Source organism: Streptomyces sp. SAS_270 (assembly GCF_052543295.1).
In genome coordinates, this window is sequence record NZ_JBMNDS010000032.1 from 1 (window position 1) to 57,671 (window position 57,671).

At 70.6% G+C, this 57,671-nt stretch carries 46 protein-coding genes and 2 riboswitches (1 of these 48 running past the window's edge); of the genes, 22 read left to right on the forward strand and 24 right to left on the reverse strand.

Annotated features, from left to right (window positions below):
* Positions 1-929, reverse strand: a 929-nt coding sequence (locus ACN6LB_RS21605; RefSeq protein WP_445027348.1) for a maltotransferase domain-containing protein, incomplete at its 3' end; no start/stop codon positions are given.
* Between the two features lie 245 nt (positions 930-1,174).
* Positions 1,175-2,377 (reverse strand): S8 family peptidase, encoded by a 1,203-nt coding sequence (locus ACN6LB_RS21610; RefSeq protein ID WP_445027349.1) that lies wholly within the window; start codon positions 2,375-2,377, stop codon positions 1,175-1,177.
* Between the two features lie 362 nt (positions 2,378-2,739).
* Here ACN6LB_RS21610 and glgP point away from each other — a divergent pair, with 362 nt between their 5' ends.
* Positions 2,740-5,358, forward strand: coding sequence for an alpha-glucan family phosphorylase (gene glgP, locus ACN6LB_RS21615; protein ID WP_445027405.1), 2,619 nt, complete (start codon positions 2,740-2,742; stop codon positions 5,356-5,358).
* Positions 5,359-5,379: 21 nt separating this feature from the next.
* On the opposite strand, the gene ACN6LB_RS21620 is transcribed toward glgP, so the two are convergent.
* The 7 genes from ACN6LB_RS21620 to ACN6LB_RS21650 all read right to left on the reverse strand — a co-directional run bounded on the left by ACN6LB_RS21620 (position 5,380) and on the right by ACN6LB_RS21650 (position 17,794).
* The gene (locus tag ACN6LB_RS21620; RefSeq protein WP_445027350.1) at positions 5,380-5,898 is read right to left on the reverse strand and encodes a DUF1990 family protein; all 519 of its coding nucleotides are present in this window, start codon (positions 5,896-5,898) and stop codon (positions 5,380-5,382) included.
* A gap of 72 nt (positions 5,899-5,970) precedes the next feature.
* Entirely contained in the window at positions 5,971-7,626 is a 1,656-nt protein-coding gene (locus ACN6LB_RS21625) for a M4 family metallopeptidase (RefSeq protein ID WP_356134126.1), read from the reverse strand.
* 311 nt (positions 7,627-7,937) lie between these two features.
* Entirely contained in the window at positions 7,938-9,983 is a 2,046-nt protein-coding gene (locus tag ACN6LB_RS21630) for a M4 family metallopeptidase (RefSeq protein WP_356134124.1), read from the reverse strand.
* Positions 9,984-10,423: 440 nt separating this feature from the next.
* Entirely contained in the window at positions 10,424-12,271 is a 1,848-nt protein-coding gene (locus ACN6LB_RS21635) for an ABC transporter ATP-binding protein (protein ID WP_445027351.1), read from the reverse strand.
* Positions 12,268-13,998, reverse strand: a complete 1,731-nt coding sequence (locus ACN6LB_RS21640) for an ABC transporter ATP-binding protein (protein WP_445027352.1) — start codon at positions 13,996-13,998, stop codon at positions 12,268-12,270. Before ACN6LB_RS21640 ends, ACN6LB_RS21635 begins: the two co-directional genes overlap by 4 nt.
* A gap of 80 nt (positions 13,999-14,078) precedes the next feature.
* Positions 14,079-15,965 (reverse strand): ABC transporter ATP-binding protein, encoded by a 1,887-nt coding sequence (locus ACN6LB_RS21645; protein ID WP_445027353.1) that lies wholly within the window; start codon positions 15,963-15,965, stop codon positions 14,079-14,081.
* Positions 15,962-17,794, reverse strand: coding sequence for an ABC transporter ATP-binding protein (locus ACN6LB_RS21650; RefSeq protein WP_445027354.1), 1,833 nt, complete (start codon positions 17,792-17,794; stop codon positions 15,962-15,964). The genes ACN6LB_RS21645 and ACN6LB_RS21650 overlap by 4 nt, the downstream gene beginning before the upstream one ends.
* Before the next feature lie 206 nt (positions 17,795-18,000).
* On the opposite strand from ACN6LB_RS21650, the gene ACN6LB_RS21655 reads away from it, so the two are divergent.
* From ACN6LB_RS21655 to ACN6LB_RS21670, 4 genes are all read left to right on the forward strand, one after another.
* Positions 18,001-18,921: an ATP-binding cassette domain-containing protein gene (locus ACN6LB_RS21655; protein ID WP_445027355.1), complete on the forward strand. Its 921-nt coding sequence runs from the start codon at positions 18,001-18,003 to the stop codon at positions 18,919-18,921.
* Entirely contained in the window at positions 18,918-19,712 is a 795-nt protein-coding gene (locus ACN6LB_RS21660) for an ABC transporter permease (RefSeq protein WP_445027356.1), read from the forward strand. Before ACN6LB_RS21655 ends, ACN6LB_RS21660 begins: the two co-directional genes overlap by 4 nt.
* An 80-nt stretch (positions 19,713-19,792) precedes the next feature.
* A complete protein-coding gene (locus ACN6LB_RS21665) occupies positions 19,793-21,064 on the forward strand; it encodes a sensor histidine kinase (RefSeq protein WP_445027406.1) in 1,272 nt (423 codons plus the stop codon).
* Positions 21,054-21,698: a response regulator transcription factor gene (locus ACN6LB_RS21670; protein WP_356134112.1), complete on the forward strand. Its 645-nt coding sequence runs from the start codon at positions 21,054-21,056 to the stop codon at positions 21,696-21,698. The genes ACN6LB_RS21665 and ACN6LB_RS21670 overlap by 11 nt, the downstream gene beginning before the upstream one ends.
* Positions 21,699-21,722: 24 nt before the next feature.
* On the opposite strand, the gene glgX is transcribed toward ACN6LB_RS21670, so the two are convergent.
* Positions 21,723-24,008, reverse strand: a complete 2,286-nt coding sequence (gene glgX / locus ACN6LB_RS21675; RefSeq protein ID WP_356134110.1) for a glycogen debranching protein GlgX — start codon at positions 24,006-24,008, stop codon at positions 21,723-21,725.
* 155 nt (positions 24,009-24,163) lie between these two features.
* Between glgX and ACN6LB_RS21680 the strand changes: the two genes are divergently transcribed.
* From ACN6LB_RS21680 to ACN6LB_RS21710, 7 genes are all read left to right on the forward strand, one after another.
* Positions 24,164-25,378, forward strand: coding sequence for an Ig-like domain-containing protein (locus ACN6LB_RS21680; RefSeq protein ID WP_445027357.1), 1,215 nt, complete (start codon positions 24,164-24,166; stop codon positions 25,376-25,378).
* 181 nt (positions 25,379-25,559) lie between these two features.
* Positions 25,560-26,804 (forward strand): L,D-transpeptidase, encoded by a 1,245-nt coding sequence (locus tag ACN6LB_RS21685; protein WP_445027358.1) that lies wholly within the window; start codon positions 25,560-25,562, stop codon positions 26,802-26,804.
* Positions 26,805-26,902: 98 nt separating this feature from the next.
* Complete coding sequence (locus ACN6LB_RS21690; RefSeq protein WP_445027359.1) at positions 26,903-27,670, forward strand: enoyl-CoA hydratase/isomerase family protein; 768 nt, start codon at positions 26,903-26,905, stop codon at positions 27,668-27,670.
* 339 nt (positions 27,671-28,009) lie between these two features.
* Entirely contained in the window at positions 28,010-28,513 is a 504-nt protein-coding gene (locus ACN6LB_RS21695) for an ATP-binding protein (protein WP_445027360.1), read from the forward strand.
* A 182-nt stretch (positions 28,514-28,695) separates the two neighbouring features.
* Positions 28,696-29,481: a polysaccharide deacetylase family protein gene (locus ACN6LB_RS21700; RefSeq protein ID WP_445027361.1), complete on the forward strand. Its 786-nt coding sequence runs from the start codon at positions 28,696-28,698 to the stop codon at positions 29,479-29,481.
* Positions 29,481-30,674 carry a YncE family protein gene (locus ACN6LB_RS21705; protein ID WP_445027362.1) on the forward strand — a complete coding sequence of 398 codons (1,194 nt, stop codon included), beginning with the start codon at positions 29,481-29,483 and terminating at the stop codon, positions 30,672-30,674. The genes ACN6LB_RS21700 and ACN6LB_RS21705 overlap by 1 nt, the downstream gene beginning before the upstream one ends.
* Positions 30,675-30,753: 79 nt before the next feature.
* Positions 30,754-31,365: an ADP-ribosyltransferase gene (locus tag ACN6LB_RS21710; protein ID WP_445027363.1), complete on the forward strand. Its 612-nt coding sequence runs from the start codon at positions 30,754-30,756 to the stop codon at positions 31,363-31,365.
* A 3-nt stretch (positions 31,366-31,368) separates the two neighbouring features.
* On the opposite strand, the gene ACN6LB_RS21715 is transcribed toward ACN6LB_RS21710, so the two are convergent.
* A complete protein-coding gene (locus ACN6LB_RS21715) occupies positions 31,369-32,004 on the reverse strand; it encodes a GNAT family N-acetyltransferase (protein ID WP_445027364.1) in 636 nt (211 codons plus the stop codon).
* Positions 32,005-32,176: 172 nt separating this feature from the next.
* Between ACN6LB_RS21715 and ACN6LB_RS21720 the strand changes: the two genes are divergently transcribed.
* Positions 32,177-32,389, forward strand: a complete 213-nt coding sequence (locus ACN6LB_RS21720; RefSeq protein ID WP_356134091.1) for an EF-hand domain-containing protein — start codon at positions 32,177-32,179, stop codon at positions 32,387-32,389.
* Positions 32,390-32,455: 66 nt separating this feature from the next.
* Here ACN6LB_RS21720 and ACN6LB_RS21725 read toward each other — a convergent pair whose 3' ends face one another.
* Positions 32,456-33,376 carry an AraC family transcriptional regulator gene (locus tag ACN6LB_RS21725; RefSeq protein ID WP_445027365.1) on the reverse strand — a complete coding sequence of 307 codons (921 nt, stop codon included), beginning with the start codon at positions 33,374-33,376 and terminating at the stop codon, positions 32,456-32,458.
* Positions 33,377-33,477: 101 nt separating this feature from the next.
* Between ACN6LB_RS21725 and ACN6LB_RS21730 the strand changes: the two genes are divergently transcribed.
* Positions 33,478-34,473, forward strand: coding sequence for a zinc-dependent alcohol dehydrogenase family protein (locus ACN6LB_RS21730; RefSeq protein WP_445027366.1), 996 nt, complete (start codon positions 33,478-33,480; stop codon positions 34,471-34,473).
* Between the two features lie 86 nt (positions 34,474-34,559).
* Positions 34,560-35,240, forward strand: coding sequence for an NADPH-dependent F420 reductase (locus ACN6LB_RS21735; protein WP_445027407.1), 681 nt, complete (start codon positions 34,560-34,562; stop codon positions 35,238-35,240).
* A gap of 38 nt (positions 35,241-35,278) precedes the next feature.
* Here ACN6LB_RS21735 and ACN6LB_RS21740 read toward each other — a convergent pair whose 3' ends face one another.
* A complete protein-coding gene (locus tag ACN6LB_RS21740) occupies positions 35,279-35,821 on the reverse strand; it encodes an MOSC domain-containing protein (protein WP_445027367.1) in 543 nt (180 codons plus the stop codon).
* 464 nt (positions 35,822-36,285) lie between these two features.
* Between ACN6LB_RS21740 and ACN6LB_RS21745 the strand changes: the two genes are divergently transcribed.
* Entirely contained in the window at positions 36,286-36,726 is a 441-nt protein-coding gene (locus ACN6LB_RS21745) for an endonuclease domain-containing protein (RefSeq protein ID WP_445027408.1), read from the forward strand.
* 5 nt (positions 36,727-36,731) lie between these two features.
* On the opposite strand, the gene ACN6LB_RS21750 is transcribed toward ACN6LB_RS21745, so the two are convergent.
* From ACN6LB_RS21750 to gcvT, 11 genes are all read right to left on the reverse strand, one after another.
* Positions 36,732-37,289 (reverse strand): GH25 family lysozyme, encoded by a 558-nt coding sequence (locus ACN6LB_RS21750; protein WP_445027368.1) that lies wholly within the window; start codon positions 37,287-37,289, stop codon positions 36,732-36,734.
* 160 nt (positions 37,290-37,449) lie between these two features.
* Positions 37,450-39,783 carry a TIM-barrel domain-containing protein gene (locus ACN6LB_RS21755; protein ID WP_445027369.1) on the reverse strand — a complete coding sequence of 778 codons (2,334 nt, stop codon included), beginning with the start codon at positions 39,781-39,783 and terminating at the stop codon, positions 37,450-37,452.
* A 48-nt stretch (positions 39,784-39,831) separates the two neighbouring features.
* A complete protein-coding gene (locus ACN6LB_RS21760; RefSeq protein ID WP_445027370.1) occupies positions 39,832-40,659 on the reverse strand; it encodes a carbohydrate ABC transporter permease in 828 nt (275 codons plus the stop codon).
* Positions 40,656-41,621, reverse strand: a complete 966-nt coding sequence (locus ACN6LB_RS21765; protein WP_445027371.1) for a carbohydrate ABC transporter permease — start codon at positions 41,619-41,621, stop codon at positions 40,656-40,658. The genes ACN6LB_RS21760 and ACN6LB_RS21765 overlap by 4 nt, the downstream gene beginning before the upstream one ends.
* Entirely contained in the window at positions 41,618-42,856 is a 1,239-nt protein-coding gene (locus ACN6LB_RS21770) for an ABC transporter substrate-binding protein (protein WP_445027372.1), read from the reverse strand. Before ACN6LB_RS21770 ends, ACN6LB_RS21765 begins: the two co-directional genes overlap by 4 nt.
* Before the next feature lie 75 nt (positions 42,857-42,931).
* Complete coding sequence (locus tag ACN6LB_RS21775) at positions 42,932-43,906, reverse strand: LacI family DNA-binding transcriptional regulator (protein ID WP_445027373.1); 975 nt, start codon at positions 43,904-43,906, stop codon at positions 42,932-42,934.
* Positions 43,907-43,908: 2 nt separating this feature from the next.
* Positions 43,909-46,335, reverse strand: a complete 2,427-nt coding sequence (locus ACN6LB_RS21780) for a SpoIIE family protein phosphatase (protein ID WP_445027374.1) — start codon at positions 46,333-46,335, stop codon at positions 43,909-43,911.
* Positions 46,336-46,447: 112 nt separating this feature from the next.
* Positions 46,448-47,815, reverse strand: a complete 1,368-nt coding sequence (locus ACN6LB_RS21785) for an L-serine ammonia-lyase (RefSeq protein WP_445027375.1) — start codon at positions 47,813-47,815, stop codon at positions 46,448-46,450.
* Between the two features lie 181 nt (positions 47,816-47,996).
* A complete protein-coding gene (gene glyA / locus ACN6LB_RS21790) occupies positions 47,997-49,259 on the reverse strand; it encodes a serine hydroxymethyltransferase (protein ID WP_356134065.1) in 1,263 nt (420 codons plus the stop codon).
* A gap of 14 nt (positions 49,260-49,273) precedes the next feature.
* On the reverse strand, positions 49,274-49,651 hold the full coding sequence (gcvH, locus tag ACN6LB_RS21795) for a glycine cleavage system protein GcvH (protein ID WP_356134063.1): 378 nt from the start codon (positions 49,649-49,651) through the stop codon (positions 49,274-49,276).
* A 109-nt stretch (positions 49,652-49,760) separates the two neighbouring features.
* The gene (gcvT, locus tag ACN6LB_RS21800) at positions 49,761-50,879 is read right to left on the reverse strand and encodes a glycine cleavage system aminomethyltransferase GcvT (protein ID WP_445027376.1); all 1,119 of its coding nucleotides are present in this window, start codon (positions 50,877-50,879) and stop codon (positions 49,761-49,763) included.
* Positions 50,880-50,925: 46 nt separating this feature from the next.
* Positions 50,926-51,038, reverse strand: a riboswitch (glycine riboswitch).
* Positions 51,039-51,139, reverse strand: a riboswitch (glycine riboswitch).
* A gap of 152 nt (positions 51,140-51,291) precedes the next feature.
* Between gcvT and ACN6LB_RS21805 the strand changes: the two genes are divergently transcribed.
* From ACN6LB_RS21805 to ACN6LB_RS21830, 6 genes are all read left to right on the forward strand, one after another.
* Complete coding sequence (locus ACN6LB_RS21805; RefSeq protein ID WP_445027377.1) at positions 51,292-52,026, forward strand: AAA family ATPase; 735 nt, start codon at positions 51,292-51,294, stop codon at positions 52,024-52,026.
* Positions 52,027-52,117: 91 nt separating this feature from the next.
* Complete coding sequence (locus tag ACN6LB_RS21810; protein ID WP_356134057.1) at positions 52,118-52,882, forward strand: enhanced serine sensitivity protein SseB; 765 nt, start codon at positions 52,118-52,120, stop codon at positions 52,880-52,882.
* Positions 52,883-53,085: 203 nt separating this feature from the next.
* Positions 53,086-53,883 (forward strand): enhanced serine sensitivity protein SseB C-terminal domain-containing protein, encoded by a 798-nt coding sequence (locus ACN6LB_RS21815; RefSeq protein ID WP_356134054.1) that lies wholly within the window; start codon positions 53,086-53,088, stop codon positions 53,881-53,883.
* Positions 53,884-54,243: 360 nt separating this feature from the next.
* Positions 54,244-55,257, forward strand: coding sequence for an ABC transporter permease (locus ACN6LB_RS21820; RefSeq protein WP_445027378.1), 1,014 nt, complete (start codon positions 54,244-54,246; stop codon positions 55,255-55,257).
* Positions 55,258-55,321: 64 nt separating this feature from the next.
* Complete coding sequence (locus ACN6LB_RS21825; RefSeq protein WP_445027379.1) at positions 55,322-57,103, forward strand: ABC transporter substrate-binding protein; 1,782 nt, start codon at positions 55,322-55,324, stop codon at positions 57,101-57,103.
* A gap of 117 nt (positions 57,104-57,220) precedes the next feature.
* Positions 57,221-57,671, forward strand: the 5' end (the start) of a protein-coding gene (locus ACN6LB_RS21830) for an ABC transporter permease (protein ID WP_356134137.1). It continues 548 nt past the right edge of the window; 451 of the gene's 999 nt are visible here — the first part of the coding sequence; the start codon lies at positions 57,221-57,223; the stop codon falls past the right edge of the window.

Genomic DNA, 57,671 nt, shown 5'->3' on the forward strand with positions numbered 1-57,671 from the left:
ATGGGGTGGATCGGGGGCAGGTACAGCACGTCGAAGCCCATCGCGGCGACCGCGGGCAGCCGCTCGGCGGCCGTGCGGAAGGTGCCGCTGACCGGCGGCCTGCCCTCCTCGACCACGGCTCCCTCGGAACGCGGGAAGAACTCGTACCAGGCGCCGTACAACGCCCGCTCACGCTCCACCAGCAGAGGCATCGGCTCGCACGACGTGACGAAGTCGCGCAGCGGATGGCGGGCGAGGACCTCGTTCACCTCGGGCGTGAGAGCGGCGGCCAGCCGGGCCGCGGCAGGGCGGCCCGTGTCGCGCAGCGCGTCCACGGCCGCGAGGATCGTGTCCCGGCGCCCCTTGCCCTTGGGCACCCCGGCCGCCGCCCGCTCGTACAGGCGTGCGCCCTCCGTCAGGACCAGTTCCGTGTCCATCCCCGCCGGGATCTTGATGCCCGCGTGGTGGCGCCAGGTGCTGACCGGATCGCCCCACGCCTCGACCCGGTACGTCCAGCGGCCCTCCTTCCCCGCGGACACGGTGGCGCCCCAGCGGTCGGTGCCGGGGGCCAGTTCCCGCATCGGGGTCCAGGGGCCGGGGCGGCCGTCCGGGTCACGCAGGACGACGTTGGCGGCGACCGCGTCGTGCCCCTCGCGGAAGACCGTCGCGGAGACCTCGAAGGCCTCGCCGACGACCGCTTTGGCGGGCCGCCGTCCGTGCTGGACGACGGGCCGGACATCGAGGACCGGGATACGCCCCACGGTGTCGCCGCTGCTCGCAGGGGGTGCCGAAGAGGTGGGGGGACCGGTGTCGGCCCGTCGTATCGGAATGGTGTCGGACATACCGGTCCTCGCTGGTACCTCGGTGCCGGACCTGGCCGGTTCGTCGGTACCGGCCGCGGGGGCCGGGGTGCGCGTCGGGGGTGACGACGAGTGGTGCGTTGCGGGCATGACCGCTCCTGTCCGCATCAACGTGGGTGGGCGGATGAGGGTGTGGGGAGGTGGGGCCTGCGGGGTGTACCGGGGGAGCCTTCCCACCCTATGCGGGTGCGCATTCCGGCACTTTGTTAACTACTCACGCGTATGTCTACACACAAGACCGGCCTCGCCCGGTGAGGACGAGGCCGATACATGTCACATCCGTTCATCCGGGGCTGCTGACCTGCGCGGCCCGGGCGCCTCGGTGGCCCGCCCCGCTATGGGTTGCCGACTTGAAGGAGCTTGTTCGGCGAGCCGGGACCGACGTCCGAAATTCTCCCTGTGACGGCATGTTTTACCAGAGCCTTGCCGACGTCGGCGGGTGCCGCCCGGGGATGGCCCGCCAGATAGAGCGCGGCCGCCCCCGCCACGTGCGGACTCGCCATCGACGTACCGGAGAAGGTCGCCTTCCCGGTGTCGCTCGTGTACGACGCCGACGTGATCGCCACGCCCGGCGCGAACAGGTCGAGCGAGGCACCCGTGTTGGAGAAGGCCGCCCGCCGGTCCGCCTTGTCGCTCGCGCCGACCGTGAGGGCCTGCTTGACCCGGGCGGGTGAATACAGGCCCGCCGGCAGCCCGTCGTTGCCGGCCGCGACGGCGTAGGTGACCCCCGACGCGATCGAGTTGCGCACCGCCGCGTCGAGCTGGAGGTTGGCGTAGCCGCCCAGGCTCAGGTTCGCCACCGCGGGCTTGTGCGCGTGCCGGGTCACCCAGTCGATGCCCGCGATGACCTGCGCGGTCGTGCCCGAGCCCGCGTTGTCCAGGACGCGGACCGCGACCACCTTGGCCTTCTTCGCCACGCCGTACTTCGTGCCGACGATGGTGCCGGCGACATGCGTGCCGTGCCCGTTGCCGTCCTTGGCCGTCCTGTCGTTGCCGACGAAGTCCCAGCCGTAGCTCGCCCGGCCGCCGAAGTCCTTGTGGGTGATCCGGATGCCGGTGTCGATGACGTACGCCGTCACGCCGGCGCCCGCCGATTCGGGCCATGTGTAGCCCTTGTCGAGCGGCAGGCCGGGCTGGTCGATGCGGTCCAGGCCCCAGGACGGCGGATTCTTCTGGAAGTGGTCCAGCACCATCCGGGTGTCCTGGGCGACCGAGGCCACGCGGGAGTCCGCCGCGAGCCGCCGCGCCTGCCGCTCGTCGACCCTCACCGCATAGCCGTTCAGGGCCGTGCCGTAGGTGTGGCTGATTCTCGCCCCATACGTGGCGGCGATGCTCCTGCCCGTCTTCGACGGGGCCTTCGTACTCCCCTTGAGTGTCACGATGTAGCTTCCGCTGACGGAACCGGGATCGCCGGCGCCGAGTATCTGCCCCTCCGGGGCGGCGTGCGCGGGCAGGGTGATGGCCGAAAGTGCCGCAGCCGTCGTGACGGCGACAAGGCCCCCCGCCCAGCGCAGACGCCTCTCTCGCGTCCGTGCCATGGCTTGAGTTCCCCTCCTCGACAGGCGTACGACGGCCGCGTCTCGCCACGTCCGGCCTGCGCGGTCCGGTCCGCCACTGGGCAGCCTCTCGTGCCGCGTGAAGCACCACAAGAACGCACAGGAGGGCGGAATCAGCCATATCGCTCATGCGGTACACGTGAGGGTTGCGGCAGTTTTCCGCCGAAGTCACCGCAGCGGTGCTCAAGCCGGGGAGGCACGGAGTCGATGCGCCGTAGTTGGATCCGCGCCCGCGCCGCTACCGTCGTAGGGACGAAGGGCGTACGACGAGGTGCGCCCCTCAGAGCCTGTCCCGCAGGCTCTCCACCGCACTGCCGCGTACGTCCTTTGTGAAGGTGGCCGCTGTGAAGGCGATCCGCAGACTCACCGTACGTCCCGTACTCCCCGAAGCCCTTCACCCGCTCAGTGACCTGGCACGCAACCTCCGCTGGTCCTGGCATGCCGAGACACGCGATCTCTTCCAGTCCGTGGACCCCGAGCGCTGGGCCGCGTCCGACGGCGACCCCGTACGGCTGCTCGGCAGCGTGTCCACCGGGCGCCTCGCGGAGCTCGCGGAGGACCGCCGCTTCCTGCGCAGGCTCGGCGCGGCCGTCGACGACCTGCGCGACTACGTGAGCGGCGACCGCTGGTACCAGAACCAGACCGCCGAACTCCCCGCCGCCGTGGCCTACTTCTCGCCCGAGTTCGGCATCACCGCCGCGCTGCCGCAGTACTCGGGCGGCCTCGGCATCCTCGCCGGAGACCATCTCAAGGCGGCCAGCGACCTGGGTGTCCCCCTGATCGGCGTCGGGCTGCTCTACCGGCACGGCTACTTCCGCCAGTCCCTGTCGCGGGACGGCTGGCAGCAGGAGCACTATCCGGTCCTCGACCCCAACGAACTGCCCGTCGCCCCGCTGCGCGAACCCGACGGCACCCTCGCCCAGGTCTCCCTGGCGCTGCCCGGCGGCCGCGCGCTGCACGCCCGCGTCTGGCTGGCCCAGGTCGGCCGGGTCCCACTGCTCATGCTCGACTCCGACGTCGAGGAGAACGACCTCGGCGAACGCGGCGTCACCGACCGGCTCTACGGCGGCGGCAGCGATCACCGGCTGCTGCAGGAGATGCTGCTGGGTATAGGAGGAGTGCGGGCGGTGCGGACGTACTGCCGTCTCACCGGCCACGCCCAGCCCGAGGTGTTCCACACCAACGAGGGGCACGCGGGATTCCTGGGCCTGGAGCGCATCGCCGAACTGGCCGACGAGGGGCTGGAGTTCGATGCCGCCCTGGAGGCGGTCCGGGCGGGCACTGTCTTCACCACGCACACCCCCGTCCCCGCCGGCATCGACCGCTTCGACCGGGAGCTGGTGGCCCGGCACTTCGGCGCCGACGCCGAACTCCCGCGCATCGACGTCGAACGCGTCCTGCGGCTGGGCATGGAGACCTACCCGGGAGGCGAGCCCAACCTCTTCAACATGGCGGTGATGGGGCTGCGGCTGGGCCAACGCGCCAACGGGGTCTCCCTGTTGCACGGTCACGTCAGCCGGGAGATGTTCTCCGGGCTCTGGCCGGGCTTCGACCCGGAGGAGGTGCCCATCACCTCCGTGACCAACGGGGTGCACGCCCCGACCTGGGTGGCGCCCGAGGTCTTCCGGCTCGGCGCCCGGCAGATCGGCGCGCAGCGCACCGAGGACGCGATGACGGTGGGCGCCTCGGACCGCTGGGACGCGGTGGCGGACATCGCCGACCAGGAGATCTGGGACCTGCGCCGCGTCCTGCGGGAACAGCTCGTGGTGGAGGTGCGCGAACGCCTGCACGCCTCCTGGCGCCAGCGCGGCGCGGGAACGGCCGAACTGGGCTGGATCGACGGGGTGTTGGACCCGGACGTCCTCACCATCGGTTTCGCCCGCCGCGTCCCCTCCTACAAGCGTCTGACACTGATGCTGCGCGACCGCGACCGCCTGATGGATCTGCTGCTGCACCCCGAGCGCCCGATCCAGATCGTGGTCGCGGGCAAGGCGCACCCGGCGGACGACGGCGGCAAGCGCCTGATCCAGGAGCTGGTCCGGTTCGCCGACGACCCGCGCGTACGCCACCGGATCGTGTTCCTGCCCGACTACGGCATGGCGATGGCGCAGAAGCTCTATCCCGGCTGCGACATCTGGCTCAACAACCCGCTCAGGCCCTTGGAGGCATGCGGGACGAGCGGAATGAAGGCGGCGCTCAACGGCTGTCTGAACCTCTCCGTCCTGGACGGCTGGTGGGACGAGTGGTTCCAGCCCGACTTCGGCTGGGCCATCCCGACGGCGGACGGCACGGCCACGGACGACGACCGCCGCGACGACGTGGAGGCCGCGGCCCTCTACGACCTGATGGAACAGCGCGTCGCCCCGCGCTTCTACGAACAGGGCCAGGGCGGCCTGCCCGACCGCTGGATCGAGATGGTCCGCCAGACGCTGACCCACCTGGGCCCGAAGGTGCTGGCAGGCCGCATGGTCCGCGAATACGTGGAGCGCCTGTACGCCCCGGCCGCCCACGCCCATCGCGCCCTGTCCCCGGACACCGCCCGCGAGCTGGCCGGCTGGAAGGCACGGGTGCGCGATGCGTGGCACCACGTGAAGGTCGACCACGTGGAGGCGTCCGTCGCCACGACCACCGCCGAACTCGGCACCACCCTGTCCTTGCACGTGCGGGTCGGCCTCGGGGAACTGGTCCCGGACGACGTCGAGGTCCAGGCTGTCTCCGGCCGCGTGGACTCCGACGACGGCATCGCCGACGCGAGCTGCGTCCCGCTGAAACCGGCGGGCGGCCCGGACGCGGAGGGCCGCTGGATCTACGAGGGCCCCCTGTCCCTGGACCGCACCGGCCCCTTCGGCTACACGGTCCGCATCCTCCCGACCCATCGACTCCTCGCCTCCGGCGCGGAGTTGGGCCTGGTGGCGGTGCCTTCGGAGGAGACGGGGGAGGGGGCGGGGGTTCTGCTGCGGTGAGGGGGCCTGCCCCGTTGTGACCTACTCCTCGTACGGCGCGCACATCTTCCGCAGGACCGCCCCGCACCGTCGGGCGTACGCGTGCTGGAGGCCGCGCGTCGCCGGGCCCGCCGCGCGGGCGTACCACTTGGCGGGGCGGCTGAAGGCGGTGACGGTGAGCCAGACCGTGCCGTCGCCGGTGCGTTCGACGACGAAGGCCTCCTCGCCGCATTCGGGGTGGCCGGGGAGGGTGCCGTAGGCCCAGCCGGCGCGGCGGTACTCCTCCACCGTCCACACGATGCGGCAGGGGGCCTTGATGAGGGGACCGAGGCCGACGGTGACGTGGACGCCGGGGGCCGCCCTGTCGGCGTCCGCGGAGATGCCGACGCCCATCGCGCGGTGCATCTCCCAGGTCAGGACGGCGTCGGCCGCCGTACGGAAGACTTTCTCGCCCTCGCCGATGCGCGTACGTACGTGGAGGGGGTGGAACCCGGGCGGGCAGCGGCCGTCGCGGGTGGCGCCCACGTCCTCGTAGCTGAAGGGGGTGTCCGGGGAGAGCATGGGGGACAGCCTAGGGCGGTACCCGGAGTTGCCTTCGCTCCGGGTACCGCCCTGGCGTCGGTCAGGCAGTGACTAGCTGACGTTGACCGCGGACCAGGCCGCCGCCACCGCCTTGTACTCGGTGCTGGTGGAGCCGTACAGGGCGCTCGCCGCGGAGAGCGTGCCGGTACGGGCGGCCTTGTAGTTGGTCGACGACGTGAAGTACGTCGTCAGCGCCTTGTACCAGATCTGCAGGGCCTTGTCGCGGCCGATGCCGGTGACCGTGGAGCCGTTGGACGTCGGGGAGTTGTAGCTGACCCCGTTGATCGTCTTGGCGCCGCTGCCCTCCGAGAGGAGGTAGAAGAAGTGGTTCGCGACACCGGACGAGTAGTGGACGTCCAGGTTGCCGACGGAGGAGGACCAGGAGTCGGCGGAGCCGCCGTCCTTGCTGGGCTTGTCCATGTAGCGCAGCGGGGTGCCGTCGCCGTTGATGTTGATCTTCTCGCCGATGAGGTAGTCGCCCTTGTCGGAGGCGTTGTTGGCGAAGAACTCGACGCCGGTGCCGAAGATGTCCGAGGTCGCCTCGTTCAGGCCACCGGACTCGCCCGAGTAGTCCAGGCCCGCGGTGTTCGCGGTGACACCGTGGCTCATCTCGTGGCCGGCCACGTCCAGCGAGGTCAGCGGGTCGGTGTTGCCCTCGCCGTCGCCGTACGTCATGCAGAAGCAGCTGTCGTCCCAGAACGCGTTGACGTACGCGTTGCCGTAGTGGACCCGGGAGTAGGCCGCCACACCGTTGTTCTTGATGCCGCTGCGGCCGAACGTGGACTTGTAGAAGTCCCAGGTCTCCTGCGCGCCGTACGCGGCGTCGACGGCCGCGGTCTGGTCCGTGGCCGAGCTGGAGGCCGTGCCGGTGCCCCAGGCGTCGTCCGCGTCGGTGAACAGGGTGCCGGCCGACGAGCTGGTGCCGTGCGACTTGTTGTACGTCTTGTGGCCGCCGCGGGTGCCGTCGGTCAGCTGGTACGTCGTGCCCGACTTGGTGGTGTTGAGGGTGACCGTGCCCGAGTAGAGGCTCTTGCCGGAGCCGGTCTCGATGCCCTGGTACTCGAAGAGCTTCTTGCCGGTGGCGGCGTCGGTGATGACGTGCAGCTGGTTGGGGGTGCCGTCGTCCTGGAGTCCGCCGACGATCGTCTCGTAGGCCAGGGTCGGGGTGCCGTTGCCGGCCCAGATCACCTTGCGTGCGCCGTCCGCGGCGGTCTTCGCCGAGCCCGCGGCCTGCGCCGCGGTCAGGGCCTGCTTCTCGGCCTTGGCGGCGGTGACCTGCGGCTTGAGGGAAGCCACCTTGATGGTCTTCTTCGTCGCCTTGGTCACGGTCTCGGTCTTGCCCGGCTTCTGGTGGACGACCAGGTCGCCGCCGAGGACCGGGAGACCGGCGTACGTGCGCTCGTACCGCGTGTGCACCGTGCCGTCGGCGTCCTTGATGACGTCCTTGACGACCAGCTTCTCCTTGGCGCCGAGGCCTATCTCCTGAGCCGTCGCGGCCGTGTTGGCCTGCGCCTGCTGGATCAGGGACGTGCGCGCCGCCGTGGACAGCGATACCGGGGCACCGGCGAGCTTGGTGCTGCCCGAGGGGGAGGCGGCGTTCTGTGCGGATGCACCGGTGGTCATACCGGTGGCGAGCAGGGCTCCGGCTGCGACAGCAGTGGCGATGGCCAGAGTGGTGCGCTTGTGACGCGCGTAGAACTGAGTCACGCAAGCTCCTCGTGTGGGGGCGTCCGGACAACGTGGGGTAGCCGTACGGACGGTGTGAAGTTGCGGTGCGGGTGAGCCGTGCGGTGGAAGAGTGACATCGGAGGCACATAAATGTCATGACCCCGACCAGATCTTGGCTGAAAATCGACGTCTGGGTGAAGAATTGGGGGTCACACGGAGACGGTTCGGTCCTGGCAAAGCGGCAACCAAGGCGCGGTCAGGGCATGGCAAAGAGGGCGCCGCCCCGGGGAGTTGAACCTCCGGGACGGCGCCCTGTCCTGTGCCTTGCGGGAAACCCCGTCGTTCAGGGTTTACGGGAAGGTCAGCTTCCAGCTGTTGATGTAGCCGGTGTCCTGTGCCGCCTTGTCCTGAACCCTCAACTTCCAGGCACCGTTGGCGACTTCGGAGGAAGCGTTGACCGTGTAGGTCGTCTGGACGTTGTCCGCCGAGTCGGAGGAGCTGAAGGCCTTCAGGTTGTACACCGAGCCGTCGGGGGCCACCAGGTCGACGACGAGGTCACCGCGCCAGGTGTGGATGATGTCCACCGCGACCGCGAGGTTGGTCGGTGCGTTGCCGGTGCGGCCGCTGACCGTGATCGACGACGTGACCGCCGCTCCGTTGTCCGGAATTGATACGTCGGCCGTGTTCTCGAAGGACGTACCGCCACCGCCACCACCGCCGGGACGCGAGCCCACGTTCACGCCCGCCCACGCGTTCTGCACGGCCGTGTACTCGGCGCTCGTGGTGCCGTACAGCTCGCCCGCCGCCGCCAGCGTGCCCGTGCGGGCCGACGCGTAGTTGGTGGTCGAGGTGAACTTCGTGGTGAGCGCGCGGTACCAGATCTGCAGCGCCTTGTCGCGGCCGATGCCGGTGACCGGCAGACCGTCGGAGGTGGGCGAGTTGTAGCTGACGCCGTTGATGACCTTGGCGCCGCTGCCCTCGCTCAGCAGGTAGAAGAAGTGGTTGGCGACACCCGACGAGTAGTGCACGTCGAGGTTGCCGACACCCGAGTACCAGGAGTCGGCGGAGCCGCCGTCCTTGCTGGGCTTGTCCATGTAGCGCAGCGGGGTGCCGTCGCCGTTGATGTCGATCTTCTCGCCGATGAGGTAGTCGCCCACGTCGGTCGAGTTGGCCGCGTAGAACTCCACGCCGGTGCCGAAGATGTCCGAGGTGGCCTCGTTCAGACCGCCGGACTCACCGCTGTAGTTGAGGCCCGCGGTGTTGGAGGTGACACCGTGGCTCATCTCGTGGCCGGCCACGTCCAGCGAGGTCAGCGGGTCGGCGTTGCCGGAGCCGTCGCCGTAGGTCATGCAGAAGCAGCCGTCGTCCCAGAACGCGTTGACGTACGCGTTCCCGTAGTGCACCCGGGAGTACGCGCCCACGCCGTTGTTCTTGATGCCGCTGCGGCCGAAGGTGTTCTTGTAGAAGTCCCACGTCTCCGCGGCGCCGTAGTGCGCGTCGGCGCCCGCGGTCGCGGCGTTCGACGTGGTGCTGTTGCCCCACGTGTCGCTGGACTGCGAGAACAGCGTGCCGGTGCCCGACGTCCCGTGGTTCAGGTTGTACGTCTTGTGGTTGCCGCGCGCGCCGTCGTTCAGCGTGAACGTGGAGCCCGACTGCGTCGTCGTCAGCGAGACCTGGCCGCTGTACTGCGTGTTGCCGATGCCGTTCTTGATGCCCTGGTACTCGAAGAGCTTCTTGCCGGTGGCGGCGTCGGTGATGACGTGCAGCTGGTTGGGGGTGCCGTCGTCCTGGAGTCCGCCGACGACGGTCTCGTAGGCCAGGGTCGGGGTGCCGTTGCCGGCCCAGATCACCTTGCGCGGCGCGCGGTCCGCGTCCGTGGACTTGGAGCCCGCGGCCTTCGCGGCGGTCAGCGCCTGCTTCTCCGCCTTCGCGGCGGTGATCTGCGGCTTGACCGAGGCGACCTTGATGGCGGCCTTCGTCGCCTTGTAGACGTGCCCGGTCCTGCCGGACTTCGCGGTGTCGACGACCAGGTCGCCGCCGAGGACCGGGAGACCGGCGTACGTCCGCTCGTAGCGGGTGTGGACGGTGCCGTTCGCGTCCTTGATGACGTCACGGGCGACGAGCGACTCCTTCGCCCCGAGGCCCAGGTCCTTGGCGGTGTCCGCCTTGGCCGCGTTGGCGTCGCGTATCAGCTCGGCGCGCTGCGAGGGGGTGAGCTTCATGGCGACGGCGCCGGGGTTGATCTTGCCCGCCGACGGTGCCTGTGCCGGGGCGGCGCTGGCGGCGCCCGACTGCACGGCCGCGGCCAGCAGGGCGGTGACGCCGACGAGGGCGACGCCCGCGATGCGGCGCTGGGTGGTGTGGGAGGTGCGTCTGTGGGAGGAACTGCTGCTCAACACTGACTCCTTCTGCGTGGCCGCGGGTCGCGCGGCCAGGGGAGACCGAACGGAGGGTGACCCGTCCGGGCACAACAGGGAAGTACGCAGAAACAGGTGCATGGGGTGGAGCGGACACGGCACAGCGATGGGACTGTGAGGTTGCTGTGGAGTGGCCGTGGGAAGAGTGGCAGGAGATTGCATCGTCTGTCAGGACCGCATCAACATGTTGGCCAGAATTGGTCCGTTGTCCGGGTGGTCATGTTCGGTATACGGACTTGTTGGCCGGCGTACGCACAGAGTTGAACAATCCCCAAGTCGGACAGGGGCGGAAGCGCGTCGACGCAGGGGCCGGCGGGGCGCCGCGGTGTGACGGGAGTTGTCCACCGGGGTGGCCGGGGTGCGAGGGGCAACGAGTACGGCCGGGCGAGAGGACGCACACCCGACCGCGGTCCTTGGCTTCAGTCGTACGCGTGACCGTCCCCGTGCCACGAGCGCCACAGCGCCGCGTACGCGCCGTCCGCGGCCACCAGGTCGTCGTGCGTGCCGAGTTCGGTGAGGCGGCCGTCCTCCATCACGGCCACGCGGTCCGCGTCGTGCGCGGTGTGCAGACGGTGCGCGACGGCGATGACGGTGCGGCCCGCGAGGACGGCGGCCAGCGCGCGCTCCGTGTGGCGGGCGGTCGCCGGGTCCAGCAGGGCCGTCGCCTCGTCGAGGATCAGCGTGTGCGGGTCGGCCAGCACGACGCGGGCCAGAGCGAGTTGCTGGGCCTGCGAGCCGTCCGTGACCGGCGTTCCGCCCGGCCGCCCGGTGCCGGACTCCGGGGCGGTCCCGCCCGAGCCCAGTACGGTGTCCAGGCCGTCCGGCAGCTCGGCCACCCACCCGGCGGCGTCGACCGCGGCGAGAGCCGCCCACAACTCGGCGTCGGTGGCGGACGGTTCGGCGATCAGCAGGTTCTCGCGGACGGTGCCGAGGAACACATGGTGCTCCTGGGTGACCAGCACGACCTGCCGGCGCAACTGCTCGGCGTCCAGATCGGCGACCGGCACCCGCCCCACCGTCACGGTGCCCGAGGTCGGCCGGTCGATGCCCGACAGCAGCCTGCTCAGAGTGGTCTTGCCCGCCCCGGACGGGCCGACGAGCGCCAGCCGTTCCCCGGGGCGCACGGTCAGGTCGATCCCGCGCAGGACCTCGCCCCCGCGGTCGTACGCGTACCGCACCCCGCGTACGTCGATCCGGTCGTCCTGCGGCACCGGCGCGTCCGCGGCCTCGGCCCGCGGCGCCCGGGCCAGTCCCTCCACCCGGGCGAAGGAGGCGCCGCTGCTCTGCAACTGCTCGACCCGCATCAGGATCCTGTCGAGCGGATCGCTGAGCTGGCGCAGATACAGGGCGGCCGCGACCACCTCGCCCAGGCTCATCGCACCCCGTGCGTGCAGTGCGCCGCCGAGCAGCAGCACACCCGCCACCGGGACGAGATAGGAGACCTCCACGGCCGGGAAGAACACGCTGCGCAGGAACAGCGTGTACAGCCGCGTACGCCGGGATGTCTCAAGTGCCTCCCGGCTCGCGGCCACCCGGCGCTCCCCGAGCCCGAACGCCTCGACCGTACGGGCCCCGGAGGCGGTGGCCGCGAGGATCTCCGCGACGTCCGAAACGGCCGCGCCCTCCGCCAGATACCCGGCGCGTGCCCGGCGCAGATACCAGCGCAGCCCGATCCAGATCCCGACCAGGCCGACCACCCCGCAGCCGCCCAGCAGCGGATTGATGACGAAGACCGCGCCGAGGATGAACAGCGCCTGCACGGAGGCGATGAGCAGCTCGGGCCCGGCGTCGCGCAGGGTGCTGCCGACGGCGACGACGTCGGCCGTGCCGCGTGCCGTCAGGTCGCCGGTGCCGGCCCGCTCCACCACCGACGCGGGCAGCGCGAGGGCCCGCTCGACGAACTGCTCGCGCACCCGCGCCAGCGTCCGTTCACCGAAGCGGTGCCCGACATACCGGCCCCAGCGCGCCAGCAGCAACTGCACCAGCGCGCACAGCAGGATCACCAGCGCCAGCCGGTCCACTGCGCCGACGCCCCCGCCCGCCCGGACGTCGTCGATGATCCGGCCGAGCAGCCACGGCCCGGCGAGACCGGCACCCGCCGCCAGCGCGTTCAGCCCGAGCACGGCGAGGAACGCCCGCCGGTCGGCCCGGATCAGCCTGAGCGCCGCCCGCCGCACGTCGGCCTGCTCGGCGACGGGCAACTGCCCCGAGCGTTCTCCCGAGCGTTCTCCCGACAGGTCTTTCGGCAACTGCGTCGCAGGCGTCACCGTACGACCTCCTCGGCGGTCTCGGCGGTCTCGGCGTCCTCGTCCCGTGCGACCAGTGCGCGGTATCCCGGCTCCTCGGCGAGCAGCCGGGCATGGCTGCCGCTCGCGGCGACCTTGCCGTCGACCAGGAAGTGCACGGTGTCCGCCCGGTCGAGGACCAGCGGGGAGGTGGTGGTGACGACGGTCGTACGTCCCTTGCGCGCGGCCCGCAGCCGGTCCGCTACCATGGCCTCCGTGTGGGCGTCGAGCGCCGAGGTCGGCTCGACGGCCAGCAGCACCTCCGGGTCGGCAAGCAGCGCCCGGGCCAGCCGTACGCGCTGGCGCTGGCCGCCGGAGACGTTGCGCCCTTGCGCGTCCATGACCGCGTCGAGCCCGTCGGGCAGGCCCTGCACGATGTCGTCGGCGACCGCCGCGTGCACGGCGCGCACGAGGTCGTCCTCGGCGGGTTCCCGGCGCCCGCCGATCAGTTCGCGCAGCGGGCCCGCGAACAGGTCGGCGTCGTGGTCCGCGAGCAGGATCCGCTCGCGCAGCTGCGGCAGGGCGATCTCGTCGAGCGGCACCGCGCCCCAGGTCACCGCCGTCGGCGCGTACCGGCCGAGGCGGTCGAGTACGGCCGCGGACTCGGCGGGACGGGCACCGGCCAGCGCGGTCAGCCGCCCGGGCAGCACCCGCACCCCGGACTCCGGGTCGTGCAGCGCGGCGGGCTCGGCCGGTGCGTCCCTGGTGCCGCTGTCCTCCAGGGGCTCAAGACGCAGGAACCGTACGACCCGACGCGCCCCCACGACGCCGCGGCTGAGCTGGTAACCGAACTCGATGAAGAACGCCACCATCGGCACCACGACCGCGACATAGCCGTACACCGACACCAACTCGCCCACGGTGATGTCACCCTGGGCGGCCAGCCGGGCCGCAAGCCAGGTCACGACGGCGAGGAACACCGTCGGCAGCCCGACACCCAGCGCCTGGATCCAGCTGGTCACCGCCCCGACCCGGTACCCCTGCACCCGCAGCCGCTGCGAGTCCCGCTGGAAGGCGTCGGCGAACAGCCCCTTGCCGCCGAGTCCGTTGAGGACCCGCAGTCCTCCCGCGAGATCGCCGATCCGTGCGGTCAGCACGCCCTGTCGTTCGCGGTACGCCGTCTCCGTGTTCTGCAGCCGTCCCATCAGCGGGCCCACCACGACGACGACCACGGGCAGGCCCAGCAGGATGACGCCGGCCAGCAGCGGCGAGACCGAGAGCAGCAGAGCGGCGACGAAGAGGTAGGAGACGGCGGCGCCGACGCCCGGGCCGACGACGGTCAGGGCCTGGCTGATGGTCTGGACGTCGCCCACGCCGATCGTGACGACCTCACCGGCCCCGACCTGGCGCGACAGCGCGGAGCCCAGCCGGACCGACTGCCCCACGACGACCTTCACCGTGCGGAAGTTGGCGTCCATCCGGACCCGGGTCATCGTGCGGTGCCGCATGATGCTCAGCCAGGCGTTGAACGCGCCGACACCGACCAGGGCGGCGGTCCAGCCGGCCAGCGCCGTCTGGTCGCCCGGCTCCAGGCCGTCGTCGATCGCCCGGGACAGCAGGTACGGCGCCACCGCTATCAGCACCAGCCAGGTGCTGCCGAGCAGCGCCCCGGCCGCGGCGCGGCCCGGCTGCCGAGTGACCAGCCACCACAGATACCGGCCGCCACCGCGGCAGTCCGGGGTACCTGGATCCCCGTACGCGTCAATCATTTTGAGCTCCCTCGCCCCACTCAGGTCTGCGTCCGCTGCCTCCCCGCTGCTAGGGGGCTTCTGACGGATCTTCGCGGCGTCTAGACCAGGCTGTCCCGCCACGCCCGGTGCAGGTCCGCGAACCTGCCGGTGTCCGCGATGAGCCGGTCCGGGCTGCCGTCCTCGACGATCCGGCCGTGCTCCATGACCAGCACCCGGTCCGCGATCTCCACCGTGGACAGCCGGTGCGCGATGACCACCGCCGTACGGCCGCGCAGCACCGTCAGCATGGCGCGCTGCACGGCCCGTTCACCGGGGATGTCCAGCGAGCTGGTCGCCTCGTCGAGGATCAGGACCGCCGGGTCGGCGAGCAACGCCCGCGCGAACGCGACCAGTTGGCGCTGACCCGCCGAAATGCGGCCGCCCCGCTTGCGTACGTCGGTGTCGTAGCCCTCGGGCAGCGAGCTGATGAAGTCATGGGCGCCGATCGCCTTGGCCGCCTGCTCGATGTCCTCGCGGGACGCGTCGGGGCGGCCGATCGCTATGTTCTCGGCGACCGTGCCGGAGAACAGGAACGCCTCCTGCGTCACCATCACCACACCGCGCCGCAGTTCGGGCACCGACAGCTCGCGCAGGTCGACGCCGTCGAGCAGGACCCGTCCCTCGGAGGGGTCGTAGAAGCGGGCCAGCAGCTTCGCGAGCGTCGACTTGCCGGCGCCCGTCGAGCCGACGACGGCCACGGTCTGCCCGGCGGGCAGGGTGAGGGAGAAGCGCGGGAGGACCTCGCCGCCGGTGCGGTAGGCGAAGCGGACGTCGTCGAACACCACCTCCCGGCCCGGGTGCTCGGACTCCAGGGCGGGCAGCGGGCGCGGTGCGGAAGGCTCCGGGACCGACGGCGTCTGGGCCAGCAACCCGGCGATCTTCTCCAGCGAGGCCGCCGCCGACTGGTAGGAGTTGAGGAACATGGCCAGGCGGTCGATGGGGTCGTAGAGCCGGCGCAGATACAGCACCGCCGCCGCCAGGACGCCCAGCTCCAGCGAGCCGTCCGCCACCCGGTGGGCGCCCCACAGCACGATGCCCGCCACCGCCATGTTGGCGACCAGGCGGGAGCTGGTGACATAGCGGGCCATCTCCAGGAAGGAGTCGGCGTTGACGCGTTCGTGGCGCTGGTTCAGTACGCGGAAGTCCGCGTCGTTGGCCGCTTCGCGCCTGAACGCGCGCACCGGGCGGATGCCGTTCATCGTCTCCGCGAACTTCACGATGACCGCCGCGATCGCGGTGGACCGCAGCAGGAAGATCCTGGCCGCGCGGCGCCGGTAGAGGCGGATGAGCAGATGGAGCGGCACGAACGAGGCCACCGCCACCGCACCGAGGCCCAGGTCCAGCCAGAGCAGCATCGCGGAGATGTAGACGAAGGACAGGATGACCATGACGAGTTCCTGCAGGCCCTCGCTGAGGAGCTCGCGCAGCGACTCGACGTCCGTGGTGGAGCGGGAGATCAGCCGGCCCGAGGTGTAGCGCTCGTGGAAGTCGATGCTCAGGGCTTGCGCGTGCCGGAAGATCCGGCCGCGCAGATCGAGCAGCACGTCCTGGTTGACCCGCGCGGACGCCAGGATGAACGCGTACTGCAGAGCCCCGGAGAGCACCGCGCACAGCGCGTACGCCACCCCGACCGCGATCAGCGGACCGTGGTCGTCACGGCGGAACGCCGGTACGCCGCGATCGATGGCGTACGCGACCAGCAGCGGGCCCAGCTGCACCGCCGCCTGCTGGACCAGGAGCAGCACCGTCGTGAGCACGACGCGGGCCCGCAGCGGGGCCAGCAGGGAGCGCAGCAGCGCGGCCGTCGCGCCCGGGGGCGTGGGGAGATCGTCGTGGTCGAAGGGGTCGCGGTGATCGGCCGGTTGCCCGGCCCGCCCCTTGCCGCCGCCGTCGCCGGTGTTGCTGTCCGGGTCCTTGTCCGGCGCGGTCGTCGTCGGCGCCGTCATCGGTCGTCCTCCTCGGTGCCCGACATCAGCCAGGCGTACTCGGCGTTGGTGCGCAGCAGTTCCTGGTGCGTGCCGACCGCCGCGACACGGCCGCCGGAGAGCAGCGCCACACGGTCGGCGAGCAGCACGGTGGACGGGCGGTGGGCCACGATCAGGGCGGTCGTCTCGGCCAGCACGCGGCGCAGCGCGGCCTCCACCGCGGCCTCCGTGTGGACGTCCAGTGCGGAGAGCGGGTCGTCCAGGACGAGGAAGCGGGGGCGCCCGACGACCGCCCGGGCCAGGGCGAGACGCTGGCGCTGGCCGCCGGACAGGCTCAGGCCCTGCTCGCCGACCTGGGTGGCCGTGCCCTGCGGCAGCGTGTGCGTGAAGTCGGCCTGGGCGACGGCCAGCGCCCGCTCCAGCTCCGGTTCGCCCGCGGAGTGCGGCGCGCCCATGAGGACGTTCTCGCCGACGGTGGCCGAGAAGAGGGTGGGCTCCTCGAAGGCGACGGCGACGAGTTCGCGCAGGGCCGCCCGGGGCATCGCCGTGATGTCCACGCCGTCCAGGGTGATGCGGCCCGACGTCACCTCGTGCAGCCGGGGGACGAGCGCGGTGAGCGTCGTCTTGCCGCTGCCGGTCGCGCCCACCAGGGCCATCGACTCGCCGGGGCGGACGTGCAGGTCGATGCGGTCGAGGACGGGAAGCGCGTCGGCGGGAGCGTCGGGGTAGCGGAACCGGACGTCGTGGAACCGGAGTCCGCCGTCCGCGGCGGCGGCGGCCGTGCCTGCCGCGGGTCCCTGCGCGGTCGGGGCGTCCGCGACGAGGAGGGGTGCGTGCGCCGTCGGGGCGTCCGCCGACTCCGGCTCCTCGTCCATCACCTCGAAGTACCGCTCCGTCGCCGTCGCCGCCTCCTGGCTCATGGCGAGCAGGAAGCCGATGGACTCGATGGGCCAGCGCAGGGCGAGCGCGGTGGAGAGGAAGGCCACCAGGGTGCCGGCCGAGAGGTCGCCGTCGGCGACCTGGACGGTGCCGAGGACGAGAGCGGCGCCGATGGCCAGTTCCGGCAGGGTGACGATGACGGCCCAGATCACGGCGAGCAGCCGCGCCTTGTCGAACTCCGTGCCGCGCAGCGTCGAGGACAGGTCCCGGAAGGCGCGGGCCTGGCTGCGGTGCTGCCCGAACCCCTTGATGATCCGGATGCCGAGCACGCTCTCCTCGACGACCGTCGTCAGATCGCCCACCTGGTCCTGGGCGCGCCGGGCCACCGTCGCGTACCGCCCCTCGAACAGCGAGCACATGATCATCACGGGGATGCCCGGCCCCAGGATCACCAGCCCGAGCGTCCAGTCCTGGAACAGCATGATGGCCACGCCCACCACGATCGTCACCGCGTTGACCAGCAGGAACGTAAGAGGGAAGGCGAGGAACATGCGCAGCAGCATCAGGTCGGTCATGCCGCGCGACAGCAACTGCCCCGACGCCCACCGGTCGTGGAAGGCGACCGGCAGCCGCTGCAGATGCCGGTACAGATCCGCCCGCATCCCCGCCTCGACGCCCGCCAGCGGCCGTGCCACCAGCCACCGCCGCAGACCGAACAGCAGCGCCTCCGCGAAGCCGAGCAGCAGCAGATACAGCGCGCCCAGCCAGATGCCCCCGGTGTCCCGGTCGGCCACCGGTCCGTCCACGAGCCACTTCAGGACGAGCGGAATCACCAGACCCAGACACGAGGCGACCACCGACACGAAGGCAGCGGCGAACAGCCGCAGTCGCACCGGCCGCACATACGGCCACAGGCGCAGCAGCGTCCGTACGGCGGAGTGGTCCTTGGTGGTTGCACGTGTCGTGGGCATCACGGGCGAGCCTACGGATCGGCACTGACAACGCCCAGCGAGTTTTGGCCGGACCGGGATCGGCCGTCGGTCCTACGACCTGCGCGTTCGAGGGGTCGTACCACCGCCTTCGCGGGGGTCGTACCGCCGCATCAACCGATCGGCTGATGCGGTCTCCAGCGCGATGGGCGATGTGCCGGGCCCCGCCTCGACGGGACCCTCGAAGCATGTCCGTCAAACCAGCCACATCCGTGATCGAAGTCAGCGGCCTGCGCAAGTCCTACGGCGGCCGGGCCGTCGTCGACGGCGTCTCCTTCGCCGTCGAGGAGGGCGAGATCTTCGGGATCCTCGGCCCGAACGGCGCCGGCAAGACCACCACCGTCGAGTGCGTCGAGGGCCTGCGTGTCCCCGACGCGGGCCGCGTCCGCGTCACCGGCCTCGACCCGGTCGCCGACCACGAGGAGGTCGCCCGCGTCCTCGGGGCCCAGCTCCAGGAGAGCGAGCTCCAGGCGAAGCTCACTGTCGGCGAGGCGCTGGAGCTCTACGCCTCCTTCTACCCGCGCCCGGCCGACTGGCGTCCCCTCGCCGAACGCCTCGGCCTCACCGCGCGGCTGGGCACCCGCTTCGGCAAGCTCAGCGGTGGCCAGAAACAGCGCCTGTTCATCGCGCTCGCCCTCGTCGGCAGTCCCCGGGTCGTCGTCTTCGACGAGCTGACGACCGGCCTGGACCCGCGGGCCCGCCGTGACACCTGGCAGCTCATCGAGGACGTCCGCGCGAGCGGTGTCACCGTCCTGCTCGTCACGCACTTCATGGAGGAGGCGCAGCGCCTGTGCGACCGGATCGCCGTGATCGACCAGGGGCGCGTCGCCGCCCTGGACACCCCGGCCGGGCTGATCCGCCGCTCGGCGGGCTCCACGGTCATCAGCTTCACGCCGTCCGCGCCGCTGGACGAGCGTGACCTGAACACGCTCCCCGCCCTCGCGTCCGTCGAGCACAAGGAGGGCCGCCTCACCCTGTCCGGCACCGACGAGACGGTCAACGCGGTCCTCACGCTGCTCGCCCGCCACCGCATCACCGCCCACCAGCTCCGCGTCACCGACGCCACGCTGGACGACGCGTTCCTCGACCTGACGGAGACCGCAGCATGAGCACCCTGGTGAAAACCGCCCCGAAGTCCGCCGCGAAACCTGCACTGAAACCTGCACTGAACCCCGCCGTTCTGCGCACCGAGGTCCGGCTCTTCCGCCGCGAACCCGGCGCCCTCTTCTGGATCCTGCTGTTCCCCACCCTCCTGCTGGCGATCCTCGGCTCCATCCCGTCCTTCCGCGAGGCCGACTCCTCCCTCGGCGGGCTGCGCACGGTCGACGCGTACGTCCCGGTCGCCGTGCTGCTCGGTCTGATCATGGGCGGACTGCAGTCGATGCCGCAGACGCTCACCGGCTACCGCGAGCGCGGCATCCTGCGCCGCATGTCCGCCACGCCCGTACGGCCGAGCGCCCTGCTGAGCGCGCAGATGGTGCTCTACGGAGGGGCGGCCCTGGTGTCCGCGCTGCTCGCCCTCGCCGTCGGCCGGCTCGCCTTCGACGTACGCCTGCCGAAGCAGCCCTTCGGCTACGCGCTGGCCCTCCTGCTCGCGGTGCTGGTCGCCCTCGCGCTCGGCTCGGTGATCTCCGCCCTGTCCCGCACGACGAAGATCGCGGGCGCGATCGGGTCGGCCGTGTTCTTCCCGATGATGTTCTGCGCGGGCGTGTGGCTGCCGGTGCAGGCCATGCCGCACACCCTCGCCCGGATCGTCGGCTGCACACCGTTCGGGGCCGCGGCCGAGGCCCTGAACCAGGCGGCGGCAGGGCACTGGCCGGGCTGGACCCACCTGGGCGTGCTCGTGATGTGGATCCTGCTGCTGTCCGGCGCGGCGACGCGCTGGTTCCGCTGGGAGTGAGCCAGGCCGTGCACGACACTGGGGCCATGACGGACGAGGCAGGGGCGGGCGGCACGGGGGCGGCCGCGGTCGCGATGTCGATGCCCGGCATCGCGGTCAGGGCCGCCGACACGGGGAGCGGGGCGCGGCGGGCGGCGTTCCACCGCTGGGGACCGTACGGACTCCTGGGCATCGGCGCCCTCGCCGCCGTCGTCTCGGCCGGCGCGGTCGGCATGGCCACGGCCGAGGCGTACGCGGCCACCGTCCTTGTGCTCGCGGCCCTCGCCCTGCAGTTGGTGTGGGACAAGGCGGCCCGGAGCCGGCCGGGCCCGTCCGCGGCCGGCGCCGTCTACTACGGCGTCCGCTGGGCCTTCGGCTTCGCCCTGTGCTGGCTCAACCCGTTCTTCGCCTTCTACGCCGTCACCGGGTACTACGACGTCAGCCGGCTGCTGCGCCCGCGCCTGGTGAAGGCGGGCCTCTTCGCCACGGCCGTCACCATGTCCGGATCCCAGGTCGGAGGCATGCCCCCGCACGGCTGGGTGATGTGGCTCGGCTTCTGCCTGGTGCTCGGCGTCAACGTCGGCCTGCTCGCCGTCTTCAGCCGCCTGGCCGCCCAGGACGACGAGCACGCCCGCGTCCAGACCTCCACCATCGCCGAACTCGAACGCACCAACACCGCGTTGCAGCAGGCCCTCGACGAGAACGCCGCACTGCACGCCCAACTCCTCCTCCAGGCAAGGGAGGCCGGGGTCGCCGACGAACGCCGCCGCCTCGCCGCCGAGATCCACGACACCATCGCGCAGGGCCTGACCGGGATCATCGCCCAGCTCCAGGTCGTCGCGGGCACCCCCGACCCGGCCGCCGCCCGGGAACACCTGGACCGCGCCGCCGACCTCGCCCGGCACAGCCTCGGCGAGGCCCGCCGCTCCGTACAGAACCTCGCCCCCGTGGCGCTCGCCTCCGACGGCCTGCCCGAGGCGCTCCGCAAGACCGTCGCCGCCTGGGGCGAACGCACCGGCGTCCGCGCCGAGTTCACCGTCACCGGCACGGCCGAACAGCTCCATGACGAGGTCTCCGCGACCCTGCTGCGCATCGCCCAGGAGTCCCTGTCCAACGCCGGGCGGCACGCGGCCGCCACCCGCGCCGGGGTCACCCTGTCCTTCATGGGCGAGGAGGTCCTGCTCGACATCCGCGACGACGGCCGCGGCTTCGACCCGCTCGCCGTCCCCGCACGCACCGGCAGCGGCGGCTTCGGCCTCGACGGCATGCGTGCCCGCGCCGAGCGCATCGCGGGCGCGCTCACCGTCGAGTCGGAACCGGGGCACGGCACGGCGGTGTCGGCTCGCGTACCGTTGGTCCGCCATGACGGATGACCCTGTGATCACCCTGCTCGTCGTAGACGACCATCCCGTCGTACGGGACGGTCTGCGCGGCATGTTCGAGGCCGCGCCCGGATTCCGGGTGCTCGGCGAGGCGTCGAACGGCGTCGAGGCGGTCGAGCGGGCCGCGGCCCTCGACCCGGACGTGGTCCTGATGGACCTGCGCATGCCGGGGGGCGGCGGGGTCGACGCCATCGCCCGGCTGACGCGCACGGGCGCCCGTGCGAAGGTCCTCGTCCTCACCACGTACGACACCGACTCCGACACGATCCCCGCGATCGAGGCGGGCGCCACCGGCTATCTGCTCAAGGACGCCCCGCGCGAGGAGCTGTTCACCGCCGTCCGCGCGGCGGCTCAGGGACGCACCGTCCTCTCCCCGGCCGTCGCCTCCCGGCTGGTCTCCGCGGTCCGCGCTCCCGCGGCTCCCGGCAACGAGTCCCTCTCCGCCCGCGAGCGCGAGGTCCTCGCCCTGGTCGCCAAGGGCACGTCCAACCGCGAGATCGCCCGCGAACTCTTCATCAGCGAGGCGACCGTGAAGACCCATCTCACCCATCTGTACGCGAAGCTGGGCGTCAGCGACCGGGCGGCCGCGGTGGCGGTGGCGTACGAGCGGGGCATCCTGGGCTGATCCGGGAGCCGCTCCCCGCCGCGCTCAGTCCGCCACCCGCAGCAGCAGCACCGCCCGCGCCGGCACCGTGACCGTCGCCCCCGCCCGGTGCACCAGACCCGGCGCCGCCGCCTGTTCCTCCTGCGAGGTGTCGACGACCACCTCGTACCGCTCCGCCCACGGCGGCCCCGGCAGAACGAAGCTGGTCGGCCGGTCCCCGGCGTGCAGGACGGCCAGGAAGCTGTCGTCGAGAATCGGCGCGCCCCGCGCGTCCCGGCCGGGAATGTCCCGCCCGGAGAGGTACATGCCGAGCGTGCCGGCGGGGGCGTACCAGTCCCGCTCCGTCATCTCCGTGCCCCGCGCCGTGAACCACGCCAGGTCCCGCAGCCCGTCCGCCGAGTGGGCCCGCCCCGAGAAGAACGCCCGCCGCCTCAGCACCGGATGACGGTGCCTCAGCTCGATCAGCCGGGCGGTGAGGTCGAACAGGGCACGCCAGCCCGGCTCCTCCAGCAGGCTCCAGTCGACCCAGCTGATCTCGTTGTCCTGGCAGTACGCGTTGTTGCTGCCCCGCTGCGTGCGCCCGAGCTCGTCGCCCGCGACCAGCATCGGCACCCCGGTCGACAGCAACAGCGTCGTCAGCAGGTTGCGCAACTGCCGTCGGCGCAGGGCCCGTACACGCTCGTCGTCCGCCTCGCCCTCGACCCCGCAGTTCCACGACCGGTTGTCGTCCGTGCCGTCCCGGTTGCCCTCCCCGTTCGCCTCGTTGTGCTTGCGCTCGTAGGAGACGAGGTCGCGCAGGGTGAAGCCGTCGTGGGCCGTCACGAAGTTCACCGACGCGTACGGCCGCCGACCGCCCCACGCGTACAGGTCGCTCGACCCCGACAGGCGGTACCCGAGATCCCGTACGTCCGGCAGCGCACCCCGCCAGAAGTCCCGTACGGCATTGCGGTAGCGGTCGTTCCACTCCGTCCACAGCGGTGGGAACGCGCCCACCTGGTAGCCGCCCGAGCCCACGTCCCAGGGCTCCGCGATCAGCTTCACCCGGCGCAGTACCGGATCCTGGGCGATGACGGCGAGGAAGGGGGAGAGCATGTCGACGTCGTGCATCGACCGCGCGAGCGCCGCCGCCAGGTCGAAACGGAAACCGTCGACCCCCATCTCCGTCACCCAGTACCGGAGCGAGTCGGTGATCAGCCGCAGCACGTGCGGCTGGACGACATGCAGGGTGTTGCCGCAGCCCGTGTAGTCCGCGTACCTGCGCGCGTCCGACTGCAGCCGGTAGTAGCCCCGGTTGTCGATGCCGCGCAGCGACAGCATCGGCCCCAACTCCCCGGCCTCCGCCGTGTGGTTGTAGACCACGTCGAGGATGACCTCGATTCCGGCGGCGTGCAGGGCGCGCACCATGCGTTTGAACTCGCCGACCTGCTGGCCGGTCGTCCCGGACGCCGCGTAGGCCGCGTGCGGGGCGAAGTAGCCGATCGAGTTGTAGCCCCAGTAGTTGCGCAGCCCCTTGCGCAACAGATGGTCCTCGTGGGCGAACTGATGCACCGGAAGCAGCTCGACGGCCGTCACGCCGAGCCTCACGAGGTGCTCGACGGCCGCCGGATGCGCCAACCCGGCGTAGGTGCCGCGCAGTTCCTCCGGAATCCCGGGGTGCAGCTTGGTGAATCCGCGCACATGCATCTCGTAGATCACCGAGTCCGCCCACGGCGTCTTGGGGCGGCGGTCGTCCGACCAGTCGTCGTCATCGTGCACGACGACACCCTTGGGGACGTACGGCGCGGAGTCCCGGTCGTCGCGCACGGTGTCCGCGACCTGCTGCTGGGGCCAGTCACGCACATGGCCGTACACCTCGGGCGGCAGACTGAAGTCGCCGTCCACCGCACGGGCGTACGGGTCGAGAAGCAGCTTCGCCGGGTTCCAGCGGGCGCCGGTCCACGGGTCCCAGCGGCCGCGCACCCGGTAGCCGTAGCGCTGTCCCGGCATGGACCCGGGCACGAAGCCGTGCCAGATCTCGTGCGTCAGTTCGGTCAGCGGAACCCGGCTCTCCACGCCGAGTTCGTCGAAGAGACACAGCTCCACCGCCTCCGCGCCGCCCGCCCACAGCGCGAAGTTGGTGCCCGCGACACCGTCGGGGCCGACACGGAAGCGCGCCCCGAGCGGGGTCGGGGCCCCCGGCCACACCGCCACGGACGGCTCCGCAGGGTGCGCGCCGTTCAGCACGGCGGCGGGGCGCGCGGACGCCCCGCCGCCCGGAGCCGACCCTTCCGGGACCGCCTGCTCCGGGACCGCCCCTTCCTGAACTGCCTCCTGCTTGGCTGCGCTCGACACCTGTCAGCCTCCTGCGGCTCGGTGGAACGGCTCGAAGGGGGGCGTACGGCGTCCCGGCCGCGGCTCCCCTTCGCGTCGTCCTCCCCACTGTTCTGCCCAGACCTTGGCTCGCACTCACGTTTCCCCAGAGGTGCATGGTCGTTGGGCCCTGCGTGATGGACGCACAGAGGCGCGCGCGGCGCGCAGGGGCGGCGCTGGCCGCCGCACTGACATGGGCCGCCCTGCTGGCCGGAGCCGCCGGCTGCACGTCGGACGGAATGGACCAGGTACTCGGCAAGCCCCGCGCACCCGAGGACGTCATCCGCGTATCGCCGGACGACGGCAGCAGGGCCGTACGCCCCGAGGAGCGGCTCAGGGTACGGGTGCCCAGTGGCCGCCTGGAGTCCGTGAAGGCGGTGCGGTCCCAGGACGCCCAGGACTCCCCGGTGCCCGGCCGCATCTCCGACGACGGACTCAGCTGGCAGCCCGACGCAGGGCGGCTGGCGCTCGCCGCCAAGTACACCCTCGACGTGGTGGCCCTCGACGGACACGGGCGGCGCTCGGCACGGCACACGACGTTCACGACATACGTCCCGGACGAGCGCTTCATCGGGTACGTGACCCCCGAGAACCGCTCGACCGTCGGCACCGGAATGATCGTTTCACTGGAGTTCAACCGGGAGATCGAGAACAGGGCCGCCGTCGAGCGCGCGATCCACGTGGCGGCGAAGCCCGCCGTCGAGATCCGCCCGCACTGGTTCGGCAAGGAGCGCCTGGACTTCCGGCCCGAGACGTACTGGAAGCCCGGCACCGAGGTCACCGTCGGGCTGCGGCTGCGGGACGTGGAGGGCGCGCCCGGGGTCTACGGACTTCAGTACAAGTCCTTCTCGTTCACCGTCGGCCGCAGTCAGGTCTCCCTCGTCGACGCCGCCGCGCACACGATGCAGGTGCGCCGCGACGGCGACCTCCTCGCGACGGTGCCGATCACGGCGGGCGCCCCGAAGACCACCACGTACAACGGGAAGATGGTGGTCACCGAGATGCTGGAAGTGACCCGTATGAACAGCCGCACGGTCGGCTTCGGCGGTGAGTACGACATCCCGGACGTCCCCCACGCGATGCGGCTGACCGACTCCGGGACCTTCCTGCACGGCAACTACTGGGCGCCCAGCAGCTTCGGCAACACGAATGTCAGCCACGGCTGTGTGGGCCTCAAGGACGTCAAGGGCGGCAGCTCGGAGCAGCCCGCGGGCTGGTTCTTCGACCGCAGCCTCATCGGCGACGTCGTCGAGGTGGTCCACAGCAATGACAAAAAGGTCGCTCCCGACAACGGCCTCGGAGGATGGAACATGGGGTGGAAGGAGTGGAAAGCGGGCGGCGCGGTGAAGTAGCCCGACATAGGGGTACGCCCCCGGGGTGAGTCGGGCACGCCCCCACACGGCCCAAGTTGGGACTGAACAGTGACAATCCCGGGGAGCCATCGCCGCAGGCCGTGTGATTAATTAGCGCGATACGCGCGGGGGGCCGCGCTGGAGTGCGGGCCTGATCAGGCCGTGCGAGGGGAGAACGACTGTGAACGGGCGACCGATATCGGGGGCGTCGGTTGGCGCACGGGCACGCGGGAGCAAGGGCCTGTCGGCACTGCTTCTCGGAGTGCTGCTGTTCGCCGTGACGGCATGCGGGGGAGGGGACTCGGGTTCCGGGTCCGGATCCGAGGACGGCAAGGGCAAGGATTCCACCAAGGCGGACACCAAGGCCTCGCAGGCCGTCGTGACGATCGCGCCGAAGGACGGCGCCGACGGCGTGAAGACCAGCGGCGCCCTCAAGGTGAGCGCGGCCAAGGGCAAGTTGACCGAGGTCAAGGTCGCGGACACCAAGGGCAACGCGGTGGCCGGGACGATCACGGGCGGGGGCGCGACCTGGACACCCGCGACGCACCTCGCCGCCGCCACCAAGTACAAGGTGCACGCGGTGGCCAAGGACGCCGGCGGCCGTGAGTCCGCCGAGGACTCGGCCTTCACCACGCTGACCCCGAAGAACACCTTCGTCGGCACCTACTCACCCGAGGACGGCTCCAAGGTCGGCGTGGGCATGCCCTTCTCGATCCGCTTCACGCGCGGCATCACGCACCCCGCGGACGTCGAGAAGGCCATCGAGATCAAGACGGTGCCCGCGGTCGACGTGCAGGGCCACTGGTTCGGCAACGACCGCCTCGACTTCCGCCCGGAGCAGTACTGGAAGGCCGGTACGAAGGTCACCGTCAAGCTCAACCTCGACGGCGTCGAGGGCCGCCCCGGCGTCTACGGCAAGCAGGCCAAGACCGTGACGTTCACCATCGGCCGCAGCCAGGTCTCCACCGTCGACGTCAAGACCCACAAGATGGTCGTCAAGCGCGACGGCGAGGTCTACAAGACCATCCCGATCACCACGGGCAAGCCGGGCTACGACACCTGGAACGGCCAGATGGTCATCAGCGAGCGCCTCCGGGTGACCCGCATGAACGGCGAGACGGTCGGCTACGGCGGCGAGTACGACATCAAGGACGTACCCGACGCCCAGCGCCTGACCGACTCCGGCACCTTCATCCACGGCAACTACTGGGGCGGCGACGCCTTCGGCAACTACAACGCCAGCCACGGCTGCGTAGGCCTGCGCGACACCCGCGGCGGCGGCGACCGCAACGCGCCCGCGGCCTGGTTCTTCGACCACTCCATCACCGGCGACGTGGTCATCGTGAAGCACTCCAACGACAAGACCGTCGCACCGGACAACGGCCTAAACGGCTGGAACATGTCCTGGGCGGACTGGACGGCGTAGGGCTTCGCCCCTTCCCGGCTCGCGGGCCCGGTGCCGCTCTCACCTCTGTGAGCAACGGCACCGGCCCCGCTCCCGTTAATCCCCGTTAACCTGCCAGCATGACTGTGCATCTCGAAGTGGCAGAAGGCGTCGGAACGATCCGCCTGGACCGCCCTCCCATGAACGCGCTGGACGTCGCCACGCAGGACCGGCTCAAGGAGCTCGCCGAGGAGGCCACGCGCCGCGAGGACGTGCGCGCCGTGGTGATCTACGGCGGGGAGAAGGTGTTCGCGGCGGGCGCGGACATCAAGGAGATGCAGGCCATGGACCACGCGGCCATGATCGTACGGTCCCGGGCGCTGCAGGAGTCCTTCACCGCTGTCGCCCGCATCCCGAAGCCGGTCGTCGCCGCCGTCACCGGCTACGCGCTCGGCGGGGGCTGCGAGTTGGCGCTGTGCGCCGACATCCGCATCGCCGCGGACAACGCGAAGCTCGGGCAGCCGGAGATCCTGCTCGGTCTGATCCCCGGCGCGGGCGGCACCCAGCGCCTCTCCCGGCTGATCGGCCCCTCCAAGGCCAAGGACCTGATCTTCACCGGCCGGATGGTGAAGGCCGACGAGGCGCTGGCGCTCGGACTCGTCGACCGGGTGGTACCGGCCGACGAGGTGTACGCACAGGCGCACGCCTGGGCCGCGAGGCTCGCGCAGGGACCGGCGCTCGCGCTGCGCGCCGCCAAGGAGTCGATCGACATGGGCCTGGAGACGGACATCGAGACCGGCCTCGCCGTCGAACGGAACTGGTTCGCGGGGCTGTTCGCGACCGAGGACCGCGAGCGCGGGATGCGCAGCTTCGTGGAGGAGGGCCCGGGCAAGGCCAAGTTCCTCTGAGGCGGTCGGAGCCCGCCCGTACCCGTCCCTGAAACACGCGGCGAGAGTACGGAAATTCACTCCTCAACTTCTGCTGATCCACTTGCAGTTGACGCGATGTCTCACCCGGCGTCCCTCGAAGGGGCGGTTTATGGGAGCCTTAAGGCAACCTTAAGCCTGCCCCTTCGCGGAGGGTTGGCGATTGCCTCAACTGGCCCGTAATGGCAGGTCAAATGGTGTGCGGCAGCAATCGTATTACCGCTGGCATATGACAATCGGACCTTGCGGAATGGTGGCTTCCGGGGGGCGTATTCCTTCGGAACGGCCCCGAAGAGCCCTTTGGACGGCCATGATGGGGGCATGGCGGGGCCGGAGGGTATCGAACAGCCGCGGCGGCACGGGAGTGCGACCGCGGCGCGCTGGTCGCCTGCGGTCGAGGACGAACAGGCGCTGAAGGCGCTGGAGTTGTTCGGCAACCCGACGGAGGCCGAGGTGCCGTTGCCGTCCCGCCCCGAATCCGCGGCCACCGCACGCCGGCTCACCCAGGTGATCGTCCTGCGTCACTGGGGGCTCTCGCCGAAGATGACCGAGGACGCCGTGCTGCTCGTCTCCGAGCTCGTCGGCAACGCCGTACGGCACACGGGCGCCCGCGTGTTCGGCCTCCGGATGCGGCGCCGGCGCGGCTGGATCCGCTTCGAGGTCCGCGACCCCTCCCGCGGGCTCCCCTGTCTGATGCCGGTCCAGGAGATGGACCTGAGCGGCCGAGGCCTCTTCCTCGTGGACAAACTCTCCGACCGCTGGGGCGTGGACCTCCTGCCACGAGGCAAGACCACATGGTTCGAAATGCGAGTGGCCGACCGCTGACGGTCAGGCCCCACTCCCCGGCCCCCATGCACCCGCGGCCGCGTACGCACGGACCCGACCCGCAACGCACCCGCACCGCGCCCGCGCCCCCAGGGCGGCACCGCCCCCACCCGCCCCGGCCAACGACCCGCCCCCTCCGCCAAACAGGTAAATAGCCGGATTTCGCACGAAACCCCCCTTAAATGGGGCAGGTGACCACCACCGACCGCCGCTCGGCCCTGCGCGCGAGCGCCGGATTCGCCGCAGCCGGAGCCCTGGGCACCGGCTGCACGGCGGCCGGTGCCGCCGCCCACCCGGCAGCCACCCGGCCCCACCCCCCGCACAAGCCGCTCGCAGCGCCCGCCCCGACCCCCCGCCGCTTCGCGGCGCAACCCGTCGAGATCGCCCACGGCCCCCGCACCCGCCCCCGAGTGGCCCTCACCTTCCACGGCCAGGGCGACCCCGGCATCGCCCGGACGCTGCTGAGCGAGGCCGAGAAGGCCGGAGCCCGGGTCACCGTGCTCGCCGTCGGCAACTGGCTGGACGAGCACCCGGACGTGGCCCGCCGGATCCTCGACGGCGGCCATGACCTCGGCAACCACACCCTGCGCCACCTCGACATCAACGCGATGTCGGAGACGGACGCGGACGCGGAGATCCGCGGATGCGCGGAGCGCCTGCGCCGTCTCACCGGGTCGATCGGCACCTGGTTCAGACCCTCGCGCACCCCGCGCGCCTCACCGCTCGTTGAACGGCTGGCCGGCCGCGTGGGATACCCGCACGTCCTGTCGTACGACGTCGACTCGCTCGACTTCACCTCACCGGGTGCCCCCGCCGTCACCCGCAAGGTCATCGGCGAGATCCGCAACGGGTCGGTGGTGAGCCTGCACTTCGGGTACGCGGACACGGTCGCCGCGCTGCCCGCCGTCCTGGAAGAACTCGACCGCCGCGGCCTGCGCGCGGTGACGACCACGGAGCTGCTGAGCTGATGCACCGCAACCGGAACCGCACCCTGATCGTGAGCCTCGCCCTCGTGGCGGCGGCCGCCCTCGCAGGCTGCGGCGGCGACTCCAAGGGATCCCGCGCCAACGAGGCCCTGGGCACGAAACCCGCCGCACGCCAGCCCGCCCAGCCGGAGAAGAAGACGATCCAGGGCCTGCCCGGAATGCCCCCGGTGCTGGACCCGAAGGACGTCTACGCCGCCGACCGCCCGGATCAACTCGCCCCGGCCGTAAGGGACTTCCCCTCCCGGGTCTACGTCCCCAACACCAACTCCAACACCGTCTCGGTCATCGACCCGAAGACGTACGAGGTCATCGAGACGATCCCGGTCGGTGCGCAGCCCCAACACGTCGTCCCCTCCTGGGACATGAAGACGCTGTGGGTCAACAACGACAAGGGCAACACGCTCACGCCCATCGACCCGATGACCGGCAAGGCGGGCAAGACGGTCGACGTGCACGACCCGTACAACCTCTACTTCACGCCCAACGGCAAGTACGCGATCGTGATGGCCTCACTCGACCGCGAGCTGGTCTTCCGCGACGCGCACACCATGAAGCGCGCGAAGACCGTGCCGGTCAGCTGCTACGGCGTCAACCACGCCGACTTCTCCCTCGACGGCAAGTACTTCATCGTGTCCTGCGAGTTCAGCGGAGAGCTGCTGAAGGTCGACACGGAGAAGATGGAGATCGTCGGCCAGCAGAAGCTGCCCTTCGAGGGGGCCATGCCGCAGGACGTGAAGGTCTCCCCGGACGGCAAGCGGTTCTACATCGCCGACATGATGGCCGACGGCATGTGGGTCCTGGACGGCGACAAGTTCACCCAGCCGACCCTGCTGCCCACCGGCAAGGGCACCCACGGCCTGTACGTCAGCCGCGACTCCCGCGAGATGTACATCTCCAACAGAGGTGAAGGCACCATCTCCATCTTCGACTTCACCCAGAACAAGCTGACCAAGAAGTGGTACCTCCCCGACGGCGGCAGCCCCGACATGGGCGGCGTCTCGGCCGACGGCAAGGTGCTGTGGCTGTCAGGCCGCTACAACTCCGAGGTGTACGCCATCGACACCCGCACCGGCGTCCAGCTCGCCCGGATCAAGGTCGGCAGCGGCCCGCACGGCCTCGCCGTGTACCCGCAGCCCGGCCGCTACTCGCTCGGGCACACCGGCATCTTCCGCTGAGACGAGGGCAGTTCGGGACACGCCGCCGTACGGGTGATGATCCACGGCCCGCCCCCGCAGAGACGAGATGGTGCTCTCCATGATCACAACTCATCTGCGGCGGCGGGCCGCTGCCGTAGTCCTGTCCCTCTCGGCCGTCTTCGCGACCTCGGCGGCGACCCTCCCCGCCGCACCCGTCGCCCTCGCGTCCACCCGGGCCGCCGCACCCTCCTGTCCGCAGTTCGACGACCCCGTCAAGGCGGCCGCCGACCGTCGCGTCGACGTGGGCCGCATCACGCCCGAGCCCGTCTGGCGCAAGACCTGCGGCACGCTCTACCGCAGCGACAGCCGCGGCCCGGCGACCGTCTTCGAGCAGGGCTTCCATCCGAAGGACGTGATCGACGGGCAGTACGACGTCGAGCAGTACGTCCTGGTCAACCAGCCCTCCTCGTACGTCTCGACGAGTTACGACCACGACCTGTACAAGACCTGGTACAAGTCGGGCTTCAACTACTACATCGACGCCCCCGGCGGCGTGGACGTCAACAAGACCATCGGCGACACCCACAGGTGGGCCGACCAGGTCGAGGTCGCCTTCCCCGGCGGCATCGCGCGGCAGTACGTCATCGGCGTCTGCCCGGTCGACAAGAAGACCAAGACCGAGATCATGAGTGACTGCGAGAGCAACCCGTACTACGAGCCGTGGCACTGACGTCTACCGAGCGATGAGCAGTGCCTCCGCGCCCACGGGCCGGTAACCCGCTGCCTGGAACGCCCGCATACTGCGGGCGTTCCCCGGCGAGACCTGCGCCCACAGCGGCTCGGCCACGAGATGCCGGGCGGCATTCACCAGCCGCCGCCCCAGCCCCCGCTGCCGTACGTCCTCGTCCACCTCGACCGAGACCTCGAGGCGCCCGGCGATCCCGCGCCCCGTCACCAGCACGCCGCCGTCCGCCGTCCATGCGCGCACCTCGTCGCGGCGCCCGCGGGCACAGCCGATGCGGGGATGGCCGGCGTCCTCGATCTCGGTCAGCGCGAGCGGCGGCTCACCCGGCAGCGGGGAGCCGACCAGGACCGCGTCGATGGTCTCCGCCGTACGTCCCGTCCGGTCCATGAAGGCGGCCAGGAAGCGCGGGTTCATGGTCGCGGCGAGGGCGTCGCAGTCCAGTGCGCGCAGCGTCTCGCGGACCCAGTGCGGATCCTCGTCCGTGAAGACGACGGAGTGCGCCGTGAAGGACAGCACGCCGGCGTCCCGTCGGCAGGCCTGCGGGACGACCGTCGTACCGCCGTCCGCGGGCGGGAAGTCGCCCCGGGCGGCCGCGTCGAGAATGTCCCGCAGGGTTGGTGCCACCACACGCTCCTCGGGTTCCCGCCCGCTGCCACCCACGAAAGGCCCGGGCTCGGGGGCATGCCGGGGGTGCGTGGGTGGTCGCCGCGCTGCGTGCGCGGGCGGACCGTTAATCTGACCTCCGTCAGTAGGGCCGTACGGCCTGGCATCAGTGCACCATGAAGGGGCGGATCCGGTGGCGGACATCGAGGAAGCACGCAAGCAGTTCGAGCGGATCGACACGGACGGCGACGGGTCCATCACGGCCGCCGAGTTCAAGACCGCCCTCGCCCAGGGCGGCGACTGGAACGTCACCGAGTCGGTGGCCGAGGCCATCATCGCCAACCGCGACCTCAACGGCGACAAGGTCCTGTCGTTCGACGAGTTCTGGGCGCACCTCAACAAGTGACCCGCCCACGAGGGGGCGCCGACCGGACTCCGGTGGGCGCCCCCTCGGCACACCCGGCGACGCCGCTCAGGAGGCCTGCTTCCGGTACCGGCCCGGCGGCACCCCGTACTCCCGCTTGAAAGCCTTGGCGAAGGCGAACTCCGAGGTGTAGCCCGTGCGTTGGGCGACGAGACGCAGGGGGATGTCGTCCTCGCGGAGCAGCCGCCCGGCGGTGATCATGCGCCACCAGGTGAGGTAGGTCAGCGGGGGCTCGCCCACCAGGGCCGCGAAGCGGCGGGCGAAGGCCGCGCGGGAGAGACCGCCGCGGGCGCCGAGTTCCTCGACGGTCCAGGGGCGGGACGGGTCGCCGTGCAGCGCGCGGAGTGCGGCCGCGACGGGCGGGTCGGCGAGGGCGGCCGACCAGCCGGTGGGGTGCCCGCCGCCGTGCCGCTCGCGCTGCCACCAGGCGCGCAGGATGTACAGGAGGAGAGTGTCCAGCAGGGACGTGACGATCGTGTCGGAGCCCGGCTGCGGCTCCTCCAGCTCCATGCCGAGAAGCTCGACGGCCGCCCGCAGCGAGCGGTGCGTGCCGATGCGGGTGGGGAGGTGGACGACCTCCGGCAGCTCGGAGAGGAGGGGGTGGGCGCGATGCCGGTCGAGTTGGTAGGCGCCGCACAGCATGACGGTCACCGGGCCCGATCCGTTCTCGGTGGACGGCGGCCTGGGCCAGCGGCCGTCCGGCCCGAGCCGTACCTCCTCCAGCGGGACGTCGAGACCGCTGGCCAGAGCATGGCCCCGCCCGTGTGCCATGAACACCACGTCACCGGGTCCGACCGCCACCGGCTCGCCCTCCGCAGGGATCAGCCACGCCGACCCCTGCAGCACCACATGGAACCCGGCCCCCTCCGAGGCCTCGAAACGCATCCCCCAGGGCGCGTGTCTGTCCCGGCGCGAGGAGTGCGGGCGTCCGGTGCGCATCGCGGCGATGGCGTCGCTGAGTACGTCCATGCCCGTACCGTAGCGCGCCGACTCCCGGGTGAGACGTACGGACAGGAAAGGGAGACAGACAGGCATGGTCCGTCTCACACGTGGCTCCTACCGTCGACGGCATGACTTCAACTACCGCACGTGCAGTGCTCTTTCACGAGACCGGTGGCCCGGACGTCCTGAAGGTCGAGGACGTCGAGCTGCCCGCACCCGGCCCCGGTGAACTCCTCGTCCGAGTCGAGGCGTTGGGGCTCAACCGCGCCGAAGCCCTTTACCGGGCCGGGACTTACTACTACCAGCCGACCCTGCCCGCCTCGCGCAACGGCTACGAGGCCGCCGGCACCGTCGAGGCGGTCGGCGAGGGCGTGACCGCCTTCGTACCGGGCGACCCCGTGATGGCGGCTGCCAACTTCGAACTCAGCGCCCACGGCGTGTACGGCGACCGGATCCTGCTGGACGAGAGCGCCGTCGTGTCCCGGCCCGCCGGGGTCGACGCCGTCACCGCGGCCGCCGTCTGGGTCACCTACTCCACCGCGTACGGCGCCCTGCTGCGGACGGCGAGCGTGCAGCCCGGCGACCGGGTGCTGGTCACCGGCGCGTCCAGCGGTGTCGGCACCGCCGCCCTCCAGGTGGTCCGCCGGTCCGGCGCGATCCCGATCGCCACCACCCGCACCGACGACAAACGCCGACGCCTGCTCGACCTCGGTGCGGAGCAGGTGATCGTGACCGAGCAAGAGGACGTCGTGAAGGAGGCGAAGCGGCTGACGGACGGCCGGGGCGTCGACATCGTCCTCGACGCGATCGGCGGCCCCGGCTTCGCCGCGCTGGGCGACGCCGTCGTCCCCGACGGCACCCTGATCAGCTACGGCTGGCTCTCCGAGAAGCCCACCCTGCTGCCCATGAGCTGGCCGCTCACCGTCCACGGCTACGCCAACCCCAACGTCTCCAGGACCGCCGAGGGCCGCCGCCGTGCCGCGCACTACATCAACTCGGGACTGGCCGACGGCACCCTGCGCCCGGTGATCGCCGAGGTCTTCGACGGTCTCGACGCCGTCCGTGACGCCCACCGCCTGATGGAGTCGAACACGCACACAGGCAAGATCGTGGTGCGGATCTGAGGACCGTCACCCGTTCGCCGGGCGGCGCGGAATACGTCGTACGCCTCCGAGGTTGATGCCGCCATCAGGCGTATGCGCATGCATCAATCGCGGAAGGGTCTGTCATGAAGATCGGCATCATCGGAGCGGGCAACATCGGCGGCAACCTGGCTCGGCGGTTCACCGCCGTCGGTCACGAGGTCTCCATCGCCAACTCGCGTGGCCCTGCGACCCTCACCGCGCTCGCCGAGGAGACCGGGGCGAGCGCCGTGCCGGTCGAGGAGGCCGCGCGCGGCGCCGAGATCGTCGTCGTCACGATCCCGCTGAAGGCTGTGCCGGGCCTGCCGGACGGCATCCTCGACGGGGCCGCCGAGGGATTCGCCGTCATCGACACCGGCAACTACTACCCGCAGCAGCGGGACGGCCGGATCGACGCGATCGAGGACGACGGCCTGACCGAGAGCCGCTGGACCGCCCAGCAGATCGGGCACACCGTGATCAAGGCGTTCAACGGCACCTACGCCCAGGACCTCCTGGACCGCCCGCGCCCGGCCGGCGCCCCCGACCGCCTGGCCCTCCCCGTCGCGGGCGACGACGCGGCCGCCAAGCAGCGTGTGCGGGACCTGATCGACGAGATCGGCTTCGACACGGTCGACTCCGGCGGCCTCGACGACTCCTGGCGCCAGCAGCCGGGTACGCCGGTGTACGGCTTTCAGGAGGGCGTCGACGCGGTCACCAAGGCGCTGGCCGAGGCACCGCAGGAGCGCCCGGCGGACTTCCGCGCGTAACGCGGAAGGGGCGCGCGACCCTCCCGAAGGGGCGCGGCTCAGACGATCTCCTGCGGCCGGTGCGGCCCGTCCGGAAGCTCGACCTTGATCGAGTCGCCGGGCCGCACCCGGCCGCCCGCCACGACAACGCTCATGATCCCGGACCTGAAGCGCACCTTCCCGTCCTCGCCGCGGCCGACGACCTGCTTCATGAGGCCCTTTTGGAAGTTGTCGATCTGGGCGCAGGGGTTGCGCAGCCCGGTCACCTCGACGACTGCCTCGTCCCCGAGGTGCAGCCGCGTGCCGACGGGCAGCCCCAGCAGGTCGACGCCCCGCGTGGTGACGTTCTCGCCGAGCTCGCCGGCCGCGACCTCGTACCCGCTCTCCCGCAGCTCGTCGAACAACTCCGCGTGCATCAGGTGCACTTGACGCAGATTCGGCTGCGAGGCGTCCTTCTCCATCCGGAAGCGGTGCTTCACCGTCGTGCCGGCGTGCACGTCCCCCTCCACCCCGAGCCCGTCGAGCAGCGTGATGCTCTCCCGGTTCGGCTTGGTGAACGAGTACGTCCCGTTGCTGCTGACCGCGGTGACTGTCCCGCTCATGTCGTGAAGCTCCCCTCTTTCGCGCGGCGACTGCTTCGCCGCAGTTCAGAGCTTATGCGGGCGCAGAAGACGCCTCGCGAGCAGTCGCTTCGATGTGCGTAGCCGTGACGCATGTTTGATTCCATCGTTGATCGGACGATAGGGCTACGAGGTCATGCCGATCGGGGGATTGAGTGAGGGCATGCGAAGCGGGCGGGGACGGATGGGCCTGCGACCGGTCGTCCGACCGGTACTCGATGATCAAGGGACTGTGCAGGACGCACTACGCGCAGCATCGGAGGGGGCGTGGGCTCGCTCCGATCAACGTCGACCGTGCCGAGGGGGCGGGCAGGCCATGCGACTTCGACGGCTGTGTCAGAGCGGTCTCTGCCAAGGGCCTCTGCACCGCTCACTACCAGCAGAGCAGCAAGGGGCAGACGCTCTCGCCGTTGCGGAGCAAGCGGGAGAACGGTGCCATTCGGAAGATGATCGAGCGCGGAATCGTAGACTGTCTTGGATGTGGGGAGGGCAAACCGCGGTCGGAATTTTCGTCACTGAACGCGTCTGGTGTGCCGCGGCCGTACTGCAAGCCGTGCAACTCTGAGCGTGTCCGGCTCAATCACTACAAGGTGACCAAGGAATTCGTCGACCTTCTCTTGCGGTTTCAGCAGAGCCGGTGTGCTGTGTGCGGGAGTGCCTACATGGGCGGCAGAGCCATGCATGTCGATCACGACCATGCGTGTTGTCCTCAGGGAAGTTGCGGCGACTGCGTGCGCGGTCTCGTATGCAACAACTGCAATCTCCTCGGTCTTGCCTGGTACGAGGCTCTTCCCTCTGAGCTTCGTACCTTCGATCTGCTCAACGAGTACCTCTCCGATCCGCCGGTGAAGCGACTCAGGAGGGAACTGGCCTTGTTGCGCCACTGAGTCGATCAAGCATTCCCGGCCCATTCGCGCAGCGCGACCGCGGTGGCGAAGTCCGCGACGTCCTTGTCCAGTGGGTCGTCGGTGTACTGGTGGAAGAGCCATTTCGCCTTGATGCGGGGCTTGCCTGCCGTGACGTAGTCAGCTATCCAGAGGCCGTCGCCTGCATACGATGTTGTGTCGACGGTCAGCCAGTAGTTCCTGTTTGTGTACAGGATGACCTGGTTATTCGGCCGGAGCTGCTTCACTGTGCGGATGAAGCGGTCCTTCTCGCTGTTGGAGGCGTGCGTGCCCTCGCCGGTCGTCTCCCAGTCGACGGCGAGGATGTCACCGGCCTTCTCGGGGGCGTGAGCGACGAAGTACTCCGCCTGGGCGGTGAGGTTGCCCGGCCACAGGAAGTGGTAGAAGCCGACGACGAGGCCGGCGTCGCGGGCGTGCTTCGTCTGGGCGGTGAGCTTGGGGTTGACGTACGAACGGCCCTCGGTCGCCTTGATGAAGACGAAGGAGAGGCTGTCCGTGCCGTACGTGGCGGACTGGAACGCGCTTACGTCGATGCCGCGGAGCATGGGGGGACTCCCTGAAGTGCCGGTGGGGGGACGGGAATTGCAGGATCCACTGATGCATCCTGCCCGCCCCGGCGCGGGAGATCCGGCGGTTCGGCCGGAACCTCGGCTTCGGGTCGTCACCGACCCCGGCATCGTCGGCACGAGGTGTCGCGGCCGCTGTTCACCATTCGGGCATGGGGCGGACGTCCACTTCGGTGGGCACGTCGTCCACCTCGGCTGTCAGGGCTTCGCCCGTGAAGCCCCGAACAGCCAGGCGCAGTCGGGGAACAGGCCCCTGGGTGCGGACGGTCAGATGGTCGCCGGTCAGCCGGGCGGTGATGACGGTCCCGGTGCCGTCCTCGTCGCGCAGCAGGGCCCGGGCCGTGCGGGAGGGCTGGGACTGTGGCCGTACCCATACGGCGGTCACCTCCCCGAAGGGGGCGCTGCCCGCACGCTCGGACGGACGCGTGGTGACCAGCAGGGCTCCGGCCCGCAGCCACAAGGGGGCGGTGGCGAGCGGGAGTTCGACCTGATGCCAGGCCGGCCCGGTGACCGGACGGAGCGTCGCGTCGGAGTACGGCAGCCACTCGCCGGGTGGGAACCAGACCCACCGCCGCCCTCCCGGCGCGAACAGCGGGGCGACCAGCAGGTCGGGGCCGAGCAGGTACTGGAGGTCGGCGGTGTGGGCGTCGGGGCGGTCCGGGTGATCCAGGGGCATCGGGCGGGCGAGGGGTTCGCCGGTGCGTACGGCCTCGGCCGCGGCCGTATGGAGGTGGGGCAGCAGGCTCATCCGCAGCCGGGCCGCATGCAGCACGGCCGCGTACGCCTCCTCGCCGAAGTCCCAGGGCAGCCGGGAGGTCATGCCGTGGAATCGGCTGAGCGGCGACAGCAGTCCGAACTGGGCCCAGCGGACGAAGAGTTCGGCCTCCGGAGTGCCGTGGAAGCCGCCGATGTCATGGCTCCAGAAGGGATGCCCGGTCAGGGAGAGGGAGAGACCGGCTCGCAGGGTGGAGGCCAGGTCCTGCCAACGGGCGTCGGGGTCGCCGGTCCACTTGGCGCCGTGGCGCTGGCCACCGGTCCAGGAGGAGCGGCCCCAGGTCAGGCCGTGGCCCGACACGGTCCTGGTCGTCTCGGAGACCAGGTCGTTGTAGAGGAGGGGGTAGAGGTTGTGCAGGCGCTCGCCGGTCATCCCGTTGTGGGCGACCGCGTCGGCGGGGACCGCCTCACCGAAGTCGGTCTTCAGGACCGACGCCCCGGCGGCCAGGGCCAGGCGGATGCGCTCGCGGAACCAGTCGACGGCCCCGGGGTGGGTGAGGTCCAGCAGCGCCGTGTCCGGGTGGTGGCCGCCCCAGAGCTGCCCGCACCAGGTCTCGCCCGAGGAGGTGTGCAGGAACCAGCCGTTGCGCTCCACCGTGTCGTAGTACGGGCTGTCGATCCCGATGCAGGGGTTCATCCAGAGCGAGATGTGAAAGCCCTGGCCGGTCAGTTCCTCCGCCAGACCCCGTGGGTCGGGGAACGCCTCGGTGTCCCACTCCATGTCCGACCACGAGCCGTGCCGCTGCCAGTAGGTGTCGATGTGCAGGACGTCGCAGGGGAAGCGCCGCTCGCGGACCTGCCTGGCACGCTCGCGTACGTCCGCCGCGGTGTCCTTGCGGAATCCGCCGGAGATCCAGGGGCCGAAGGCCCACTTGGGCGGCAGCAGGGCGGGGCCGGTGAGGTCGCGGTAGCCGGCAAGGCACTCGGCGGGGGAGCCGCTGATCAGGTAGTGGTCGAACACCTCGTCAGGGACGGTCATCGACCAGGCGCCGGTGTTGCTGTGGGCGAGGTCGAAGGACGCCGCCGTGGTCGTGTCGACGAGCACGGCGTAGCCCCGGCTGGAGATCAGGAAGGGGCTCGCCAGGTAGGAGCGGGTACCCGTGGAGCCCTTGGCGTCCTCGACCCAGCACTCGACGCGCTGCCCGCGCAGGTCGAGGCCGGTGAAGCGTTCGCCGAGACCGTAGAAGTGCTCGTCGGGCTCGGCGATCCAGCTGTCGTGGTGGACGAGGCGGCCGTCCGCGAGCTCGGTGACGCCCAGCGGCAGCACGGTGAGCGCGTCGTCGGGGTCGCGGGCGTCGGTGGCCTGGCGCAGCACCCGGCCGTGACGGTCGGTCAGCTCCATCGTGAAAGGCGCGAGACGGACGCTCAGCCGGAGGGCGTCGAGGCGCAGGACCACGGCGTCCGGCGAGTGCGTGGTGGTGCATCCGGCGTCCGTCGGCGCGGTGACGACGGAGGCTCGCGGCGCCGTCGCCACTCCCGCCATGCGCAACGTGACCCGTACGCAACTCGGCGTCGCGGGCCGCAGGCTGAGGGTGCCGGCGCGCCCGGCCGCGGTGCGCACGTCCAGGACCGCGCCGTCCTCGCCGACGTGCACGACCGAGGCGGCGACGACCGGGTCGAGCGCGCTCGGGCCGGCGGGAGTGAGCGCGGGGGGCGGCGCGACGAAGGGCGCGTAGTCACGGGGATGGAGTGAGGACATGGCTCTCCAGAGGACTGCACCGGCCGCGGTTCAGGAGGTGACGCATCGTCAGCCCCTGACGCTTCCGGAGGCGAGCCCACCGACGATGAAGCGCTGGAAGAGGGCGAAGACGCAGACCACCGGAACGCTGATGAGGGTGGCGGTGGCCATCAGCGCTCCCCACGACGTTCCGTGTTGGCCGACGAAGGCGTTGAGCAGGACGGTGACGGGCTGGACGTCGGGCCCCTCGGCGAGGGTGAGGCCGAAGAGGAACTCGCCCCAGCCGATCAGGAAGCAGAGCCCGGCCACCGCGACCAGGGCGGGCGCCATGATCGGCAGTACGACGCGCAGCAGTACGCCGGGCAGTCCGCAGCCGTCGACGAGGGCGGCCTCCTCCAGCTCGGGCGGGACACTCCGCAGCACCGGGCGCAGCACGATCACCGTGAAGGGCAGGGTGAGGGTGGTGTCGGCGGCGATCAGGCCCAGGTACGTGTTGTCGACACCGGCCCGGTGTTCGAGGATGAACAGCGGCGCCGCCAGCACGATGGCGGGCGGCAGTTGGGCGACGAGCAGGGCGAGCACCATCGCGCCCGAGCCGCGCATCCGGATGCGGGCGAGCGCGTAGCCGAGCGGGACGCCCAGCAGCAGGGTGAGCGCCACCACTCCGCAGGAGATCACCAGGCTGTTGAGCAGGGCCCGGGTCAGCCCCGCGTAGGCCAGTGCCGTCGAGTAGTTCTCCCCGGTGACGGGTGAAGGGACCCACTGCGGGGACGCGGTCAGGATCCGGTCCGGCTTCGTGAGACTGGTCTTGGCCATCCAGTACACCGGCAGCAGGAAGGCCGCGGTGATCAGCGTCGCCGCGCCCGTGAGCAGCCAGGGGCGGCGCGGCGGTCTCACGTCGCACCTTCCTCGGCCTGCTCCCGCCGCAGCCGGCGGACGTAGAACACGCCCACGAGCAGGGGTACGACGAGCAGCAGCAGGCCCGCGGCGGCTCCCTGCCCGAAGCGGAAGAACGTGAAGAAGACCTCGTAGACGTAGAGGGACAGCACGCGGGTCGCGTCGATGGGTCCGCCGCCCGTCATCACGAAGACGATGTCGAAGACCTTGAAGGTGTAGATGAGGCCGAGCAGCAGCACGGTCACCGAGACCGGTCGCATCAGCGGGAGGGTGATCCTGCGAAAGCGCTGCCAGGCGTTCGCGCCGTCGATGGCGGCGGCCTCGTACAGCTCGGGATCGATCGTGTGCAGCCCCACCAGGAGCAGCAGCATGTTGAAGGGCATCCCGACCCAGACGTTGGCGAAGACGACTCCGCCGAGCGAGGTGTGCGGGTCGGTGAGCCAGTCGTGGGACAGGCTGCCCAGTCCCGCCGACCGGAGCAGGGCGTCGTAGGCGCCGGAGTCCGCGTCGAGCAGCCAGCGGAAGAGGGTTCCGCTGACCACGGGCGGAAGCAGCCAGGCCACCAGCAACAGGGAGCGGAGCAGACCGTTCAGGGGGAAGGGCCGGACGAAGAGCAGGGCCAGGGCGAAGCCGATGGTGAACTGGAAGAACAGCGATCCCAGGGTGAAGACCACCGAGAGGCGCACCGAGTGCCAGAACTCCGGGTCGGACAGCACGGCGCGGTGGTTGGCGAGGCCGTTGAACGGCTCGTCCCCGCCGAGCAGCCCGCTCAGGTTCACGTCGTGGACGGACGTCCACGCGTTGTAGAACAGCGGATAGGCCAGGAAGAGGGCGAGGAAGGCCAGACCCGGCAGGCAGAACAGGTACCCCTGCCGTCGGCGGCGGGCGGACAGGGGGGTACGGCCGCCCGGGACGCGGCGGCGCGGCCCCTTTCCGGGTGGCGTACGACGGCTCGGTCTCATGTATGCCCCAGCGCCTTGTCGATCTTGGCGGCGGCTGCCTTCGCCGCGGCGGAGGGGGCGCTGGAACCGGTGAGGACGGCCTGCTCCGCCTCGGCGACGGTCTGCGAGATGTCGGCGTAGTGCGGTCCGTACTGGCGCGGCCGGGCGAGCGGCAGCTGGCTGAGGAAGAGCCGCAGTGCCGGATCGGACGCCCAGGTGCCCGCGTCGGCCAGGTCCTTGCGGGCCGGGAGTTCGCCGAACGACACCAGATAGGGCACCAGAACCGAGGGACGCTGGGTGTACTCCAGGACCTGCCACGCCTTGTCGAGATGCCTGCTCTTCGCCATCAGGACCCAGTTCTCGCCGCCCAGGCAGGTGGCGGCCTCCTTGTCGCGGGGCAGGGGGACGACATCCCACTCGAGATTCGCCTTCTTGAGCGTGGGGATCTGCCAGGGGCCGTTGATCTGCAGGGCGGCGCGCTTGTTGATGAACCGGGTGTTGACGTCCTGCTGGGTCCAGCCCACGCACTGCTCGGACAGTGAGCCCTTGGCGACCAGGTCGTCGAGGAAGGACAGCGCCGTCGCGCCATGGGTGGCGAAGGTGTCGAGGTCGCCGCCCGCCTGCCACAGAAACGGCAGGAACTGGAAGACGCCCTCCTCGGTTCTGATCGCGCTCAGTGCCAGGCCGAAGCGGTCCCCGGACGTCAGCCGCGCCGCCGCGGCGGCCAGCTCGTCCCAGGTGGTGGGCGGCTTCACCCCGGCGGACCGGAGCATCTCGGTGTTGTAGTACAGGGCGAGGCAGTTGCTGTTGTTGGGGATCCCCAGGGTCTTCCCGCCTACCTGGCAGCCGGCCCAGGGGCCTTCGTAGTAGTGGTCGGCCTGGCCCCACTTCTCGACCCTGTCGGTGAGGTCGGCCAGCAGACCGCTGCCGCCCAGGGTGTTCATGGAGACGTTGTCGACGATGGCGATGTCCGGCAGGTCGCCGGAGATGGCACCCAGGGTGAGCTGCCGCTCCAGGTCCGCGAACGGGAAGGTCCGCCGCTGGATTTTCACATCCGGGACGTTGGCCTCGATGTCCTTGATGAGGGCCGTCATTCCGGGCTGGAAGTTGTCCAGGGTGAAGTAGTCCCACCAGACGAGGGTGGTCGTGCCCGGCTTGCCCGAGCCGCAGGAGGCCAGGGCCCCGCCGAGGCCGAGGGCGGCTGTTCCCGCGCCTGCGGCACGCAGGAAGCCGCGGCGATCGACGGTGTACGACATGCTCCACTTCCACTCTGTGATCGGGGCTCGCGCGGATCGTGCGGGCCTTCGGACCTGCGGACGTGCGGGCGTGCGTCAGAAATCGAAGTCGTCAAGATCCGGGAATTCCGATTCGGGCTCCGAACCGGGCACCGGACGGCAGGGCCCGGTGCTGGCGCGAAGGGTGATCAGAGGCTTCAGCAGTACGTGCCGGGGAGCCGAGCCGGGTGAGGCGAGGCGCTTGACCATCAGGTCGACGGCGACCCGGCTCATCTCCCGGGCGGGTATCTCGGCCGCGGTGAGCTGCGGGCTCACCTGTTCCGCCCAGGGGCTGGCCGCCACCCCGACGACCGAGAAGTCACGCGGCACGCTGCGGCCGTGACGCGTCAGCCCGCGGTAGACGCCCTCCAGAGCGGCCTCGTTCATGGTGACCAGCGAGGTGGTTGCCGGGTCGTCCAGCAGGATCCGCTCCACGACCGCCTCCCCCGAGGCGAGGTCGTCGCCGCAGAGGTAGGAGTGCGGGGTGAGTCCCAGCTCCGTCATGGCCGCGCCGTAGCCCTCGTCCCCGAGGCGCGCCAGCCCGTAGCCGCTGTTGAACAGTTGCTCCGATCTGTTGACGAACGCGATTCTGCGGTGGCCGAGGTCGGCGAGGTGCCGAACGCAGCCGCCTGCCAGGCCGGCGAAGTCCAGGTCGACCCAGCCGGCCTCCTCCGCCCTGCGGTTCCTGCCGATGGCGACGAAGGGGAAGGCCACCTTGCTGAGGTGTTCGACGCGGTCGTCCTCCCGTCGGATCTCCATGACGATCACGCCGTCCACCCGTCGCTCGTCGACGATCCGCCTGAACGAGGGATCGCTCTGCGAGCCGCCGGGGGAGAGCAGCAGGTCGTAGCCGTGCGGGGTGGCGGCCTCCGCGAGCCCGCCGATGAAGGCGAGCTGCATCGTGGTGTATTCGCGCCCGCGGCCGGCCGGCGGGTAGAGCAGACCGAGCGTGTGCGTACCGCCGGCCTCCGCGGCGCCCGCATGCGCGGGCACGGCGGGCTCCGGGCTCGGGTCGCCCGTGTGCTCGGTCATGGTCAGCTGACCGGGAGGAGCTGCTCGGCCCAGATGGTCTTGCCCCGGGAGGTCTGCCGGGTGCCCCAGCCCTGGGTGAGCTGGGCGACCATGTGCAGCCCGCGGCCGCCCTCGTCGTAGGTGCGGGCGCGGCGCAGATGGGGGGCGGTGCTGCTGGCGTCGGAGACCTCGCAGATCAGCGTCCGGTCCCGGATCAGCCGCAGGCCGATGGGCACGCTTCCGTACCGGATGGCGTTGGTGACCAGCTCGCTCACCACCAGTTCGGTGACGAACGCCGCCTCCTCAAGTCCCCAGACGGCGAGCTGGCGGGCGGCCTGCGCCCGGGCGTCGGCGACGATCGCGGGGTCGGAGGGCAGGGCCCAGGCGGCGACCTGGTCGGTGTGCAGGGCACGGGTGCGCGCGAGGAGCAGGGCCACGTCGTCGCCGGGGCTCTCGGGCAGCAGCGACTCGAGTACGGCGTCGCAGGTGACCTCCAACGAGGGGACCGGGGAGGCCAGCACCGCGCACAGCCGGTCGAGGCCGAGGCCGATGTCATGGTCGCGCGCCTCGATCAGACCGTCGGTGCAGAAGGCGAGCAGACTGCCCTCGGGCAGTTCCAGCTCGGTGGCCTCGAAGGGCAGACCCCCGACGCCCAGCAGCGGTCCCGGGTTGAGCCGTACGACGCTGACCGTGCCGTCGGGGAGGACCAGCACGGGTGGCACATGGCCGGCGCTGGCGAGGGTGCAGACGCGGGCGACCGGGTCGTAGACGGCGTACAGGCAGGTGGCGCCGATCTCACCCGTGACGGCGTACGGCTCGTTCGGGGCGGCGTCGTCCTTGTCCGAGGAGAGGTGCGTGACCAGGTCGTCGAGGTGGGTGAGGAGTTCGTCCGGGGGCAGGTCGACATCGGCGAGGGTGCGCACCGCGGTACGGAGCCGCCCCATGGTGGCGCATGCCTGGATGCCATGGCCGACCACGTCCCCGACGACCAGGGCGACCCGGGTGCCGGACAGCGGAACCACGTCGAACCAGTCGCCGCCCACGCCGGCCCCCGAGCCGGCCGGCAGATAGCGGTACGCGACCTCGACGGCCGTCTGCTCGGGCAGCTCACGCGGCAGCAGACTGCGCTGGAGGGTGAGCGCGTTGGTGCGCTCCCGGGTGTAGCGGCGCGCGTTGTCCACACCTACGGCCGCCCTGCCCGCCAGTTCCTCGGCGAGGATCAGATCGTCCTGCGCGAAGGGGGCCGAGGTGGTGCTCCGGGTGAAGACCGCCACCCCGAGCGTGATCCCTCGGGCCTGCAGCGGGACCGCCATGAGCGAGTGGAACCCGTGCGTCCGGACGCTGCTGCTGCGGGCCTCGTCCAGGGCGACCCACCGCCCGAAGTCGGGATCGTCCGTCCCGCTGAGCACCGGGCGGCCGGTGGTCAGGCAGCGGGCGGGAGGGGAGAACGCGGGATAGGCGTCGATCTTCCCGAGACCGACGCTCGCCTCGGGTACGCCCGCGGCGCGGGACTGGTGCGCCACCCGCCGCAGCATCACGGTGGCGTCGACCGGCCCCGGCACCGGCTCCTCCCCACGGGTCACGGAGTCGAGCAGGTCCACGCTGACGAAGTCGGCGAGCCGGGGGACGGCCAGATCGGCGAGTTCCTGGGCGGTGCGGGTCACGTTCAGAGTCGTGCCGATACGGGTGCCCGCCTCGTTCAGCAGGGCCAGCCGCTGCCGGGCCCGGTGCTGTTCGCTGCTGTCGAAGGTCGCGGTGCCGACTCCGCACACCTGGCCGGTGGAGGGATCCCTGACGGGCCACATCTCGATGATCCAGGCGTGCCCGCGCGCGTCGGGTGGAGCCGGGGTGAGGTGCTCGTAGCGCATCGGCCTGGCCTCCTCGGCCACCCGCCGGACGCGCCGCAGAAACCCTTCGTCGGTGTGGCCCCCGTCCAGGAGGTCGGGGTACGGCGACGTGCGCGGTGCGCCCTTCCGCGCCGGCTCGCTGCCCGAGGCGACCGCGTTCAGCTGCCAGGCACGCGAACCGGTGGCGTAGGTGGACAGGGCGATCGAGGCCTGGGCGAACGCCCACTCCATCATCTTCCGGTCGGGTCCCGACCCGGCGGTGTCCGACGTGGCGGTCACGACGAAACCCTGGGGCTTGCCGTCGCCGTCCAGCGAGGGATGGGCATGCAGAGTGACGTCGACGCGGTGGCCGTCCCGATGAAGGAGTGCGGCGGTGCCGCTCCATTCCTGCGAGTCGATCAGGGCGAGCCCGGCCGTCTCGGAGGACTCGCGCGTGGCGAGCAGCTCGGCCGCGGCATGCCCCACGACCTCCGCGGCGCGGTAGCCCAGCAGCCGCCGGGCACCCTCGCTCCAGCCCGTGACGATGCCTCCCGGGCCGACGGTGGCCGTGACGGCATCGGGCGACCACCCGTAGTGACCGGAACCCTGATCAGAAGCGGTCATACTTTCTCAATTCGCACCCGTGATGTCACTCACAGTCCCAGCGTGCGCGCCCTGCGGGGATAGGGCAAGTCAGCCTTGCGCGGTCCTGGCCCGGTGCGCCGGGCCCCTGCGGCTAGCACTCGATGATGTTCACCGCGAGCCCGCCCCGGGCCGTCTCCTTGTACTTGACGGACATGTCCGCGCCCGTCTCCTTCATGGTCTTGATGACCTTGTCGAGGGAGACCTTGTGGGAGCCGTCGCCGCGCATGGCCATGCGGGCGGCGGTGACGGCCTTGACCGCGGCCATGCCGTTGCGCTCGATGCAGGGGATCTGCACCAGGCCGCCGACCGGGTCGCAGGTGAGGCCGAGGTTGTGCTCCATGCCGATCTCGGCCGCGTTCTCGACCTGCTCGGGGGAGCCGCCGAGGACCTCGGCGAGGGCGCCCGCCGCCATCGAGCAGGCCGAACCGACCTCGCCCTGGCAGCCGACCTCGGCGCCGGAGATGGAGGCGTTCTCCTTGAAGAGCATGCCGATGGCTCCGGCGGCGAGCATGAACCGGACGACGCCGTCCTCGTCCGCGCCGGGCACGAAGTTCATGTAGTAGTGCAGGACCGCGGGGATGATGCCCGCGGCGCCGTTCGTGGGGGCCGTCACCACTCGCCCGCCCGCGGCGTTCTCCTCGTTCACGGCCATCGCGTAGAGCGTGATCCACTCCATGGCGTGCGCCAGCGGGTCGCCCTCGGCGCGCAGCTGGCGGGCCGAGACGGCGGCGCGGCGGCGCACCTTCAGGCCGCCCGGCAGGATGCCCTCGCGGGACATGCCGCGGGACACGCAGGCCTGCATGACACGCCAGATGTCGAGGAGCCCCTCGCGGATCTCCTCCTCGGTGCGCCACGCCCGCTCGTTCTCCAGCATCAGCGCCGAGATCGACAGGCCGGTCTCCCCGGCCAGCCGCAGCAGTTCGTCGCCCGTGCGGAAGGGGTACTTCAGGACCGTGTCGTCCAGCTTGATGCGGTCCTCGCCCACCGCGTCCTCGTCGACCACGAAGCCGCCGCCGACCGAGTAGTACGTCTTCTCCAGCACGAGGGCGCCGGCGGTGTCGTACGCGAAGAGCGTCATCCCGTTGGCGTGGTACGGCAGCGCCTTGCGGCGGTGCAGGACCAGGTCGTCGTCGTAGGAGAAGGCGATCTCGTGCGTGCCGAGGAGGTTCAGGCGTCCGCCGGTGCGGATCTCCTCCACGCGGGTGTCCGCGCCCTCCACGTCCACGGTGCGCGGGGAGGCGCCCTCCAGGCCGAGCAGTACCGCCTTGGGGGTGCCGTGCCCGTGTCCGGTGGCGCCCAGCGAGCCGTACAGCTCGGCGCGTATCGAGGTGGCCCGGTCGAGGAGGTCCTCGTTGCGCAGGCGGCGCGCGAACATGCGGGCCGCGCGCATCGGGCCGACCGTGTGGGAGCTGGACGGGCCGATGCCGATCGAGAACAGGTCGAAGACCGAGATGGCCACGGGGAACTCCTAGGTGTGGTCGGCGGACGCCGTTGTCCGTCAGGGGTGACGCAGAGGGCAGTGCATGCGGCGGGGCACCGCGCTCACCTTCCAGTGTGCGCGGTGCCCCGGACGTTCGTACGAAAGATACCGGTACGAGAGAAAAACGAGAAAAACCTCGTACGACGGAAAGCGAACGAAACTACTTCAGGCCGGGGTACAGCGGGTGCTTGTCGGCCAGAGCGGACACCCGGGCCTTCAGGGACCCGGCGTCGTGGGCGGGCTTCAGCGCCTCGGCGATGATGTCCGCGACCTCGGTGAAGTCCTCGGCGGTGAAGCCGCGGGTGGCGAGGGCGGGCGTGCCGATGCGCAGGCCCGAGGTGACCATCGGCGGACGCGGGTCGTTCGGGATCGCGTTCCGGTTGACCGTGATGCCGACCTCGTGGAGACGGTCCTCGGCCTGCTGCCCGTCGAGCTCGCTGTTGCGCAGGTCGACCAGGACCAGGTGCACGTCGGTGCCACCGGACAGGACGTCCACGCCCACGGCCTTCACGTCGTCCTGGACCAGACGCTCGGCCAGGATGCGCGCGCCGTCCAGGGTGCGCTGCTGGCGCTCCTTGAACTCGTCCGAGGCGGCGACCTTGAAGGAGACCGCCTTGGCCGCGATCACATGCTCCAGCGGACCGCCCTGCTGACCCGGGAAGACCGCGGAGTTGATCTTCTTCGCCAGCTCGGCGGTGGAGAGGATCACGCCACCGCGCGGGCCGCCCAGCGTCTTGTGGGTGGTCGTGGTGACGACGTGGGCGTGCGGGACGGGGTTGGGGTGCAGCCCCGCCGCGACCAGACCGGCGAAGTGCGCCATGTCGACCATGAGGTAGGCGCCGACCTCGTCCGCGATCCGGCGGAACGCGGCGAAGTCCAACTGGCGCGGATAGGCGGACCAGCCGGCCACGATCAGCTTCGGCCTGGACTCCTTGGCGAGCTTCTCGACCTCGGCCATGTCGACCTGGCCGGTGGCGTCGTCGACGTGGTAGGCGACCACGTTGTACAGCTTGCCGGAGAAGTTGATCTTCATGCCGTGCGTCAGGTGCCCGCCGTGCGCGAGGTTCAGGCCCATGATCGTGTCACCGGGCTTGAGCAGCGCGAACATCGCGGCGGCGTTGGCCTGGGCGCCCGAGTGGGGCTGCACATTGGCGTGCTCGGCGCCGAAGAGCGCCTTGACGCGGTCGATGGCGATCTGCTCGACCACGTCGACGTGCTCGCAGCCGCCGTAGTAGCGACGGCCCGGGTAGCCCTCGGCGTACTTGTTGGTGAGGACCGAGCCCTGGGCCTCCATGACGGCGACCGGAGCGAAGTTCTCGGAGGCGATCATTTCGAGGGTGGACTGCTGCCGGTCCAGTTCGGCGTCGACGGCGGCGGCGACGTCCGGGTCCAGCTCGTGCAGGGGTGTGTTCAGAAGCGACATGGGTTCTACGATCCTCAGCCGGCGGAGAAGGCGGTGTACTCGTCGGCGGAGAGCAGGTCGTCCGGCTCGTCCGTGACGCGTACCTTGAACAGCCAGCCGCCCTCGAAGGGCGCGGAGTTCACCAGCGACGGGTCGTTGACCACGTCTTCGTTGATCTCGGTGATCTCGCCGTTGACCGGGGAGTACAGGTCGCTCACCGACTTGGTCGACTCCAGCTCACCGCAGGACTCACCCGCGGTCACCGTGGAACCGACCTCCGGAAGCTGGGCGTAGACGACATCGCCGAGCGCGTTGGCCGCGAACTCGGTGATGCCGACTGTCGCGACGCCGCCCTCGGCGACCGACAGCCACTCGTGCTCCTTGCTGTAACGCAGCTGCTGGGGGTTGTTCATGGCCTGAATTCTCCTGTACGCAGGGGAGTGCTGGTGAATGGGGGACTGCAGGGGCTGCTGGTGAGCCCGGAAGCGGGGCGCGGGGTCGGTCCGGGCCCGCGGCCAGTGTCTACTTCCGGCGCTTGTAGAAGGGCAGCGCCACGACCTCGTACGGCTCGTGACTGCCCCGGATGTCGACCCCGACACCGGCGGTGCCCGGCGCGGCGTGCGCGGCGTCGACGTACGCCATCGCGATCGGCTTGTCGAGGGTGGGGGAGGGAGCGCCGGAGGTGACCTCGCCGATGACCTGGCCGTCGGCGACGACCTGGTACCCGGCGCGCGGGACCCGGCGGCCCTCGGCGATCAGACCGACCAGAACGCGCGGGGGCTCGGAGGCGGCGCGCTCGGCGGCGGCCTCCAGAGCCGTACGCCCCACGAAGTCGCCCTCCTTCTCGAACTTCACGACCCGCCCGAGCCCGGCGTCGAACGGCGTCAGCTCCGTCGTCAGCTCGTGCCCGTACAGCGGCATGCCCGCCTCAAGGCGCAGCGTGTCGCGGCAGGACAGGCCGCAGGGGACGAGGCCGACACCCTCGCCGGCCTTGGTCAGCGCCTGCCACAGCTCGACGGCGTGCTCGGGCTTCACGAACAGCTCGAAGCCGTCCTCGCCGGTGTAGCCGGTGCGGGCGATGAGGGCGGGGACGCCGGCGACCGTGCCCGGCAGACCGGCGTAGTACTTGAGGCCGTCGAGGTCGGCGTCGGTGAGGGACTTCAGGACGCCGGGGGACTCGGGGCCCTGCACGGCGATCAGGGCGTACGCGTCACGGTCGTCGCGGACCTCGGCGTCGAAGCCGGCGGCACGTTCCACCAGGGCGTCCAGCACGACCTGCGCGTTGGAGGCGTTGGCGACCACCATGTACTCGTGCTCCTGGAGCCGGTACACGATCAGGTCGTCCAGGATGCCGCCGTCCGCCCGGCAGATCATCGTGTAGCGGGCGCGGCCGACGCCGACCGAGGCGATGTTGCCGACCAGCGCGTGGTTGAGGAGCGCTGCGGCCTCGGGGCCGGTGACGGTGATCTCGCCCATGTGGGAGAGGTCGAAGAGGCCCGCCTTCGTGCGGACGGCGAGGTGCTCGTCGCGCTCGGAGCCGTACCGCAGGGGCATGTCCCAGCCCGCGAAGTCGGTCATCGTCGCGCCGAGCGAGCGATGCAGGGCATCGAGCGCGGTCAGACGGGGTGCGTTACTGCTCATCGGTGGGGCTCCCAAGGCATGACGGCAAGGCAAGACGGCGAGGCGTTCCTCCCCATCTGTCATCGGAACCTGAGAGGTTCATCACGACCCCGCGAAACGGTGGACATGACTTGCACCTTGGGTGGGGCCGCCGGAGAGCGGCCCGCTTTTCAGATGTGCCTCGCCCGCGCGGTAACGGGGCCTGAGAGATTCAAGGGAGGGACTTGCTCCTTCGGCGTCCGGGCAGACGTACGTACCCGGAACTCTCCCGCGCGGATTCAAGCGGCCGGTATGCAGTTGGCGCGCACATCATTGCACGCGGTCGCCCGGCACGGCAGCGGTACCCCGCACAGCCGCCTGTAGCAGGGCTGTTGCAGGAAGAGGACGGAAAACAGAGGCACCGCGCATTACCTTCTCTTTACACTCGACGGGGATGGGGATCTCCAGACCCAAGGGGAGGACGATCACGGTGAACAGGACCTCGGCGTACCGGACCTCGGCGTATCGGACGACGTCGTACGCGACGACCTCGGGTGTCGCGTTGCCCGATCAGCCAGGCGCTCCGGCCCGGGAGGCGTGCGGTGCGCGGCCGGGAGCCGTCGTCCGTGATCTGCGCGAGCGCGCCGGACGCAGCCCGCACGGCCTGAGCTTCGGCGCGGCCGACCTCGTCGTCGTCACCGGGCTTCCCGGCAGCGGGAAGTCGACCCTGATGCGGCGTGCCGTCACGGGCGCCCGCGTCGACTCGCAGGACACCCGCGACCGCTGGGACGAGCGGATCGCCCGCCGACTGCCGTACGCGGTCTACCGCCCCCTCGTCCGCCTCGCGCACTACGCGGGTCTGCGTCGTGTGCTGCGCGCCGGCACCGCAGCCGTGGTGCACGACTGCGGTACGCAGGCCTGGGTGCGCCGCTGGCTCGCCCGCGAGGCCCGCCGCCGCGGCGGCACCCTGCACCTCCTGCTGCTCGACGTCACCCCGGACACCGCCCTGGAGGGCCAGCGCGAGCGCGGCCGAGGTGTCTCGCGGTACGCGTTCGCCCGTCATCGCGGCGCCGCCGCCCGGCTGTTGCGCTCGGTCGAGAACGGCGACCTCCCGGAGGGCTGCGGCTCGGCGGTGCTCATCGACCGGGACGCGGCGGACGTGCTGCGGCGGATCGACTTCGGCGGCTGAGCGGTCGGGCGGAGGTTTCGCAGCGGAGAGCTTCGTATGAACCCATTAACCTTTCGAGCCGGAACAGTGGTTCGGAGCAGGCGGTAGGCAGATGGACATCCCGGCACAGGCGCACCCCCATCCGCACGGCGGTTGGCCCGGAAACGAGTTGGAGGAGGTGCTCGCCGCGGCCCTCGGGGTGCCCTCCGCAGGCGGCCGCATCGTCGAGGTCCTCGGCCGCAGCTTCCTCTGGATCCCGCTGCCCAACGGCGGCGGCCCGCACCAGGGCCCGCTCGACCTGCCGACGCTGGAGATCGAAGGGCAGGCGTACGTGCCCGTCTTCAGCTCCGAGGAACAGTTCCGCCAGGTCGTCGGCGGCCACATGTCGTACACGATCGCGCCCGCCGTCGAGTTCGCCCGCGGGCTGCCCCCGCAGGTCGGCATCGCCGTGAACCCGGACGGCCTGGTCGGCATCCCGCTGCCGCCCCTCGCGGTCGCCGAACTGTGCCGAGCCGGCCGGACCCCGCTGGACGGCACCGCGAGCGGCGCCCGGGTGCGGCTGTTCGAGCCGGACTGGCAGGAGGACCCGGTGGACTTCCTGGCCGCGGCCTCGGCGGAGTTCGCGGCCACCGGCCTGGTGCTGAGCGCCCGCCGCTGCCTGGCCGCCATCGAGACCTCCGACCCGGTGATGTTCATCGGCGTCGAACTGTCCGCCTGGGAGGCCGACCGCACGCTCCTGCTGGACGCGCTGGGCCGCGCGCTGGGCCGGGTGCCGGTGGGCCGCCCGGTGAACATGGTGTTCATGGACGTGGCTCAGGACCCGGTCGGCGACTGGATGCGCGAGCGGGTGCGGCCCTTCTACCAGCACGGGTACTGACCGCCCACCGGGAGGGGCACGGGCCGCGGGGAAAACGGCGCGGACACCTCCCGCGGTGTGCGTCAAGTCGCTGTCAGGATCGCCGCTTAAGCTGGTTTCATGGCTCGGTCGAAATGTTGACGAGTTCGTCGTGATGCCGGTGATGACGCCGGTTGCGATATCGGCTGTGATGTCGTGATGGTGGAGCGAAGGGGCGGTTGAAGGTGAGCGCGTCGGGCACGGCTGCGGCCGGGCAGGTCGAGCACATGCTGCGCCAGGTGACGCCCGGGCGTTACGACGCCTACGAGGCGCTCCTTCGCGCGCTCGCGACCCCGTCGTCCGGCCAGGTCTGGATGCTGCTCTGGCACGGCCAGGCCGGATCCCCGGACGCGCAGTACGGGAACATGGAGGTCGGCGGGTACGGGTACGCGCCGTGCGTCACCTCCGCCCAGGAACTCTCCGCCAGCGGCTGGAACAGGTCGTACGAGGTCGTGGACGGACTCGACGTCGCCCGCACCCTCTACCCTGACCAATTCGGCCTCTGGCTCAATCCGCACGCTCCCGGCGGCGGCGTCGGCATCCCGTGGCTGGATCTGCGCCGGATCGCCGCGGGCCTGGAGCGCCAGCCCGCCGGTCCGCTCCAACTCTCCGAGCCGGGCATCGAGATCCCGCAGTTCTACGCCCTGCTCACGCAGAACGCGCACCGCACCTCCGCGGTGCGCTCGCTGCGCCGCGCCTGGGTGCAGCCCGCGCACGGGGCGCCGTACCTGGCCATCGGCCTCGATGTGTACGACACCTCGCCGCCAGCCGTCGACTCGGTGCGGGCGATGATGCAGCAGTCCATCTCCGCGGTGCCGGACGGGCTGCCGGTCTCGACCGTCGCGATGTCCGACGAGTCCGACCCGGTGGCGATGTGGCTGAGAGCCAACGCCAGGCCCTTCTACGACCGCGAGGCACACGCCGCTCCGGCGCAGGCCCAGGCGCCGGCAGCCGGCGGATACGGGTACCCGCGGGCCTACTGAGCCCCGCAGGGTCACCCGGCGCACCCTTTCCTGCGAGCGTCGACAGTGAGCTGACCTGCGGCCTCGAAGTCTTCGAGCGAGATGTCCGTAATGACATAGGCGCGCCGGTTAAGTGCCTCGCCGCGCCTTAAGGGGTCAAATATCCGCCGTCCGACCCGCGTTACCCGCCGTCCGGATAACGGAACCCCGCAGACAGCATCACGTTTAGGCATCCATTCACCTTCACGTCTTCCAACAGATCGCCGAGGCGTTGAAGACTCCCGCTCCAGGGGCTTCGTCCCTGTGTACGACGGACTGATCACGCCGCTACAGCGGCAAGTGTGGGCCGGCCACCGCCGGTTGAGAGGGGTCCCTGCCACGATGACGGCACCATTGCACGAGCCGACCACGGACGCGGCCCCGAGCGCGGCCGAGGAAGCGGCGGCCGCGAGCGCTGCCGAGGCCAAGGCGGCGGTACAAGGACGCTCCCTCGGGCGGATCGCCTGGGAGCGCCTCAAGCGGGACAAGCTCGCCCTCACGGGCGGTGTCGTCGTGCTCGTGCTCATCCTGATCGCGATCCTCGCGCCCGTGATCACGAACCTGGTCGGGCAGGACCCCGAGACGCACCACGAGGACCTCATCGACCCGCTCTTCTCGACCCCCACGGGGTCCCTGGGCGGCATCAGCGGGGACCACCTCCTCGGTGTCGAACCGGTCAGCGGCCGCGACATCTTCGCCCGCATCATCTACGGTTCCCGCATCTCGCTCCTGGTCGGCTTCCTGTCCGCCCTCGTCGCGATCGCCCTCGGAACCGTCCTGGGCATCCTCGCCGGCTTCTTCGGCGGCTGGATCGACTCGGTCATCAGCCGGGTCATGGACGGCCTGCTGGCCTTCCCGCAACTGCTGTTCATCATCGCGCTGGTCTCGGTCATGCCGAACGAGATGCTGGGCCTGACCGGCACGGGCGTGCGCCTGTTCGTGATGATCCTGGTGATCGGATTCTTCGGCTGGCCCTATGTCGGCCGTGTGGTGCGCGGCCAGACGCTGTCGATGCGGGAGCGCGAATACGTCGAGGCTGCCCGCAGCCTCGGGGCCGGGCGGATGTACATCCTGTTCAAGGAGCTCCTGCCCAACCTGATCGCGCCCATCATCGTGTACACGACGATGATGATCCCGACCAACATCCTCACCGAGGCGGCGCTCAGCTTCCTCGGCGTGGGAGTCAAGCCGCCCACGGCGTCCTGGGGACAGATGCTCTCCGCGGCGATCGACTACTACGACTCGGACCCCATGTACATGGTGATCCCCGGTGTAGCGATCTTCATCACCGTCCTCTCCTTCAACCTCTTCGGCGACGGCGTGCGTGACGCGCTCGACCCGAAGGGTTCTCGCTGAACTGCCGTACCCCCGGGCCCGTGACCTATCCACGGGCCGCTACACACACGGAGGATCCGAGATCGTGACTACCCAACGCACCACAGGGCGGCGCAAGCAGGCCGTGGCCGCAGCTGCCGTGGTCGCAGCACTGCTCAGCACGGCGGCGTGCGGCGGCGGCGACGACAACAGTGACGGCAAGAAGGGCGGCGCGGCCGGCTTCAACGCCGGTAACAACAAGGTCGCCAATGCCTCCACCAAGACGGGCGGCACGCTGAAGTTCGCCAGCGCCCAGGACGCCGACTCGTGGGACACCACGCGCGGCTACTACGGGTTCGCCTGGAACTTCATGCGCTACTACAGCCGTCAGCTCGTCACCGGCGCCACGGCCCCGGGCGCCGGCGGCACCAAGGTCACGCCGGACCTCGCCACCAGCACCGCCAAGGTCTCCGACGACGGCAAGACCTACACGTACACCCTGCGTGAGGGTGTGACGTGGGAGGACGGCAAGCCGATCACCTCCAAGGACATCAAGTACGGCATCGAGCGTCAGTGGGCGCAGGACGTGCTGTCCGGCGGACCGGTCTACGCGAAGGACATCCTCGACCCCAAGGGCGAGTACAAGGGTCCCTACAAGGACAAGTCCAAGGACAAGCTGGGTCTGAAGGCGATCGAGACGCCCGACGACAAGACCATCGTCTTCAAGCTGCCCGCGGCCAACTCGGACTTCGAGGAAATCCTCGCGATGACCTCGTCGTCGCCGGTGCGCCAGGACAAGGACACCAAGTCCAAGTACGGCCTGCACCCGTTCTCCTCCGGCCCGTACAAGTTCGAGTCGTACACGCCGAACAAGTCGCTGACGCTCGTCCGCAACACCGAGTGGAAGCAGGCCTCGGACCCGGTGCGCAAGGCGCTCCCGGACAAGGTCACGGTCAACTTCTTCACCAACGCCAATGACCTGGACTCGCGCCTGATCAAGGGCGACTACGACCTGGACATGACGCAGACCGGCCTCTCCCCGCAGGGCCGCACCACCGCCCTGAAGCAGCACAAGGGCAACCTGGACAACCCGGTCTCCGGCTACGTCCGTTACGCGGTCTTCCCGCAGACGGTCGCCCCGTTCGACAACGAGCACTGCCGCAAGGCCGTCATCTACGGTGCCGACCACAAGTCGCTGCAGACCGCTCGCGGTGGCCCGGTCGCCGGTGGTGACATCGGCACCAACATGCTCCCGCCGTCCGTCCCGGGCGCCGAGGGCCAGAAGTACGACCCGTACGGTGCCACCCAGAACGACGGTGCCGCGAACGTCGCCAAGGCCAAGGAAGAGCTGAAGGCCTGCGGCAAGCCGTCCGGCTTCAAGACCACGATCGCGGTCCGCAACAACAAGCCGGTCGAGGTCGCCACGGCCGAGTCGCTCCAGGCGTCGCTGAAGAAGGTCGGCATCACCGTCGACATCGACCAGTACGACGGTGCGCAGACCGCCGGCATCATCGGCAGCCCTTCGAACGTGAAGAAGAAGGGCTACGGCATCATCATCATGGGCTGGGGTCCGGACTTCCCCACCATCCAGGGCTACGGTCTCCCGCTGTGGGACAGCAAGTACATCCTGGACAGCGGTAACAACAACTTCGCGATGATCAAGGACAAGACCATCGACGGTCTGTTCGACAGCTACGCGAAGGAACTGGACGCCGCCAAGAAGGTCCAGCTGTCCACGGAGATCAACCACAAGGTCATGGAGGGCGGTTACTACCTGCCCTTCGTCTTCGAGAAGTTCATCAACTGGCGCTCGAACCGGCTGACCAACGTCTACACGACCGACAACTACAGCGGTCAGTACGACTTCATCAGCCTGGGCGTGAAGTAATTCCGACCGGCGCACCCGCCATAAGGCACGAAAGGCAGGTGAAGGCCGGAGCGGTGTGAACCGTGGGCCACCGGAAGACCTCCGGTGGCCCACGGTCCCGCCGTCGGGCCGAGAGCAGTGCTCGCTTACCTCATCAGGCGACTCTTCGCCGCAGTAGTGTTGCTGGTGGTCATCATTCTGGTGGTCTTCGGCATCTTCTTCCTCGTCCCCAAGTGGGCGGGCGTCGACCCGGCGACGATGTTCGTCGGCAAGCAGGCCGACCCCGCGGCGATCGAGGGCGTACGGCAGAAGCTCCAGCTGGACGACCCGATCTTCGTCCAGGTCTGGGAGTTCTTCAAGGGACTCTTCGTCGGACGTACGTACTCGGGTGGCGGCGACGTCACGCAGTGCTCGGCGCCTTGCTTCGGCTACTCCTTCCGTACCGAGCAGGCCGTCTGGCCGCAGATCACGGACCGCTTCCCGGTGACCCTGGGGCTGGCGCTCGGTGCCGCCGTGCTGTGGCTGCTCTTCGGTGTCGCGGCCGGTGTGCTCTCCGCGCTCAAGCGGGGCACCCTGTGGGACCGCGGTG

What these genes read in the sequence shown, in the direction of transcription:
- ACN6LB_RS21610 (WP_445027349.1), bottom strand. Translation starts at nt 2,377, where the DNA reads ATGGCACGGACGCGAGAGAGGCGTCTGCGCTGGGCGGGGGGCCTTGTC.
- ACN6LB_RS21620 (WP_445027350.1), bottom strand. Translation starts at nt 5,898, where the DNA reads ATGCTCTCCCCGGACACCCCCTTCAGCTACGAGGACGTGGGCGCCACC.
- ACN6LB_RS21640 (WP_445027352.1), bottom strand. Translation starts at nt 13,998, where the DNA reads ATGATTGACGCGTACGGGGATCCAGGTACCCCGGACTGCCGCGGTGGC.
- ACN6LB_RS21645 (WP_445027353.1), bottom strand. Translation starts at nt 15,965, where the DNA reads ATGACGGCGCCGACGACGACCGCGCCGGACAAGGACCCGGACAGCAAC.
- ACN6LB_RS21650 (WP_445027354.1), bottom strand. Translation starts at nt 17,794, where the DNA reads ATGCCCACGACACGTGCAACCACCAAGGACCACTCCGCCGTACGGACG.
- ACN6LB_RS21655 (WP_445027355.1), top strand. Translation starts at nt 18,001, where the DNA reads ATGTCCGTCAAACCAGCCACATCCGTGATCGAAGTCAGCGGCCTGCGC.
- ACN6LB_RS21660 (WP_445027356.1), top strand. Translation starts at nt 18,918, where the DNA reads ATGAGCACCCTGGTGAAAACCGCCCCGAAGTCCGCCGCGAAACCTGCA.
- ACN6LB_RS21665 (WP_445027406.1), top strand. Translation starts at nt 19,793, where the DNA reads ATGCCCGGCATCGCGGTCAGGGCCGCCGACACGGGGAGCGGGGCGCGG.
- ACN6LB_RS21670 (WP_356134112.1), top strand. Translation starts at nt 21,054, where the DNA reads ATGACGGATGACCCTGTGATCACCCTGCTCGTCGTAGACGACCATCCC.
- ACN6LB_RS21680 (WP_445027357.1), top strand. Translation starts at nt 24,164, where the DNA reads ATGGACGCACAGAGGCGCGCGCGGCGCGCAGGGGCGGCGCTGGCCGCC.
- ACN6LB_RS21690 (WP_445027359.1), top strand. Translation starts at nt 26,903, where the DNA reads ATGACTGTGCATCTCGAAGTGGCAGAAGGCGTCGGAACGATCCGCCTG.
- ACN6LB_RS21695 (WP_445027360.1), top strand. Translation starts at nt 28,010, where the DNA reads ATGGCGGGGCCGGAGGGTATCGAACAGCCGCGGCGGCACGGGAGTGCG.
- ACN6LB_RS21700 (WP_445027361.1), top strand. Translation starts at nt 28,696, where the DNA reads ATGGGGCAGGTGACCACCACCGACCGCCGCTCGGCCCTGCGCGCGAGC.
- ACN6LB_RS21705 (WP_445027362.1), top strand. Translation starts at nt 29,481, where the DNA reads ATGCACCGCAACCGGAACCGCACCCTGATCGTGAGCCTCGCCCTCGTG.
- ACN6LB_RS21710 (WP_445027363.1), top strand. Translation starts at nt 30,754, where the DNA reads ATGATCACAACTCATCTGCGGCGGCGGGCCGCTGCCGTAGTCCTGTCC.
- ACN6LB_RS21725 (WP_445027365.1), bottom strand. Translation starts at nt 33,376, where the DNA reads ATGGACGTACTCAGCGACGCCATCGCCGCGATGCGCACCGGACGCCCG.
- ACN6LB_RS21730 (WP_445027366.1), top strand. Translation starts at nt 33,478, where the DNA reads ATGACTTCAACTACCGCACGTGCAGTGCTCTTTCACGAGACCGGTGGC.
- ACN6LB_RS21740 (WP_445027367.1), bottom strand. Translation starts at nt 35,821, where the DNA reads ATGAGCGGGACAGTCACCGCGGTCAGCAGCAACGGGACGTACTCGTTC.
- ACN6LB_RS21745 (WP_445027408.1), top strand. Translation starts at nt 36,286, where the DNA reads ATGATCGAGCGCGGAATCGTAGACTGTCTTGGATGTGGGGAGGGCAAA.
- ACN6LB_RS21750 (WP_445027368.1), bottom strand. Translation starts at nt 37,289, where the DNA reads ATGCTCCGCGGCATCGACGTAAGCGCGTTCCAGTCCGCCACGTACGGC.
- ACN6LB_RS21755 (WP_445027369.1), bottom strand. Translation starts at nt 39,783, where the DNA reads ATGTCCTCACTCCATCCCCGTGACTACGCGCCCTTCGTCGCGCCGCCC.
- ACN6LB_RS21765 (WP_445027371.1), bottom strand. Translation starts at nt 41,621, where the DNA reads ATGAGACCGAGCCGTCGTACGCCACCCGGAAAGGGGCCGCGCCGCCGC.
- ACN6LB_RS21770 (WP_445027372.1), bottom strand. Translation starts at nt 42,856, where the DNA reads ATGTCGTACACCGTCGATCGCCGCGGCTTCCTGCGTGCCGCAGGCGCG.
- ACN6LB_RS21775 (WP_445027373.1), bottom strand. Translation starts at nt 43,906, where the DNA reads ATGACCGAGCACACGGGCGACCCGAGCCCGGAGCCCGCCGTGCCCGCG.
- ACN6LB_RS21780 (WP_445027374.1), bottom strand. Translation starts at nt 46,335, where the DNA reads ATGACCGCTTCTGATCAGGGTTCCGGTCACTACGGGTGGTCGCCCGAT.
- glyA (WP_356134065.1), bottom strand. Translation starts at nt 49,259, where the DNA reads ATGTCGCTTCTGAACACACCCCTGCACGAGCTGGACCCGGACGTCGCC.
- gcvH (WP_356134063.1), bottom strand. Translation starts at nt 49,651, where the DNA reads ATGAACAACCCCCAGCAGCTGCGTTACAGCAAGGAGCACGAGTGGCTG.
- gcvT (WP_445027376.1), bottom strand. Translation starts at nt 50,879, where the DNA reads ATGAGCAGTAACGCACCCCGTCTGACCGCGCTCGATGCCCTGCATCGC.
- ACN6LB_RS21805 (WP_445027377.1), top strand. Translation starts at nt 51,292, where the DNA reads ATGGGGATCTCCAGACCCAAGGGGAGGACGATCACGGTGAACAGGACC.
- ACN6LB_RS21810 (WP_356134057.1), top strand. Translation starts at nt 52,118, where the DNA reads ATGGACATCCCGGCACAGGCGCACCCCCATCCGCACGGCGGTTGGCCC.
- ACN6LB_RS21820 (WP_445027378.1), top strand. Translation starts at nt 54,244, where the DNA reads ATGACGGCACCATTGCACGAGCCGACCACGGACGCGGCCCCGAGCGCG.